Below are 57,671 nucleotides of genomic sequence, written 5' to 3'. Positions count from 1 at the left end.
ACCGAAGCCGCCGCCGTCTTGCCCAATACCTACGGATCGGCCGATCTAGGTCGTGCTACCAAAGGGGCTGCCTACGCCTTGTTGGCAAAAGCACAGATGCAACAGCGTAAATACGCCGAAGCGCTGGTACCGCTGCAATGGCTGGCCGAAGGAGAGGGTAAGGGCGTATATGCGCTGGTGCCTAATTACCGGGATAACTTCCTGATTACGTCGGAAAACAACCGGGAATCGGTTTTTGAAATTCAGTTCGCGCTGAACCCGGCCGAGTTTACCGACGATGACACGCAGGATCCCAATCACAACTACGGCACATCGGTTGCTCAGTTTTTTGGCCCTTCAGGCATTGGCTGGTCAGATGGTGAAGCCAACCGCTGGCCGATCTACGAATTTAACGAGCGAACCACAACCGGCGCCCGCGATCCGCGACTGGAAGCATCGTTTCTGTTCGACTCAACTGATGTGCGTGGACCCGCTTTCACCCAGATTTACGGGCAAACGTTTGCGCAGCGATACGGTAACGGCGGCGACAGCAAACGCGTGTGGTTCCGCAAGTTTCAGAACGACCACTGGAAAAACGAAGAAGGCTACCGGTCGCCCAATAACTGGCGGTATATCCGCTATGCCGATGTGTTGCTGATGTATGCAGAAGCGCTGAATGCAACGGGCCGAACAGCCCAAGCCTACGCATTTGTTGACCAGGTACGTCAGCGGGCCGGCTTGCCAACGCTAACAATAGCCAAACCGGGTTTGTCACAGGCTCAGTTTCTGGAGCAGCTGAAGCACGAACGCGTTACCGAACTGTCGGGCGAAGGTCATCGTTGGAATGATTTAGCTCGCTGGGGCGATCTGGGCCCCGGCTTGGCCGCCCGAGATGCCGGTTTCCGTAATTTCGTACGTGGTAAAGATGAAGTTCTCCCCATCCCGCAAATCGACCGCGACCTGAACCCGAACCTGTTGCAAAACCCGAATTATTGATTTCTACCGTAGAGACCGGTCCGCCAGTGCGGCAAAATCTTGCCGCACCGGCGGACCGGTCTCTACTCGCGCGTCAGCAATACCCCTCGCGTCAGCAATACCCCTCAACGATGAAAAACCTACTTCTCTCAACGCTTATACTGCTCGGCTTTCTGGGTGGTTACAGTTGCAAATCACCCACCACCGGCCCTGTAACGCCTACCGTGCCGGTGGTGCCGGTCGATACAGTTGGTAAATTCCGAAACCCGATTCTACCGGTGGGCCCCGACCCCTGGGTGGCGCAGAAAGACGGCTTTTATTACGTGATGCACACGACCGGCAATAACCTGCGGATTTACAAAACCAGCAGCATGGCCCGCCTCTCGTCGGCCCGCCCCGTCACCGTCTGGACGCCGCCCGCTACCGGGCCAAACTCCCGAAATATCTGGGCACCCGAGCTATTCAACGTGAACGGGAAATGGTACATTTACTACGCTGCCGATGATGGCGCCGACCGGAATCACCGGATGTTTGTACTGGAAAACGAAGCCGCCGACCCCACCACAGGTACGTGGGTAGACCGGGGGCAGCTGGCCCTGCCCGACAATAAATGGGCGATTGATGGCACGTTGCTAAACCTGAATAACCAACTGTATTTTTCGTGGTCGGGCTGGGATAACGACCTGGGTGGCACACAGTATATCTATCTGTGTCAGCTGACCAATCCGTACACGGTGGCCGCCGGGCCACGAGTTCGGGTATCGGCCCCCGATTATGCCTGGGAACGTCAGGGCTTTGGGGTCAACGAAGGGCCGGAGTTTTTGGTCAATGACAATAAGGTATTTCTGGTGTATTCGGCCAGTTTCTGCGGAACGGATCTGTATACGCTGGGTCAGTTAACGGCCCCCGCCACGGGTAACCTGCTTAACGCAGCCACCTGGACAAAGTCGGCTACACCTGTTTTTGGCCCTAACGCGGGTAACGGCACCTACGGGGCAGGGCATAACGGCTTCTTCAAATCGGCCAACGGTAGCGAGAACTGGATCATTTACCACGCCAATTCAGCACCCGGACAAGGTTGCGCTGACCTACGTTCCATCCGTATGCAGCCCTTCACCTACCGCACCGACGGAACGCCTAATTTCGGGACACCTGCGCCCGTTGCGGAGTACATCAAACGTCCGATAGGCGAGTAAAGAGACTTAAAGAGTGCCTACCCGTAGCGAACCACCAGACTGGATAGATAACGTTCCCTGAAGCCGTATTTTGTTTGCGGCTACTGACTGGGTTACTGTAACGGTCTGGTTGGTTGCTATCTGTACCTGACTTGTGGCAGAGGGTAGGTTTTCGCATTGCCAGATGTAAGGTTGTTGCCAGTTGCCGGGTCTGATACAAAGCGATAGCTGGCCTGTCTGGCAATTAAATTGAAGCGTTCCATCGGCTGTTGCTTCGGCGGTGGCCGTTACAGCGCGTAGCCGATACCGGTATTCGCCCGATTGTTGCGCCGACGAATCGGTGTAGGTTGTTGTGTTGGCCGGTAGCGTCACCAATCGTGAAAACGTTGGCTCGTTGGCCCGACGTCGTTCCAGAATATACGCCTGTTCACCGGGATGATCGGTCCAGGTTAGGCTCACCGTGTTGTTGGCACCATTCACCGTGAAGCCAATCAGGCTTGAGAGAGCAGCACTGATGGGAACATTCCAGAAGGTGAGCGCGCGCAGCCCACGCTTGTTCGTTAAAAAAGGGCCTGGGAAAGCGGCCGCGTACCCAGCCGGAAACGGTTGCCAGCCTTCCACATTGGGGTAGTTGGGTGGTAAATAACCCAGTTGCTGAGCGTTTACAGACTGACTCAGAGAGAGTATAACTCGATAGCCATCAACACGCCCTGCCGTTACCAAACCGTTGAGCTTGTCCAGATATAACCACTGACGCATTTGGTGCGTGAGCTGATTCCCGTATGTGTCGTTGAGGGTGGTATCACTAGGCCACACCATATGCTGATCTTCGTCAAACTGCATAACCAGTTCGTTACGCGACGCTGAGGTGTAGTACACTTTCTTAATGTCGGGCGAGGTGATTTGCGCAGTATCGGTCGATCTGTAGAAGTCGCGGGCTACCATGCGAAATACTTCCCGCCCCGTTTGTAAATGCCCTTCTACGCCGAAATGAATGCCATCATAGGTAACTGTGCCTACTGTAGCGTACGGCTGAATGAGTGGTTGCAACGTACCTAGTTTGCGTTGGTAATCGCGAAAAACACCGGTCTGTTCATTTGTGCCAGCCAATACGTGAATCTGAAACAGATAAAAGCGCCCTAACGTCGGGTAATCGGTTCGGATATTTTGGAAGAGCACATCGAATCGGGTTGGCCAGGCAGAGGAAGCGCCGCTTGTTTCATTCTCGCCCTGTCGAAAGAAATAAGCTTTGACAGAACCCGCTAATCCTGCTCTGTTGACCCGGTAGAGAAGGCGGCCGTGATTAGTCGTCAGATCCATCGGATTGACGGCATTCCGCTCATTAAACAATTGAATGGGCGCACCACCAACGCCACCATTCAGTACACAAATCGGTATCCCATACTGATCGATCAGGTGACGACACAACTCCATGCCCCATGTTCCAACAACGGTACTACCCGTAGTGTTTCCTGTTGCCCAAAGCGTATCGGCCGGATTGTAGGAGGCTGCAGATGAGGCAATGCCAAACGTTCGGATATAGTCGCTTTGGTATGTGTAAGTGGGAGCCGAATAGTAAGCTACCGCGTTTGATTGTCCATTGATAATGTACACATCACCCGCCACAATGCGTTGCCGGTCAGCCACTAACACAGAATCTGAGGTTCGGTGCATGAATACGCGTACCCGGAACTGCGCCAGTTCGGCTGGAATGGCCAACGACGTTGAGAAAGGATAGGTAGTAGTGGGCGTTGTGTAAAAAAGGGGAATATATGCGTGCGTAAATGGCGAACCGTTGCGTGTAACAACCACCGATAACCGGGATGCTCCTGCACCGGTTACACGCCCGGCTATGTGTATAATGCCCTCCGATTGCTGTGTGCGTGGGTAAAGTTGCCCATCGACAGGGAGCTGTGAAAATGTTACTAACTGTGCAAAAGAGGTGTGGACGATGAATATCCAGAAAAATAAAAGAAAACTACCTGTTTTCATTATCGTTTTTTTTGACGACTAAATCCAAGCAGTGCTACAACTTCTACACCAAAATTGAATTTAGAGTAAACGATTTTCTGGAAATTGGTAGAATATACTTATGCCGGTACTCATTCAATCAACTACTGCACCCGATTTTATGGCCACGGCCGACCCATCGGCCAGGAAAATGGAACGGGGCGGCTGTTCAAAGAAGGGCGCAAAGGCGTTGCCGTAAAGTACAGGTACGTTACAGTTTACATCATAATCTGTAACCGTATGGATCTGCCACTTTGGATGAACAACTTCATATTCAGAGGTTTTGCCGGGGCCTCGTCCGGTATAGCCCCAATAGTGTTCGGTGATAAAGGCCTCTTCGCTACCGGCCACCAGCGGCTGCCCGATGCGGTCGGCGGTGACGCGGATATGATTCCAGTCCCGGCCTACTTTCCATTCGTAGTCAACCTGTTGTTTATCGCCGGTTAGCTGTAGGCTGTGTCGCATGGGGTGAGTTGCGTAGGGCTCACCATAAAGGGTTTTAGCTACTAACGTAATGGCTATTTTTGGCACAATCTCTTTCACAAAAACCACGCCCCGTTTCCAGCCGGTAGCTGTTTTTCGGCGCACATAGAAACGAAGATTGAACTCCTCGAATTCGCGGTGGAACGGCACGGCAACACGGCCGAACATTTTCACCTGTTGAAAGTAAAAACCAACCAGACTACCGTAGTGAACACCGTTGAAGTCATCCAGCTCTGTTCCATAGGGTACCAGCGGCTCGAGCACTTGCCGGTCAATAGGATAGTTGGCAAAGATTAAATTGCGCCATTCGGCGGTGAGGAATGTGGTGGCCATTGGGTGGGGTCATGCGTTTAAGAAGTAACGATACCCGGCATGGAACGTTCACCTGACCGATGTTGCTTTTTGTGTCAGGTAGGTATACTCCTGAATAACGCGTACTATCTCTTCTTATGGCTGAACCTGTGCCACCTGGCAATTCCGATTTGTTGATTGAATTACTGCGTTATCCAATGCCTTTCGGCAAGTATCAGGGGCGGTTACTGCGTCAATTGCCTGTGTCATACCTCGAGTGGTTTGCACAAAAAGGCTTCCCGCCCGGTAAGCTAGGTATGCTGCTTCAAACCCTATATGAGATCAGGATCAATGGGTTAGACTATCTGCTCGATGAACTGGAGAAACAACAGACAGGAAGGAGATAAATGGGCCAACCGTTCACTCACGCGTTAGCCCCGGAAGATAGATCACTCGTTTGTAGTTCTGTCAACGAATCAACAGTCATTGATCCCTGAGAAACGACTGGCTCGTCCATGATCCAGAGAATAGCGATAATGTATACGAAAAGAATTACCAGAGCGGTCCACATAATTGAGAGCAGTTTCTACATCGTTGATCCTACACTTAAATCTATAGGATTTGTATAAATACTGAGCAAAAAATCGGCCAAATTTGTTCTGATTAGTGCATTTTTGTGAGGAAAAGTTGAGCATATACTTAAAAACAGCTTCAGTCCATACGGCGTTACCTATTTGCTTTATTTTCGTCGGGCAACCAGGATTTTTGTGCGCCTCATCTGCCGGGTCGCTTTGTATTGAAGCCGTTCGTTATACAGCATCCAGCCGCCAAACGCACCGATTACGCTGCCGATTAGAATGTCGATGAATCGGGCAAAGATCAGCGTGGTAGGGTCGGTGGTGAGGGAGTTTCCTGATTCGGCCAGGAAAATGGTGAGAATGGTGATGAAAATGACGGCCAGTCCGTAGTTGCGCACCACCAGAAATTCAACGATCAGTTGGAGCCCGATCACACCCAGGCAAAGCATCAGCAGACTAGGCTGAAGGAGCAAAATCAGCCAGGTGAGTCCTAGCCCGATGAATGTACCTACAATGCGCTGAATGCTGCGTTGCCAAATGTGTTGTGTGCTGATGCCCTGCATCACGGCCGCGCAGGAGGTAGGCACCCAGTACGGGTTTTCGAGCTCCAGCAGATTGGCAATCAATAACGCAAGGCCCACCATAGAGCCAAACGTAGCCGACTCGATCAGGTTTACGTATTTGCTTTTCTCTATGACAAGTGTCTGGTTGTCATTGCTGTTGCTATTCAGTGTCAACAGGCCGTGAACCAAAGCCAGCACAAACGAGATCATGGTACCAATGCCGACAAAGCCAATATTTTGCGGAATAACGTCCAACTTAAAAGGCAGGCAAATGGCCACCGAGGCAATCATGATAAAGAAAAAATTCCCCGGCGGACGAGTCATCTTCAGGTAATAGAGGCCAACGTGGACAATGAACGCGTATAGGCCAAGTACCAGTGGAGCCACCAGTGGATTGAAGCTGAACAGGCTACCCACGGCAAATGATACCATGATACCAAACGAACAGGCCATGAGTATGGTCAATCGGTTGGCGATGCGTACGGAGTGACTGTACAGGATGACAAGCCCGGCCAGTGATGCCAGTTTGCCACCCTGAAGCATACCGGTGAAATAGCCAGCGAGCATAGGAATACCAACGCTGAGACCCGCCAGCACAGGAACAGGCCACTTTCTGTCGGTTTCCTTGAATTCAAAAAACTGCTTCAGCATGGTAGGGTCAATTTATACCCGAATATAAATCTTGCGCCGGTCGAGGGCCCAGCCTACGCTCCAGCATAAGAGCATGAAAGCAAGTGCAAAAAGCAACGAACCCAGCGGCCCCGGTGCCAGTGACTGAAAAATATGGACGCCAATCCAGCTTAAAACGCTTTCGCCATTGCCCGCTGGCACCATGTAGAACACAATCACCAGCACTTCGGAGAGCAGGTAGATAAACAGCGGATTTTTGCCGGGTATCACAAAAAACTCCGCCCAGTTCGCTTTGTTCCAGTTCCTTATTTCCAGTGCGTATATCAGCGTCGACAGCAGAACGAGATCCAGACCGGTGGTGATTAGCACGAACGAACTGGTCCACAACTTCTTGTTAATCGGGAAAACCATATCCCAGCAAAGTGCCGCAAAAATCAGTAGGGCACCAGCCAGTAGCAGTTTGGCCACGCTTTCATAATTCTTGCCAATTCGCTGCACGAACGTACCTGCATAATAGCCGATGATGACGTTTACAATGGCTGGCAGTGTGCTCAGCAGTCCTTCGGGGTCGAATGCTACACCGCCGTTTCCGTGATAAAGATGCGCGTCACCAACTAAAAAACGGTCGAGTTTCCGCACGGCGTTGCCCATCAGGCCAAGCGGGTCGGTGGAGTCGCCCCAGCCCAGGAGCATAAGCCAATAGCCCACCAGAAAGGCTACGCTGACCCAGAATACAGTTCGGGTCGAAAAGAAATAGACCATCAGTGAGGCTATTCCATAACACACGCCAATGCGTTGCAGGACCCCCCAGATGCGAGTTTCGCCAATTGGAAAACTGCTGATGTCTCCGGTGTCGTTAAGCTTAAAAAAGGGAAACCAGTACATCAGGTAGCCCAGTAAAAAGATGATCGCCGTTCGTTTCGCCACTTTCCCCAACACGGCCGATGTAGGCAACGCATTGATTTTGGTCATAGCAAAGCTCATGGCGTTACCCACGGCAAACAGAAACGAGGGGAACACCAGATCGGTCGGCGTAAAACCATGCCATTCAGCGTGATTAAGCGGACTAAACGACGATGAACCTGCCCCGGGCGTGTTCACCACAATCATGAAACAGACGGTTAAACCCCGAAAAACGTCGAGCGAAAGAAATCGCTTATCTGTTTCGAGTACGGCTTGTCGGGGAGGAGCAATCGTATAGTCTTCCATGGCAGTAATGTGAATGGGGGAGGTGAACGGATAGGTACGTTACTTCTTGATGGTTACCGTTTGCCCGGCCCGGCCTGCCGAGTTGAACACCCGAAGTTTAATGGTACTGGTAAACGGTAGTGGTGTCGTATATGCCTGACTGCTCGGGGTGGGCTCTGAACCGTCGGTGGTATAGCGGATTGTAAAGCCGGGAAACTGCACGTTTGCCGCCAGCTTATTGTCGATGATACTGGCACCAGCCGTAGGAATCCGGTACTGAAAACCACCCGCAAATGCGTCGAGCCGGGGGAGTTCCCGCTTGCCAACGGTGTGCAGGAATGCCGACCAGGCCTGGTTATACAGTTGATCGCTTTTCTGCTCGTCTTTTTCAAGTGCCCATTCAGGGTCTTTGGCCCAGGCGCGCTCGGCAACGGCCAACAGTTTAGGCAACAGCTTGTATTCGAATTGGGCCGTGCTTCGGTTGGTCTCGGCCCAGAGGGGAGCTTCAATACCCACCAGGTTGGCCTTGCCTTTTTCCGTGATCATTTCCCGGCTTCTAATGCGACTCTTGTCGACACGCTGACCCGTATAACCGTCTGTCAGGTTACGGAGGTAGTCGTAGGGAATGAACGAAAACGGCTTGTCAATATCGACGTACCCACCCCAATACTGACCGGCTTCTTCCGACATGGGGTTGTAGGCCAGATCGATGTACAGATGGGTAACACCCGTCAGAATAACTTTGTAACCAGCGTTTGCCATGCGGTAGGCCAGGTCTTCAGCACCCGATCCCGGCTCATTTTTCCAGACGTTTACCCGAAATTTTTCGGGCGCAAAGGTGGGGTTGGGCACCCAAACCGGTTTCTTATTCTGCACTACTTTTTTCAGGCCAACCTCTTCCCAGCCCGACAGGAACAGACCCCGTTTTTTGAGGATCTGATTCAGCTTTCCGAAATAATAATACCAAAGACCGTCGGTCGATTTAACGGTACTGTTGCTAGCCATCAGGCGCTTGACAGCCGGTGATTTTTGCCAAACTCCCGAAGGTACTTCATCACCGCCAACGTGGATTGTCTTTAGCGGAGCGCCCGCCTCGCGGTACATACCGGTCAAATCATCGATCACCCGCTCCAGAAAAGCATAGGTAGACGGCAACGCTACATCGATCACGTTATCAGACCAACCCTGCACCGATTCGTAGGTCGATTTGTCGGCCAGATCACGGAGCAGATACCGTTCTGCCTCGGCTCTTTTGCCTGCTTTGAGCAGGGTCTGGTAGCGAACATCCATGGCCCTCAAGGCGGCGCGGGCGTGTCCCGGCGACTCAATTTCGGGAATCACGTCAATATGCCGATCGCGGGCGTATTTGAGAATATCGATAAAATCGGCTTTGGTATAGAATCCGGTACCTGCTGTATTGCTGGCGTCCGGGCCGGAACCGTAGGAGGGAAGCAAACTTTTGGTCTGGTCGGCATTATAGGCGCGTATTCCGCCAACGGTGGTCAGCTCGGGTAACGACGGCATTTCTACCCGCCAACCTTCATCGTCGCTAAAATGTAGATGAAGCACGTTGAGTTTATACAGCCCCATCAGATCCAGCACTTTAATGACTTCCGATTTAGGTTGAAAATTTCGGGCCACATCCATCATCAGCGCGCGATAGCCGAAACGGGGGGCGTCTTTGACAATCAGACCGGGTAACTGAACAGACTCCTTTTTTCCGGTTAAGGCGTTGGCCGACATGAGCGTGTGGAGTGACTGAATGCCATAAAAAATTCCCGCCCGCGACGACGCCGATATTCGAACACCCTCTGGAGTCAGGTGAAGTTCGTAGCCCTCGGCGGGTATCGTCGGTTCTTTACGGAGTGTAATTGTCTTGCCCGCCGCTTGCGTCTTGATCGCCAGCTTTCCGGCAAGTACCGGAACAAGGCTGTTGACCAGAAATTCCGCTTCAGCATTGAATTCAGTCGGCGAGACTATAACGGTTTTTCCGTCCAGAACGAAAGGCTGACCTGTTTCCTGATACGATACTGGAGTTGGAAATACCTTGATCAGTTTTTCGTCTGGAATAGCCTGAATAGCCGCGTTTTGGGTGAAAATGCGTTCGGTCAGTTTACGGTCAAATGCCTCGAACAAATTACCCATATCGACGGTGACGTCGACAGGAAATGCCTGCGCCGGGTCTTTGTCGAAAACAAGGTAAAAACCAGCGGGAAAATCAGTGCGGTTGCGAATCCGCCGCGAAGATATGGTAATGGTTGCCGACTGTCCGGAAGCAACCTGGCTAAAGCCTGACCCTGGGCTCAGGACATGCAGATCGCCATTGACGGGCCTAACACTGGCCTGACCGGCGTCGGTGCTGGCGTAGGAACCGCCGTTGAAAAATAACTGCCAACCGGTTGCTGGCAGCGGTGAATCACCCGTGTTTTTTAGCGTCAGGGCCATACGTGAGCCGGCTTTTGCATCATTACTGACGAGTGTCAGCGTAATGGCAACTGGCTTAGAAATAGTGGCTTGCTGTATCGGCAGCGGAGAACTGGTTGCCGCGTGTGGAAAACAGGCTAAAAGGGGGAGGCAGAAAAGGAAAAAGCCAGGTAGGGAAAGGCGCATTGGATCAGGGAAAGGGCAGGGCTACACATAAAATTGCCCTGGCTTTCTGGATTGAGCAGGTTGCCAGGGCAAGGAAACAAAGGGCTTACAACATATTCCGTTTCATCTCCGCTACGGCGTGGTTAGCGGCTCGGGCGGTGATGGCCATAAACGTCAGCGAGGGATTCTGCGTGGAAGTAGAAGTCATGCAGGCACCGTCGGTTACGAACACGTTTTTGCAGTTGTGAAACTGATTCCACTTGTTCAGTAACGATGTCTTGGGGTCTTTCCCCATCCGGACGCCACCCATTTCGTGAATGTCGAGGCCCGGCGCTTTGTCGGGTTTGTCGTTGGTACGAATGTTTTTAAAGCCCGAGACGGTAAGCATTTCGGTCATCTGCGCGTGGAAATCACGAATCATTTTCTCGTCGTTGTCATCGTAGGCCACCGAAATTTTAAGCTGTGGAATTCCCCAGGCATCTTTTAAGGCTGAGTCGAGCGCCACGTAGTTTGATTCTTTCGGAATCGTTTCGCCCATCATGTGCGAGCCAACCCGCCAGGGACCATATTTAGGCTGCATCAGACTGGCTTTCAGGTCTTCACCCAAACCTGACGTGTCGGTTTCGGTTGATCGGTAGGCGCTGAAACCGGCCGCGTAACCCCGCAGAAAATCGGTCTCCTGCTTCGCTACATTTCGGAAACGCGGAATGTAGCTGCCATTGGGTCGTATGCCGTCGGTCGTAGACTCCTTAAAACCATCGTGTTCGGCCGAGATCGTGGTGCGGAAATTATGGAACGCTACGTATTTACCCAACAGGTCGTTGTCGTTGCCCAGCCCGTTTGGAAAGCGGTTCGAGGTAGAGTTCAGCAAAATGAGGTTGCTGTTCAGTGTGGCCGCATTGACGAAGATGATGCGGGCATAATACTCCGTCATCTGGTTGGTATGGGCATCAATGACCCGTACGCCGGCCGCCTTATTTTTTTTCTCGTCGAAAATGATCGAATGAACGACAGAATCGGGCTGAAGAGTCAGCTTTCCGGTGTTGGCGGCCCACGGAAGGGTCGACGAGTTACTGCTGAAGTAGCCTCCGTAGGGGCAACCCCGCTGACAGATCGACCGGTTCTGACACTGTCCACGGCCCTGTTTCAGGTGAATCGGTTGCGGGGCAGTCAGGTGAGCGCAGCGGCCAATGATAACGGGGCGTGTTCCCTTGTAGTGCAACGCCATCTGATCGGTAAAATGCTTTTCTACGCACGACTGCTCGTGTGGGGGAAGAAACTCACCATCGGGCAGTTGCGCCAGTCCGTCTTTGTTGCCCGAAATACCTGCAAATTTTTCTACGTGGCTATACCAGGGGGCAAGGTCGGTGTAGCTGATAGGCCATTCCACAGCAAAACCGTCGCGGGCAGGGCCGTCAAAATCAAACTGTGACCAGCGTTGCGTTCCCCGCGCCCACATCAGTGATTTGCCGCCCACCTGATAGCCCCGTATCCAATCGAAGGGTTTCTCCTGCACGTAGGGGTGATCAGCGTCTTTCACGAAAAAATGGCTGGCATCTTCCCGGTTGGCATAGCAACGACTAGCCACCGGATTAGCGTCCCGGTATTCTTTCGATAGCTGCCCCAGGTGCTTAAATTCCCAGGGTTGCATCATGGTGGTTGGGTAATCGGTAACGTGTTTAACGTCGCGGCCCCTTTCCAGTACGAGGGTACGTAATCCTTTGCCGGTGAGTTCTTTGGCTGCCCAGCCTCCGCTGATACCCGAGCCAATAACAATGGCATCGAAGGTGCGCGCTTTAACAGAATCTATGTTTAGAAAAGACATATCAGTTTGCGTAAAGAGAATAAAAAAAGCGGCCAGTGTATTTACCGACCGCCAGCAGCACTCAACTTTTCAATGGGTACACAACCGTGATAATAGCCCGGGGCCATGTTGAACTTTTGCACATTCACCATGTAGTACTCCGAGTTGGTATACCCCTGAATGGTCAGCCGTTTCATCATATCGACAAACGCTTTACCGGTCGGATCGGTCGACGTTGATAGTTTGGTCAGGATCTCTTTCCGCTGATTGGCATCGCAGGTAGAAAAGGATTTACTGTACGCCTGCTGCGCCGTTGCTTCAGTCAGCACGAGTCCCTCACGAAGCGTTGTTTGCGCCGATTCACCCAGGCAGTCGTTGATCATCCGCCCCGCAAACTGATGCACGTTCAGCGATTTGGCTCCCGGAGTGGATGCTCCCGGAGTGGTGGTTTCGGGAATTATTGTTTCCACGATGTCGGCCAGCAACGATTCGTCATCGACTGAACCGAGTGAAACAGGGCCAATCGAATCGGATGTCCAGCCCGAGGCCCAGGCTGGCAGCGAAACCAGGCCACCCAGCGCCATTGTCAGGCCCCGAAGGGCAGTACGTCTTTGCATAAATGGAATAGGAAATTAACTGTGTTTCAAGTTATTGTAGTTATATCATAAGTGCTAGTCAGGCAGGTAAGCGTAAGCAGAAAAGCAAATTAGTAGATATGGATTTGTTGCCTTTGTGCCTTTTCACGTCGGTATGCTATCACTTCATTCATAACATAGCGTATCTAAGAAAAACGATGCTCACATCACGTACGTTGTGCGCAAAAACCTATTCGCCAAAGTCCTTATCTTCCGTAAGAATTAGACGAGGTGGTGTTCTGGCTCTTTCAATGATCTGCTCATCACGAATTCCTCTGTTTGTTTCGTAAATGGATTCTATATCAATGCCTTTACTCCGTATAGCCTCAATGATTGAATGATCGATATTCTCATCGGCAATGATCATGCTGCTGATTCGATCACTTCTTCATTCGCTAAAACGAGTGATGCGTATTCCAGCGCGGCGAATATATCTGCCTGTTCGAGGTGCGGATACATACGTACCAAATCAGCGGGAGTGGCTCCCTCTGAAAGCTTTCTAAGAATCAGTTCAACGCTGATACGGGTGCCCTTAATAGTTGGTTTTCCCAACATTACCTGATAATCAGCTGTAATTCGACTTGAATAGGCCATCACCGAAACGATTTTTGAGATGTTCAATTTACAAAAAATACTACAGCCTCACAACCTCTCCAGTGCGAACGCTTTCGTCGCAGGCGAAGGCAATGCGGAGGCTGTTCACGGCATCGGCCAGGTGATCGGTGAGATCCAGATCGTCGGTGATGGCTTGCAGAAAATAGTGTTGTTCGCGGTTGCACAACTCCTGATGATCAGGCTCGTCCTGCATATCGATCCAGGTGTCGGGTTGGGCAAATTGATCGTCGGCGGTGAGCTGAGCGTGGTGAATACGGAGTGACTCGGTTTTGGTGTGCGAATCGACATCGTCTGACTTACCCACTGCTCCGGCGTTTTTGGCAACGATCGATACGCAGCCTTTGGGACCAATTACGTCTTTTACGAAGAAAGCGGTTTCGCTCACCATAGGCCCCCAGGCTGCTTCGTACCAGCCTACCGAGCCATCTTCAAAGCGTAGCTGTAACTGACCGTAATTGTAATTATCAGCCGGAATATCGTCGGTGAGCCTTGCGCCAATAGCCGACACCCAAACGGGTTTCGAGCGGGTCATCTGACACATCACATCGATGTAATGCACCCCACAGTCGACAATCGGGCTGAGTGATTTCATCAGGTTACGGTGAACGGTCCACATGTAGCCGTGGCTTTGCTGGTTCAGGTTCATGCGCATTACCAGTGGCTTGCCAAGCTGCTGCGCTTCTTCGACGAATCGGGCCCAGGACGGGTGAACGCGGAGAATATAGCCGACAACCACTTTTTTGTCTGCTTTTTTAGCCGCGGCAACCACTCGCTCCGATCCTGCTACGGTGTCGGCAAGGGGTTTTTCGATGAACACGTGGCAGCCCGCTTCCAGGGCCATAATGGCAAATTGCTCGTGAGTATCCGGGTACGTTGAGATACAGACGGCGTCGGGTTTGGTCGCTGCCAATGCGGTAGCGTAGTCATCGAAAAGGAAATAGCCGCCGCCCAGTTTTTCATTTAATACTACTTTGCTTTGGCCGGTCGAAACCAGGCCGCAAATCTCAAAACCGTCGAGGGTATGGTAGGCGGTAGCGTGTGAAGCACCCATGTTGCCGCAACCAACAACGAGTACGCGAAGAGAAGAAGATGTCATAAGCTAGTAAGCAAGAAAAGAACGCAATATAATGCCGCCACCTGAATCCTTTTTGCTGGCTGAACCCTACTGAGAAAACACACGTATATTGTGGCGGAGGTTTGCTTGGGCCGAGTGAATTCGTCATTCGACCATCGTCAATCGTAAGTAGTCACACATGCGCCACATCGTCATTATTGGTAACGGTATTGCCGGCATCACCGCTGCCCGCGAGCTTCGCAAAGGCGGCAACGACCGCATCACCGTTATTTCATCAGAAACGGATCACCATTTCTCCAGAACCGCACTCATGTACATCTACATGGGGCACATGACCTATGCACATACCAAGCCGTATGAGGACTGGTTCTGGACAAAAAATCGCATCGACCTGCTACGGGCGCACGTAACGTCGATCGATTTTGACAATAAGCTCCTAACAACCAAACCCCTCGATGGGGCCGAAACGACACTCGCTTACGAGGTGCTGGTACTCGCCGTCGGTTCGTCGCCCAACCGGCCGGGTGTGTTGCAAACGAATCTGCGCGGCGTGCAGGGCCTCTACGGTATGCCCGATCTAGACCAGATGGAAGCACTCACTGACGCCAAACAGTCAGGTACGTTGGTCAATCGAGCGGTGGTGATCGGTGGGGGGCTGATTGGCATTGAACTCTGCGAAATGCTGCTGTCTCGGGAGATTTCGGTGTCGTTTCTGGTACGGGAAGCCAGTTTCTGGCGCAGTGTACTGCCTGTCGAAGAATCGGCGATGATCACCCGCCACATTCGCGAACATCACGTTGATCTGCAATTGGAAACAGAGGTGACTGAGCTTCATGACGATGGTACAGGCCGCGTTGGCGGCGTAACGACCAGCACCGGGGAACGCATCGATTGTCAGTTTGCGGGCGTGTCGGTCGGCGTTTCGGCGAATATCGGCTGGCTGCGCGGAACAGCGCTGGAAACAGATCGGGGTATTCTGGTGGATACCTATCTGGCGACCAACGTACCTGATGTATACGCCATCGGCGACTGTGTGCAACACCGAACGCCACCACCCGGCCGCAAGCCAACAGAGCAGATCTGGTATACCGGACGCATCATGGGCGAAACGCTGGCTCAGACATTGCTAGGAAAGAAAACGGCTTACCAGCCCGGTGTTTTTTTCAACTCCGCCAAGTTCTTCGATATCGAATACCAGACCTACGGCGACGTACCTGCCAATTTACCGGATGATGGCACGATTCAGTCGCTTTACTGGGAACACCCCGACGGGCAGAAGGCTATCCGCATCAACTACAAAGCGTCTGACGGAGCCGTGACGGGCGTAAACGCGTTCGGCATCCGGCAACGACAGGACGTCTGGACGCGCTGGATTACCGAGACACGCCCGCTCCACTACGTGCTGGAACATCTGGCACAGGCTAATTTCGATCCCGAATTCTTCCGTCAGCACGAAGCCGATGTACTGGCCGTTTATAATGCGCAGCATCCCGATAAACCTCTGCGGTTACGAGCGAAGAAGGGCTTGTTTGCTTTGTTTGGGAAGTGATGTCGTTGATTGCTTTTGTAAGGTTTAGCTTCGCGCTCTAGGCCCTTCGACTTGGTCGCGAAGCATTAAAAGCGCTCAGCAACACAGCTGAAAAAGTGATCCTCCCCTTGCTTGTTTCACTCTCCGTCGGGAAATACATTCACCCAGACAGCCTGTATCACAGCAATCAGGATTTCGAATAAAGCACCAGCGAGGTCCATATGAGTATCTGGAGTTTGGTTTCTAATAGCGGCTTCAGTAAACAAAAAACATCGCTTACTTTCCAAGTGGAAATGTAAGCGATGTTTTTTGTTTACTGCAATTTATCAACTACTTGAAAGGTATTGGCTAGTGCGTTTCAAACGCCATCTCCGGCTCCGTCACTTCCACTAACCCCTCTGGATTTATAGCCGACAGTTGTACGGGAATCAGTTCGTTGATGCGTAACGGGTCGTAATTAGCCACCACGCGTACGTAGTTTTCGGTGAAGCCCTGCATACGTCCGGTCGCTTCGTCAACATCGTCTTCAAAGAGCACCGTTGCCGCCCGCCCGATCTGCGATTCGTAGAAGGCCCGCCGTTTTTTGTCCGACAGAATGTGCAGCATCTTACTCCGTTCGGCACGTACCTGACCGGGCACCACTGGTTTGATTGTGATCGCTGTAGTGTTGGGTCGTTCTGAGTACGTGAAGACGTGCAGGTACGAAATCGGCAGCTCGTTCAGAAACTCGTAGGTTTCCAAAAAAAGGTCGTTTGTTTCGCCGGGGTGGCCCACAATCACGTCAACGCCAATGCAGGCGTGTGGCATCAGCGACTTGATCTGCGCGACCCGTTCAGCGTACAGTTCGCGCTTGTACCGGCGGCGCATTAGCCCAAGCACCGTATTGGAACCGGACTGAAGCGGCACGTGAAAATGCGGCACGAATCGTTTCGACTGGGCAACAAACGCAATGATCTCGTCGGTCAATAGGTTCGGTTCGATGCTCGAAATACGGAATCGGTCAATGCCCTCCACCCCGTCGAGGGCCTGAATCAGTTCCAGAAATGTCTGGGTACGTTCTCCTGATACTAGTCCAAAATCGCCGATGTTCACGCCTGTCAACACAATCTCGCGCACGCCGCGCCCGGCGATCTCGTGAGCGGCCCGAACGACGTTTTCAATCGTATCAGAGCGGCTTTTTCCACGTGCCAGCGGAATAGTGCAGTAAGCGCAGGGATAATCACAGCCGTCCTGCACTTTCAGAAAGGTGCGGGTCCGGTCATTGAGTGAATAGGCGGCATGATAATCGATGGCTTCCTCGATGTTCGAGTTCAGCACCCGTCCTGGTTGCCCAACGGCGGCTTTGGTGAACGTTGGCATCAGCTCGGCCAGCCGGAATTTTTCGGCAGCTCCCAGCACAGCATCGACGCCCGGAATTTCCGAAATTTCAGTGGGCTTTAACTGAGCGTAACAACCAAGAATAGCCACAAATCCATCTGGGTTTACCTTTTGCGCTTCCCGAACAATCTTGCGGCATTTTTTGTCGGCGTTATCCGTCACCGAGCAGGTGTTGATGATGAAAATGTCCGGCTGTTGGTTGAATTCAACGCGCTCGTAGCCCTCTTTCTCCATCATGCGGGCGAGGGTCGACGTTTCCGAGAAATTCAGCTTGCAGCCAAGCGTATAAAAAGCCACTTTTTTCATATTCATTCCTAACACCCGGCATGCCATCGGGGTTTCATCCGGCAAAAATACAACATTGGGCCTTAGACCTATAAGGTTTTGAAAACCTTATAGGTCTGCTCATAATCACTACTCCCAGGAATCAAGCCCCAGCAGTTTCCGGCCCAGATCAGATAGCTCGGCGGTTTGGTAGCGGGTCTTCTCCCAGTTGCGCGGGTCGCCGGGAAATGCGTAGCCTTCGGGGGCTTGCCGGTTGCGCCATGAATTGATGCGCCACTGACGTAGGGCTTCGTTATCTTCCTGAGCGGGCATCATTGAAATATATTGGGCAACACGCACTTTATCGGTCGAGTGGTTGGGGCGGATGCCGTGGGCGAGCGTGCTGTTGAAGATGAGCAGGTCTCCCGCTTCGAGCTTCACTTTCACAAAATTAAAGCCGGTGGTATCGGGTTTGAAGCGGTCGCGGTCGGCGGGTTGGGTCAATTTCCAGGTGTCGTAAGTCCGGTACAATTCGGGAATGCACTGAAAACCACCCATGTTCTCATCAGTCTGGTCGGCGAGGGCCAACACGCCCTGCACGTTCTGGGGACGGGTTTCAGGATCATAATCCCAGTGAATGAAGCCTTTGAAGGCCTGATCGGGTTGCAGTGGGAAATTGAGATTGGCCCGGTCGATCGTGACCCATAGCTTTTCGGTGCCCCACACATCAACAAAGGCATCGTACACACGTTGCGTTTGTCGGTTGTCCCACTGGTGCTGGTGGTTGTACAGTTCCACCATACCCGATCCGATCAGCTCTTTCATCCGCATCTCAGCGCGGGGTGGTGTGTACCAGGTAGCTTTATCGTTGGGGTCTTTCTCCTCAAATTCCCAGATCGTTTGCGCCATCCGTTCAGCCTGCTCGCGCGGCACGGCCTGCTTGATGATAACATACCCATTGTCACGCCAGAACGTCCAGTCTTCTTCAGATAATACACGAAGAGGGGCACCGTTTGAGCGGTCGTTCAATGGTTGCGCGCTGCTGGTAGCAGTAGATGGGTTACCCGGAATGTCGGTATGCGCATTGTCGGGCACCATCGTGGGCGTCATGGTTGGCTGCATGGTAGGTGTCATGAGCAGGTTTTGTTTTATCGTGATAGAATAAGACAAAACTAGGATGATTCTCTAAGGAGCTGTTAGCACGTACCTGACCCGTTTTTGCACTATATTGCTGTTGAGAAATAAAATCGGAGAGTGAAAGAGTAAAAGAGGTAGCGCCGAAACGGTCCGCCGCTACATGCCTCATGAAAATAGCCCTTGAAGAAATTCAGCCCGATGCCGATAGTTCGTTCCACATTCTGTTGACGCCCCATCTGCAGGACGTCTTTCTGTGGCATTACCATCCTGAATACGAGATCGTGTACATCGACGGTGCCAGCGGAACCCGGCATGTGGGCGACCATATTTCGCGCTATGAAGGCAGCGATCTGGTGTTCATTGGCCCCAATATTCCGCACCTGAACTTTGACTATGGCGTAAAAACCGACTACCGAAAAGTGGTAGTCCAGCTACATGAGTCGTTTCTTGGTGAAGGTTTCTGGAAAGCGCCTGAGTTTGCCGCGATTACCACGCTCTTTGAACGGGCCAGAGCTGGTTTATCGTTTAATGGCGACACAAAACAACAGGTTGGGGCTAAGCTTGAGGCGCTGGCTCAGTTGCCGCCTTTTGAACGAATGATGTCGCTATTGTCAATTTTCCAGCAGCTTGCCACTAGCATCGACGTAACCTCGCTGCATGGAAAGCCTGTCACAAACGCGTATAATCTACGGGAACAACAACGGATTCGAAAACTATATCAGTTTGTGGAAGAGCAGTTTACGCGAAAAATTAGTATTCCAGAAGCTGCTGACGTGGTCAACTTAACCGAAGCCGCTTTTTGCCGGTACATTAAGCGAATGACGGGCCTGACGTTCACACAGTTGCTGAACAAATACCGTATCAATCAGGCTCAGAAACTACTGCTGGCCGATCATACAGTAACCGAAACGGCTGAGGCCTGCGGCTTCGAGAGTCTTTCGTACTTCAATAAAATATTCCGGACGATAACGGGCGAAAATCCACTGCAATTCAAAAAACGGCACACGGCGTAGTAGCTGATCTGGGTCTTTGCTTGAAAGTTTTGCTGTATGTTAAAATGCTTCGCGCTGTAGGCCCTTCGACTCCGCTCAGGGTGACAACCCCACTCAAGTTTATCATTCACGTTCTTGAGTTTCCTGTCACCCTGAGCGGAGTCGAAGGGCCTACAGCGCGAAGCATTTTAACATACAAATTACCCGGCCCAATTATAAACAAGTGCTGAAACCGCAACACTACACATCATCTACTATTTCACCCGACTTCCCAGTGCCACACTAATTAGCTCGACCATGTTTTTTACGCCTGCTTTTCGGATGATGCTGGCGCGTTGGTTGGCAATGGTATTGGGGCTGACATCGAAGCGGTGGGCGATGTCTCGGCTGCTCATTCCCTGCGTGAGGCAGTGCAGAATCTGCGTTTCGCGGGGAGTCAACTTCTTCCAGATAGGGGCAATCGTGTCTTTAGGGGGTGCAGGTGTTTCCCGTTGCTGAGCCGATTTTGGCACCACGTAATGCCTGATGATCACTGCCGCCGCCGAAGGTGGATAGTACAGGTCGCCCGCCGCTACGGTTCGTAGTGCTTTCAGGATCTCGTCATGATCGCTGTCTTTGGGCAAGTAGCCTAATGCGCCATGTTGCACCGACGTTAGAATGTAATCGGGGTTGTTGTGCATACTGAACATCAGCACGCGGACGGTGGGAAAGCGAGCAACGACCTCTTTGACTACGTCGAGCCCCGACAGTTTAGGCATGGTAATGTCGAGCAACAGCACATCGGGCAGCAGGTCAGGAATCATAGCCAGGGCCTGTTCACCATCCGCTGCTTCGCCGATAACCTCCAAATCGTCAGCATCTTCGAGTAAGGTTAAAATTCCTCTGCGCACCACGGCGTGATCATCGGCGATAAGGATTCGGATAGCCATATTTTATGTTAACAGGTTGTTTGTGCGATGAATAGTGGTAATGATTGATGTCCCCTTACCGGGAGCCGATTGAATGGTGAGCGTGCCGTTGAGCAGTCGCGCTCTGGTACGCATGGTGTCAATGCCGTTTCTGCCGGTTAGGGTTGGGTTTACTGCCAGAGTCAAGCCATTGTCAATAAACGGGGGCGTAAAGCCATGGCCATCATCGTCAATGCTGATGGCTACCACTTCGTCGTCTTCCTGAAGGGTTAGCCAGATATGCTTCGCACTGGCGTGCTTGACGGCGTTGTTGATGGCTTCCTGAGCAATGCGATACAACCCGATTTCAACCGCCGGATTCAACCTCTTCGGGGGCTGAGTTAACGTTGGATCTGGTATACTACATTGAATGATAAGGCCAGTCGAGTAGGCTGTCTGGTCGGCAAGTAGCTGGAGAGCAGCACCCAGCCCGAAATCGCTGAGTACAGAGGGCATCAGGTTGTGCGAAATCTGCCGGGTGGTCTGAATAATGTCGCCCACAAGCTCGCAGAGGTTTTCGGCCCGTCGACGGTGTTTTTCATCGGTGAAACTGGCTTTTTTCAACGTACCTGCCTGTAATTTCAATCCGGTCAGCATCTGCCCAATACCGTCGTGTAACTCCCGCGCAAACCGCCGGCGTTCTTCTTCCTGACCCTCCAGCAACGCCGCCGATCGGACCGTGTCTTCAGCCCGTTGTAACCGGTGCTTGTCCTGTATGGCCTGAACAAGTTGCTGACGGGTGTCGGTCAGGGTCTGGTTCGCTACCGTAAGGGTGTTATTGGTTGCCTGTAAGTTTTCTTCCGATCGAGATAGTTGCCTGATAATCAGTTTTGTGTAATTTACGACGGGCCGAAAAATAAACAGTCCTTCGAGCAATAGTGTCAACAGGGTGGCAAGCCCCAGAAACCATTCCGTTCGTTCCAGCGAACGTACCCGGGCCACACTTTCGGCGTCGAACTGAAACACGATGGCGTTCATCTGCTTAAGATATGCCGGTTCATTAGCCAACACAACCTGTAGCGCCGCCTGTTGCTTATCCGACGGTTTACCCGGCTGCATCACGTGTGTAAGGCCATTGTGCATTCGCTGAAAAACAGGATCGATTAGGGCAAACATACTGTCGAGAATAGGGCTTTTGGGTACAGTATAGGCCTTTTCCATCAGTAATGTGCCATTCCGTAACTGCCGATGGCTTTCTGTCCAGGTACGTAACAGCGAGTCGGCCGGGGTTTGGTCGCTGGCCCGTACGTTCAGCGAATGCAGCAGGGCAAGCTTAGTCAGCCGTTGACTTAACATGCGTTGCCGGCCCGCCACGTTTAGCACACGCCCATCATCATAATGCTCATTCAGCGTTCGCCGAACCAGTACGATGCCACTTACGGCCAACAGCGCCAGAACCGAGAGGGCCAACACATAAAAACGCGTAAGTCGACGAGCAACCTGCTCGTCGACTTGATGACCTGAATGGGGGCGGGGCGGAGCGGTCATGCCGGTAGGCCGATGTAGACAATTCCGCTTTCGGTGCGTATGGCAAATGTGTCGATCTGGTAATCGTCGCCACTTAGACAGGCCCCGGTTTTTAGCGAAAATGCCTTCTTATGAAACGGACAGGCTACTTTGGGTTCGTCGCCCACGCTGCCCGTCATTCCCCGCGACAGAATCATCTGCTGGCGATGCGGACATTGGTTGTCAGTGGCATACCATTCGTTACGTCGAGCTATATGGAAAATGGCGATTTGCCGACCGTTGATCAGGGCGCAGGCCCCGCCATCGGCAGGTACGTCGGCTACCTGGCAGGCCACGTGCCACGTTATGGTTTCAGTAGTTGTCATGGTTGTATTTTGTTCTTGATTCTGAAAAACAAGTAGTTAGATGACTTTTTGCGTTTAATGTATTGCTTCGCGAGCTAGGCCCTTCGACTCCGCTCAGGGTGACAGGGAACCCAGGTACGTTGATGACAAACTTGAGTGAGAATGTCACCCTGAGCGGAGTCGAAGGGCCTAGCTCGCGAAGCAATACACTAAACGCTAGCGCGGTTGTCGTTAAAATCTAACGTGCCCAATCCTGGGCTTGAATTTGATCGCGCATGGGGGCAAAATGAACGGTTGGGTCTTTGAGTGTTGGGGCGTTGACAAAGTGAGTGAACCGTTGGCGGAGTTCGGGCGTCTCAACCACGGCTTTCCATTCGCAGCTGTAGTTGGCAATCAGCGCCTCCATTTCCTGTTCCAGTTCGGCAGCAATACCGAGGCTATCCTCGACAATCACGGCTTTCAGGTACGTGATACCGCCTTCCATTTTGTTAATCCAGGTAGCGGTGCGCATGAGGGGGTCGGCAGTTTTGATATAAAACATCAGGAACCGGTCGATCAGCTTTACACAGGTTGCCTTGTCAACATCCGATACCAGCAGGTGCGCGTGCTGCGGTTTGGCCCCGCCGTTACCACCTACGTAGAGGTTCCAGCCTTTCTCAGTGGCGATAATGCCAAAATCTTTACTTTGTGCCTCGGCACATTCACGCACGCAACCCGACACCCCCGATTTAAATTTATGCGGTGCCCGAATGCCTTTGTACCTATTCTCTATTTCAATGGCAAACGAGACGGAATCCTGCACCCCAAACCGACACCAGGTAGTGCCTACGCAGCTTTTCACCGTCCGAAGGGCTTTACCGTAGGCATGTCCACTCTCGAAACCGGCCGCAATTAGCTGCTCCCAGATCGAGGGAAGATCTCCCACGTGGGCACCGAACAAATCGATGCGCTGACCGCCGGTGATTTTGGTGTAAAGGCCGTATTGCTTGGCTACCTGACCGATCGCAATCAACTTGTCGGGCGTAATTTCGCCGCCCGGAATACGCGGAACAACCGAGTACGTACCGCCGCGCTGAAGGTTGGCCAGATAGCGGTCGTTGGAATCCTGAATGGGAGCGCGGTCTTTGTCGAGAATGTTCTCATTCCATAAGCTGGCCAGAATAGAAGCTACGGCGGGTTTGCACACTTCGCAGCCGTCGCCTTTGCCCAGCGTGTCGAGAATGGACCCGTAGGTAGTCAACTGGTTAATCTTGGCCAGATCGAGCAGTTCCTGCCGGGTGTAGTCGAAATGCTCGCATAAGACGTTTCTGACATACACGCCCTGCTGTTTCTGAACGGCCTGAATCAGGTCTTTCACCATAGGCGTGCAGCCTCCGCAACCCGTACAGGCTTTAGTTACTTTCTTTAAGGCATCGATGGTTGTGTGCCCATTCTCGCCAATTTCGTGGCAGAGTTGCGCTTTGGTCACGGCCTCGCACGAACAGATTAACGCTTCATCGGGCAGACTCATCACACCCGCACCGGGTACTTCTTCGCCACCGCGGTTGCCCAGGATCAGGTCTTCAGGGTCGGGCGGGAGGATCGTCTTGTTCTTGCAAACCTGTAATAACTGGTTGTATTCGGCGGCATCACCTACCAGAATGCCGCCCAGCAGTGTGGTTCCGTCGGCGCTGATATTGATGCGCTTGTAAACGCCTTTTGCCTTGTTTTCGTAACAAACCGTGCGGCAGTCATCGCCTTCGGCAAAGGCCTCACCAAAACTGGCCACGTCGACACCGATCAGCTTCAGTTTGGTCGACATATCGAAGGGCTGAAATTCACGTTCGGTGCCGGTAAGTCGCGCCGCTACTACATCGGCCATATCATAGGCCGGGGCCACCAGTCCGTAGATCATCGAGTGAACCAGCGCACACTCGCCAATGGCAAAAATGGCCGGGTCAGATGTTTGCAGGAAATTATCGACTACAATACCCCCGCGTGGATGCACGTCGAGACCACTGCGTTTAGCCAGCTCATCGCGCGGACGGATGCCAGCCGAGATCACCAGCATGTCGACGGGAATCGAAGAGCCATCGGCAAACTGCATCCCGTCGATTACACCGTCGCCCGTGAGTTGCTGCGTGCTTTTGTTCAGATGAATCTGAAGGCCCAGGTCTTCGAGCCGGCGTTGCAGAATAGCTGAACCCGCCGCATCGATCTGCCGGGGCATCAGGCGTGGCGCAAATTCAACCACATGGGCCGATTCCAGGCCTAGATCAAGCAGGGCGTTCGCTGCTTCAAGGCCCAGCAGTCCACCGCCCAGAACGGCACCGTGCCGGGCTTTGGTGGCGTAGGTACGTATCAGGTCAAGATCTTCGAGCGTGCGATACACGAACACGCCGTCTTTTTCAACACCCGGCAACGGCGGCACGAACGCCGAGGAGCCCGTAGCGAAGACCAGATAGTCATAAGGAACTACGTGACCGTGGTGCGAGCGAACCTCTTTCCGGTCGCGGTCAATTTCAACGACCGGGTCGGAGAGATAGAGCTGAATGTTGTTTTCCGAATACCAGCTTTCCGGGGCCAGGGCCAGCTCATCGGCGGTTTTCCCGGCGAAATAGGCACTTAAATGAACCCGGTCGTAAGCGATGCGGGGCTCTTCCCCGAAAACGGTCAGTGTAAAGGGTGTTGAACTGCCGGATTGTTTGGCAATAAGTTTTTCGCAGAATTTGTAGCCGGCCATGCCGTTGCCCAATACCACGATATGACGGTTTGTTTGTGTGTTCATAGTCAATAGTAACTACGTGTTTAGAATCACCCTGTTTTTTTATAGTACTAAACCAAGAAAATACCCCCGTAGTCTTGATTTTTACTTGCTTCAAAAGTAGACGTCGTTTTCAAGTATTCCTATTAAAAACATCGCAAAGAGGTTAAAATTCAAGATATATTTTGGTAAAAAGCTTTTTTCTCAAAATATAACCTCTACTTTTGGTGTAGTTATTCACGTAGTTATAAATGACTATGAATAGTATTTTTCTACTAATCAACTGCCACGGTTATGCGCACTACAGCTCCTAAACTTACCTTGGTTGGCGCCGGACCCGGAGACGCTGAATTGCTGACGTTGAAAGGCGTGAGGGTACTTGAAGAGGCCGATGCCGTGCTCTACGACGATCTGGCCAACCGAAGTCTGCTGGCTTATGCACCAGCTCATGCGCATCGGTACTATGTAGGCAAGCGGGCGGGGCAACCATCAACGCCACAGTCTGTCATCAATAAGCTGATTGTTGAGCTGGCCCATGAAGTAGGGCACGTGGTGCGGCTGAAAGGCGGCGATTCATTTGTGTTTGGACGGGGCTATGAAGAAATCGAGTATGCCCGGCTGCACGGACTTACCTGCGAGGTTGTGCCGGGTATATCGAGTTGCATTGCCGTACCGGCGTCGCAGGGAATACCCGTAACGAGCCGCGGTATCAGTGAGAGTTTCTGGGTGATCACAGGCACCACCCGAAGCGGCGAACTGTCGGCAGACCTTCGGTTGGCAGCACAGTCGAACGCAACGGTGGTGGTGCTGATGGGCTTATCGAAAGTAACGGAGTTATGCGAGCTGTATCGCCAGTTTGGTCGGGATCACCTGCCAATGGCTGTCATACAAAACGGGACACGCACCAACGAACGGTGCGTGGTTGGGCAAGTCTGGAATATACCACAATTGATTGCGGAACAGGGCGTGGGGGCGCCCGCCGTACTGATTGTTGGTGAGGTTGTTGCGCTGCATCCGGCCTATGTGGCTGAGTATGCGCAAGGCCTGTTACAGGCTTGTTAAGAAAAAAGCCGGTCTGGTGTGGGGGCACCTTGTAGACCGGCTTAACAGGGATTGTCTATGTGTCACACAAACAAAGCAAAGGAAATGAAAAATAGACCGTAAAGCAATTTAGCCGCGTGTACAAGCCCGGCTCTACGCGCCACCCACTACACCGGTGAGCGTGGCTTAGCACCATTCTGAGCCCTTTTTGCATCATTTTCACTGCTGAATTTCCACCACTTTCATGAAAATCTACCGTATCCGGTACTGGCTCCCGCTTGTGGCGCTGGTATGCGCACCGGGCCTTTTACTGGCCCAAATGACCCTGGTTGGCCAGGTACGTACCCGAACAGAAATCAGAAACGGCCTGGGTAATCTGGCCCCCAAAGATGCCAAAGCCGCGGCCTTTACCTCGCAACGTACCCGCCTCAGTTTCGGCTATAAATGGGATCGCGTGCTGTTCTCAACCGCCATTCAGGATGTTCGGGTTTGGGGGCAGGACGCCTCTACGATCAACAACGCTGATGGGAACCGATTGATGGTGCACGAGGCCTGGGCCGAAATTACCCTCGCTAACAGCGCCGACACGACTATTCCGTTCAAAGCCATTCAAAACCTGTCGCTGAAACTGGGTCGGCAGGAACTGGTCTATGACGATGTGCGCCTACTTGGTAACCTCGATTGGCTGCAACAGGCCCGCCGGTTCGATGCCGCCCTGCTGAAAGCGCAGCACCTGGGTTGGTCGCTCGATATTGGCGGCGGGTTCAACCAGAATTCAGACGCATTTGGCGTGGTAGGCACTGACTATGCGCCCGGTAACGTACCTGCGTCGGCACTATCAACAAAGAACGTGTCGCTGGCCATTCCGGCGGGGTTCATTCCGACGGCTGGTAAAGGCGGTGCGCCGGTGCTTATGAACGCGGTGAGTACCAATGGCCAGAATCAGCAGTTCAAATCGTTTCAGATGGCTTATCTGACGCGCAAATTTGGGCAGACAAAATTCTCGGCGCTCTTCTTCAAAGACGATTTTTCAAAGTATCGTATAGACAGTACCGGTAGCGCCTCAGCTGGGTACGTATATGGCCGTCGTTATAATCAGGCGGGGGTCAATTCACGCACTACCTACGGTGGTATGCTCCTTGGTCAGTTAGGTAATGCGTCGTCGAAATTTGGCAAAGTACAATGGCAGGCATTTGCTTACGGTCAGAGCGGCACCGACCGCGACGGGCTGACGATCAAGAACGCGTATCACTACGGCGGTAACCTGATGGTGCAGCGCGGATTATTGAGCACCGGTCCGGGCTATGAAGTGCTGTCGGGTAACAATGCCACTACGATTCAGGCGGGTCAAACGAGCCGGTTCGATCCACTCTACGGTACACCGCACAAGCATTGGGGCTACATGGATTACTTCTTCGTGGGAACGGGTTCGCCCGCGGGTGGTTTGCAGGATGCGTTCTGGAAATTCAAATACGCCGGTTCACGCCTGACCGCCACCTTCGATGTGCATTATTTCTCGCTGGCTGCGCCAACCTACAATAAGACGACCGATGCGCCAACCGGTTCGCTGATTAAGTCGAAACTGGGTGTCGAATATGATTTTATCGCCACCTACGCACTAAACAAATTTACCGCACTTGAATTTGGCTATGCCGTGATGAATGGCACCAACAGCTTGGAATACACCAAGCAAGGCACTATGAATCAGCGCGACAAAGTAGGTACGTGGTCGTACCTGATGATCAACATTCGCCCCGATTTTCTCTATACCAAACCAGTGGCAATCAAACAATAATAGCATGAAAACGAACTATATACGCCTTGTTATTCTAGCCCTGATTCCGGTGTTTGCTGTTACTACGGCGCTCAAACCGGCTTCAACTCCAATCAAACTAGGCTTCATTCCGCTCACCGACTGCGCGCCGCTTGTCGTGGCTAAAGAACTCGGCCTGTTTCAGAAATACGGTGTCGATGTGCAGTTAAGCAAAGAAGCGTCGTGGGCCAACATCCGTGACAAAGTGCTGAACGGCGAACTCGATGGCGCACACTGCCTTTTCTCGATGCCAGCCTCTGTTTACACTGGCATTGGTGGCAAAGCTGGCTCGGAGATGAAAATTGCCATGGTGCTCAACAACAACGGGCAGGCCATTACACTATCTAAAGATTTTTGCGGGCTAGTGGGCTTCAAAGATCTTAAGAAGGTAGGCGCGGCTATTGCGCAAATCAAACAGCGTAAGGAAGTTACGTTTGCCATGACGTTTCCCGGCGGCACGCACGATATCTGGCTGCGCAATTGGCTGGCGGCAGCGGGGGTAAATCAGAAGTCGGTGGGTATCATCACCATTCCACCACCGCAGATGGTGGCCAACATGAAGGTAGACAATATGGAAGGCTTTAGCGTGGGCGAACCCTGGAATGGCGTAGCTGTGGCCCAAAACGTAGGTTTCACGCACATTGCCTCGCAGGATATCTGGAAAGATCACCCGGAAAAAGCGCTGGTTGTGAACAGTCAGTTTTCGTCGGCCCGCCGCGCTGATTTGAAAAACGTGATGAAAGCGATCATTGAAGCGAGTCGCTGGCTCGACAACATGAGTAATCGTAAAAAAGCCGCTGCCTGGCTTAGTAAACCGTATTATGTGAACGCGCCGGTGGCCGTTCTCGAAGCTCGCCTGATGGGTTCTACCGATCTGGGTTGCGAGCTAGGTGTTCAGAAGTACGGTGCCGACAAGATGAATTTCTACAACAACGGTATCGTGTGTACGCCTCTGAAGTCGCACTTGATGTGGTTCCTGTCACAATACGTTCGGTTCGGCTACCTCAAGTCGGCACCTGACTACAAAGGCATTTCTGAAAAGCTGATTCTCGACGACCTGTTTGCGGAAGTGGCCAAAGAAATGAACGTACCTGTACAGCCTGACATGCGGCCCATTAAAACGGCGTTCGATGTGGTATTTGATCCGCTGGCTCCGGCAGGCTATCTGGCGCTAACAAAACGGTAATAACTGACTGACTATGAAAAAGCTATTCACGTGGTCAACGTTGCTGACCGTTGGTTCATTTAGTGTCAGCATGCTGATTCTGCTGGGCATCTGGTCGCTGGTAACGCTGATTACGAAAAACGAAATTCCAGGACCGGTGGCTACCTGGACGGTGTTCTACGACCTGTTGCAGGACCCATTCTACGATTACGGCCCCAACGATAAAGGCATCGGCATTCAATTGTGGGCCTCTGTTAAACGGGTGTTCAGCGGATTTCTGATCGGCAGCCTGATTGCCATTCCGGCGGGTCTGCTGATGGGTGCTTCGAAAACGGGTATGCGGTTGCTGAACCCGATTGTCCAGATCCTTCGTCCGGTTTCGCCGCTTGCCTGGTTTCCGCTTGGGTTGCTGGCGTTCAAAGCGTCGGATGGGGCTACGGTGTTCATCATCGCCATTACGTCGCTCTGGCCAACGCTGGTGAACACAGCCTTTGGGGTGGCGAGTATTCCGCAGGATTTCAAGAATGTGGGTCGGGCTTACGGATTTCCCCTTGGCAAATACCTGACCAAAATCCTGATACCCTATGCGTTACCGCATATCATTACTGGTCTGCGCCTATCGATTGGTATTGCCTGGATGGTCATTGTGGCGGGCGAAATGCTGTCTGGCGGCGTTGGTATCGGCTTCTTCGTCTGGGATAGCTGGAATGGTCTGAGCCTGGAAAAAATTCTGTCGGCTATTCTTATCATCGGTATCGTTGGCCTACTCCTCGACAAACTGTTCAGCGGTTTTCAGAAGTGGGTCGCCTACGAATAAACTTAAGCTCACTGTCATTAAGTGGTCATTACGCAGCGCTGTCATTAAATGGTCATTTTTTGTCTGTCGATGAATGACAACCTAATGACAGCGCAGCGTAATGACTACTAATGACAATCAATAAAACCAACAACATGACTACTAATCTGATAGATAGCCCCGACGTACCTGTGCTGGGCACCGTTGATCGGTCCGTTAGTATTGACGTTAAAAACGTGACGGTTTCCTTTAAATCGTCGGGTAAACAGCCATTCACGGCGGTAAAAGACATTGACCTGACCATTGGGAAAGGGGAGATTGTCAGCATCATTGGCCACTCAGGCTGCGGCAAATCAACGCTGATGAACACCATTAGCGGCATGGTCAGCCCATCGGCAGGGGAGGTGCTGGTCAACGGAAAGCGCGTAACCGGACCCGGACCCGACCGGGGAATTGTCTTCCAGAATTACTCGCTGCTGCCCTGGCTGACGGTGTATCAGAATGTGTATCAGGCTGTCGATGCCGTGATGCCCAAAAAATCATCGGCCGAGAAAGCGGAGATCGTCATCAAGAACCTGGCGATGGTGAACCTGTCGGCACATCAGGATAAGCGTCCCGGTCAGTTGTCGGGGGGGATGAAACAGCGTGTGGCCATTGCCCGTGCCTTCTCGATCGACCCGTCGGTATTGCTGCTCGATGAGCCGTTTGGCGCCCTCGATGCCCTCACGAAAGGCAGCATGCACGTGGAATTGCTGAGGCTCTGGAACCTCGACAATCGGAACAAAACGATCGTGATGGTCACCCACGATATTGAAGAAGCCATTTTCCTGTCTGATCGGGTCGTGGTGATGAACGACGGTCCATCGGCAACCATCAATCAGATCGTTGATATCAATCTGCCGCGTCCACGCCACAAAAAAGACATCATTCACCTACCCGAATACATGGCTGTTCACGACAAACTGCTAAGCCTGCTGGTGAAGACATATTCTATTGATGATGAGGTGGTTGGTTAGTGTGGCTTTCTCGGCGTATTGCTGACGCATGGCCCTTCGACTAGGCGTCCCCGACAGGCTCAGGGTGACAATCTCACCCAAGTTCATCATGCACCTGCTTGAGTGAGTTGTCACCCTGAGCCCGTCGAAGGGCCATGCGTCAGCAACCTCACTGAAGCCCTCCACATCTCAAATCTGAACACTGCAAAACTTCCTTCCTCAGTCTACAAACTATCTCGTTATGAATCCTCAACACGCACCCCTTACCAGCCTGAATGTGCTGACATTCGGTGGCATTCAGATGCGCACGTTTCACATCACGTGGGTTACGTTTTTTGTCTGTTTCTTTGGCTGGTTTGGCCTGGCACCCCTCATGCCCGCCATCCGCGCCGACCTGGGCCTGACCAAACCGCAAGTGGGTAACACCATTATTGCGGCGGTGTCGGCCACGATTTTTGCCCGCCTCCTCATCGGCCGACTCTGCGATACCTGGGGGCCACGCAAAACCTACACAGCTCTGCTGGTCGTTGGCTCTTTGCCGGTTATGCTGGTGGGGCTGGCTCATGATTACACCTCGTTTTTGCTGTTCCGGCTGGCCATTGGCATCATCGGTGCGTCGTTCGTCATCACCCAGTTTCACACGTCGATGATGTTTGCTCCGAATATCAAAGGCACAGCCAATGCGGTGGCAGGCGGCTGGGGGAATCTGGGCGGTGGCGTCACTCAATTAATTATGCCACTGATTATGACCACGATCATGGGTTTTGGGTACGTTAAAGCCGATGCCTGGCGATTGGCCATGATTGTTCCCGGTGTTTTGATGCTCGTGATGGCGTACGTGTATTATGCCTACACAAAAGATACGCCCGCTGGTAACTATAACGATGAGATTGAGCGCACAGCGACGACCAAAAGCAGCGTCCCGTTCTGGAAAGCCTGTGCCGACGTCCGGGTGTGGGCGTTAGCCCTTGCCTATGCCGGTTGTTTCGGGATGGAAATCACCTTTGATGGGGTAGCCGCCCTCTACTTCTTCGACAACTTTCACGTATCGATGACTGAAGCCGGTTTCTGGGCCATGCTGTTTGGCTTCATGAACCTCTTTGCCCGTGCGCTCGGCGGTATCCTGGCCGACCGCGTAGGACGTACCTATGGCATGCGCGGGAAAGGCTGGCTGCTGGCTGGTCTTCTCTTACTCGAAGGCGTAGGCGTATTCCTGTTTGCCCAATCGGGCAACCTGTCCATCGCTATTGTATCGATGCTGTCCTTTGCCCTGTTCCTGAAAATGGCCAACGGCAGCACCTACGCCATTGTACCCTTCGTGAATCCCAAAGCCGTGGGCGTAATCTCGGGCGTTGTTGGCGCAGGCGGTAACCTCGGTGGTATGCTGATGGGATTCCTGTTCAAGTCAGAAACCATCACCTACGGACAGGCTTTCGGCTACATTGGCATCGCCGTAGCCAGTGTTGGCGCGCTCCTGTTCCTGATCAATTTCAACGAGAAAACGCAGGTCGTTGATGAAAGTGAATTATTGCCAATCGTAGAGCGAGTGTCGGTGTGAGAATTAGCTGATTGATAGTTAGATAGTTGCTGCGAGAGGTAGGCTTCGCGCTGTAGGCCCTTCGACAGGCTCAGGGTGACAGGAAACCCAAGCAAGTGAATGATAAACTTGAGTGGGATTGTCACCCTGAGCCTGTCGAAGGGCCATGCGAAAGCAACCTACTGTGCAAAGCGAAATTGCTGCTAACCAATACCGTACTCATCCCTCTTTCTCCCTAAAAAAACCATGACGCATCAAACCACTTGCTGTTACTGTGGCGTTGGCTGCGGAGTTGTTGTGAAACAGACCACCGGCGGACAACTTTCTGTTGAAGGCGATACGCAACACCCATCGAATCGGGGGATGCTGTGTTCCAAGGGCATGACCCTGAATTATACGGTCATGGATCAGTCTGACCGGTTGCTGTATCCACAGATGCGATATAGTCGTGAGCGGCCGATGCAACGGGTAAGCTGGGATGCGGCATTGGAACGTACTGCGGCCGTTTTCAAGACGTTTATTCAGAAATACGGTCCCGATTCGGTCGCTTTCTATGTGTCAGGGCAATGCCTGACGGAGGAGTATTATCTGGTCAGTAAGCTGATTAAAGGGTTTATCGGCTCGAATAACATCGATACCAATTCGCGGCTGTGCATGAGTTCGGCGGTGGTGGGGTACAAATTGTCGCTGGGTGAAGATGCCGTGCCTGTTTGCTACGATGATATCGAAGAAGCCGACCTGTTTTATGTGCAGGGAGCCAATCCGGCCTGGTGTCATCCCATCATCTGGCGGCGGATCGAAGCGCACAAAGCGGCTAATCCGCAGGTACGTATCATCTGTGTCGACCCACGCCGTACCGATACCGCCCGCTCGGCCGACCTGCATCTGCCCATCCGCCCCGGTACCGATATTGTCCTCAACCACGCCATCGCCCGCCAACTGATTGAAACCGGGAAGATCGACGCCTCGTTTGTGGCTGACCACACCGACGGCTTTGCGGCCCTGCGTGAGCTTGTCATGCAACGGACCATTGACGAAGCGGCTGAACTATGTGGCATCGAAGCGGATGGGATTCGGCAGACGGCCGAGTGGATTGGGCAATCGAAAGGGTTTCTGTCGCTCTGGACAATGGGCCTGAATCAGTCGGTGGTGGGCGTGAATAAGAACCTGTCGCTTATCAACCTGCACCTGCTCACGGGGCGGATTGGAACGCCGGGTAACGGGCCGTTCTCGCTGACGGGACAACCCAATGCGATGGGAGGTCGTGAAGTAGGGGGGTTAGCCAATGCCTTGCCGGCTCACCGTGACGTGACCAATGCCGCCCACCGCGCAGAGATGGAGGCATTCTGGAATAGCCCAGTGTCTATTGCCCCCAAGCCCGGCCTTACGGCAACTGAGCTTGTCGATGCGCTGAACAATGATAAACTAAAGGCTATCTGGATCATTAACACGAATCCGGCGGTGAGTATGCCCGACGTGAATTCGACCGAAAAAGCCCTGAAAAACGCCCGGTTCGTTGTTGTGCAGGATATTTCGGCGCGGGCCGACACCGTTGCCTTTGCCGATGTGGTATTACCGGCCGCTGGCTGGCTGGAAAAAGAAGGCACGATGACCAACGCCGAACGCCGGATAACGTACCTGCCGAAAGTGCTAGACGCGCCCGGTGAAGCCCTGCCCGACGTGGAGATTATCTGGCGGTTTGCCCAGAAAATGGGTTTTGGCGATGCGTTCGCCTACCCCAATGCCGAAGCCGTTTACGCCGAATATGCCCGAAGCACCGCCCACACGAATGCCGACGTGACCGGCGTGACCTATGCCAGACTAAAGGAAAAACGGTCGATTCAGTGGCCTTACACGCTGGCCGATACGGAACCATCAGGTACGTCGCGCCTCTTCACCGACCATCTATTTTACACGCCGAACCAACGGGCTCAACTCCACGCGGTAGCTGATGAAAATTCGTCGGAACCTACCGATACTGATTTTCCGCTCGTACTCACTACAGGTCGGGTGCGTGACCAATGGCATACCATGACCAAGACGGGGCGGGTGGCCAAACTGAATCAACACGCGCCGTTGCCCCGGCTGCAAATTCACCCGGATGATGCCCGCGCTCGGGCTATCCGCGATGGGCAGTTGGTGAGCATTACTGGTCGCCGGGGTCAGGTACGTGTCACCGCCGAATTGTCGGAGGACGTTCGGCCCGGTCTGTGTTTTTTGCCCATGCACTGGGGCCGCGCACTGGCCGGAGATCCAGACAGCAGCACGCTGGGTCGCGCCAACAACCTCACCAACGCGCTGATTGATCCCCGATCGAAAGAGCCCGATTTCAAGTTCACGGCCGTTGAGGTGCTTCCGTATCAGAAACCGGCCGAAAAAATCATCTTAATTGGAGCGGGTTCGGCAGGGCTTGGCTTCATCAATGCCTACCGAAACCTGAATTCAATCGACGAAATTCACGTTTTTTCAGGCGAGATCTACCCGTTCTATAACCGCGTTCTGCTGCCCGATTACATCAGTGGCGCGCAATCGTGGGAGCAGCTCGTGAAACTGCGTGAAGACCAGTTTACCGAGGCGAACATCGTCGTGCACAAGGGGATCACCATCGCTCACATCGACCGGCGAAACAAGGTCGTGACCGATAGCGAAGGCGTTGAGCACAGCTACGACCGGCTGTTGCTGGGCATGGGCAGCCGCGCATTCATGCCGAAAGGTGTACCGAAGCTGCCCGGTATTTTCAACATGCGGTCGAGGCTGGACGCCGATGCATTGCTTCCGTTTCTGACGCCCGAACCCGTTGGCAACGTACCTGTAGAACCGCACACCGGAACGCCGACCGCCGTCATTGTGGGTGGGGGCCTGTTAGGGCTGGAACTGGCGGCATCGCTTCGGCAGATCGGCGTTCGCGTGTCGGTCATTCAGCGCATCAGCCGGTTCATGGAGCGGCAACTCGATCCGATAGCGGGCGATCTGCTGTATCAGGACCTGGTTGAGCGGGGTATCGAGGTGTATTTCAACGAAGAAGTTCAAACGTTTGTCGGCACCGATCGGGTGACGGGCGTACGGCTGAAATCGGGACGCACACTGGCCTGTCAGGTAGTGGTGATGGCCATCGGTACTGTACCCAACACCGAACTGGCTCGCGACGCTGGCCTTGTCTGCAACCGGGGCGTGGTGATCAACGATTATGGCCAAACGTCTGACCCCGACATTTTCGCGGCGGGTGAACTGGCGCAGTGGCGCGGGCAGATGTGGGGAATCACGCTGGCCGCCGAACAACAGGCTGAAGCCGCCGCGCGGTTCATTGCCGGCGATGTGTCGCAACCCTACAAAGGGAGCGTGTCGATGAATATTCTGAAGATGGAAGGGCTGCACCTCTGTAGTATCGGCCTGCCCGAAGTGCCTGCCAACCTCGACCCGGCGGAGCGCGCCGCTTATGAGGAGATCATCTTCATCGACAAGGCAAAACGCTATTACAAGAAGTGTATCGTTTACCGGGATAAGCTGGTGGGGGCGGTGCTGGTGGGCGACAAAAATGAGTTTCAGGAATTCCGGGATCTCATTGCCAACGGCACCGAACTAACCGAGAAACGCCTGCAACTGCTACGGGCCAGCAAAACGGCCGACCCGATTGCGGGTAAGCTGGTTTGCTCGTGCAATAACGTGGGGCAGGGAAATCTTGAACGGGCCATTGCTGGTGGTTGCACCGATTTCCAGAAGCTATGCCAGCAAACCGGCGCCGGTACCGGTTGCGGTTCCTGTCGACCTGAAGTACGGGGGATACTGGAAAAATGGTCATTAGGTAGTCATTTATTGTCATTAGGTGGTCATTAGTAGTATGTTGGCAAATGACGTGACGGAGTACCAACAATGAATGACCACCTAGTGACAATAAATGACTACCTAATGACCATAAATTCAACTTATGCGCGATTATTTCACAGTAAAAATCAACCTGCCAGCGGGTATTGCCTCGCCGGCATCGTTACAGAAAGTGCTTAAACTGGCTTACGACGCCCGGGTACGTCAGGTACGTTTCGGGAGTCGACAGCAGTTACTGATCTCCGTTCATGGGGAAGAAATGCGGCTCTTCGAGAAAGCACTGAAACAGGAAGCTATCTGGTATGAGGTCGACACCGACAACCACCCGAATATCATCTCTTCGTACTGTGGTGAGGCGGTGTTTCGCTCGGGCGACTGGCTGGGCGAAAGCGAATACCACACCATCCTTGACCAGTTCGATTATCGTCCGAGGTTGAAAATCAACCTGTCGGATGCCAATCAGAGTTTTACGCCGTTTTTTACCGGTAACCTGAACTTCATTGCCTCGCCTGAGCCTCATTTCTGGTACCTATACATTCGCCCAAAGCAAAGCAACACGCTGTTCCGCTGGCGCGATCTGGTCTATACCAATGATGTAGGCCGATTGGCCAAATCAGTCGAGGCGGCCCTACTGGAGTCGGCTGGTGAGGCGGTTAACGCTAATGACCTGTACGATAGGGTGATGGCTGGCAACTCGTTTATCACGCAACCGGCTACGCAGGAGGTGGAATTGCCCGATTTTACGCTGCCTTACTACGAAGGATTCAATCGGTATGGCGAACGTACCTGGCTGGGCATCTACCGTCGCGATGAGTTATTTCCGATCAGCTTTCTGCTTGATGTCTGTGTGCTTGCCCTTAAAACGCGCATCGGTGAAATCTGCGTAACGCCGTGGAAATCGCTGGTTATAAAAGCAATACTTGATAAAGATCGGGCTGCCTGGTCGCATGTGCTGGGTACACACAACATCAATGTCCGTCATGCTGCCAATGAACTTGCCTGGCAAACCGAGGATCATACCGATGAAGGCACGCGTCTGAAAAATTACGTCATCCGATTTTTCGAGAAGCACGATACACGCACCTTTGGCCTGTGCTTTGGCATTCAAACCCGGGCGAAATCAGAGGTCTTTGGCTCCATTCTGATTCGCCGGCGGTCGGTGCTGAGGCTGGGTCAACTCTCTTTGCTTAGCTTGTATGACCTGTATTTCGCCGAGAATTTCAACCCTAACAGCCGACGCTACACGCTCTTCGAGCGGAGAATTCTCAAACTACATTTACCCGCCCGTATCGATCGGTTGTGCCATCAGTTCAACACCCGTCGCCTGGAACTGAATGTGGCCATTGCGGAACCTACTGAACCACTTACGCCCGCCGCTGAAGCTGTTCAACTAATGCACCAATGCCCTGGCTGCTTCACGGTCTACGATTCAGAATACGGTGACCTCAGGCAGAACGTAACTGCCGGAATACCCTTTGAGCAATTACCCGCCGAGTACCAGTGTGCAACCTGCGACGAACCGAAGGGGAGTTTTATGGTGGTTGATATGGTCGAGGTTGTTGGTTAGGTAAGATGTTGGTGTGGTCAGGTTTTGTTTCGCGTTGTGTTGCTTCGCGCTTGTGGCCCTGAGCCTGTCGGGGACGCCTAGTCGAAGGGCCACAAGCGCGAAGCTATTCTAATTCAATCCTTACTTCCCGTTCTTGCGCTCGTTCCGATTACCGTTCAGTTCCAGCAGTTTCAACCCAAGCAACCCGTTCAGGCTGCTGTCGGAACCACCTTCGGAACCGCCGTTGATGACCAGATCGGGAATGATCTTGATCTGCCCTTTGCCAATCTCTTCGGTGATTTTGTAGCGGGTGAAATTATCGTCGCCCATCGCTTTCACCTGCAATTCGTAGGCTTCGGCGGTCGACTTACCAATGGCCAGAATCTTCTCGGCTTCGGCAGCACCCGTTTTCGCAATGCGTTCCGCTTCGGCTTCGGCGGTCAGCTTCGTGGCGTCGGCTTCAGCCGATGCCTGACGGCGGCGGGCTTCGGCGTTGGCTTCGGCACGTACCTTGGTGGCTTCCGATTCGGCACCAACCTGCAGCTGCAAACTCCGTGCTTCCCCTTCGCTTTTCTTCACGGCGGCATTGGCCGTGCGCTCAGCAATCTCAACGCTCTGCTGCGCTTTCACGATCTCGCGCTGCATTTCGGCAATGGCGGTTTCGCGTTCGTATCCCTGCCGTTTTTCCTGCGCCATCCGCTGCGTATCGTACGTTTTTTCTTCTTCCTGAGCCACCTTACGGTCGGTCAGCGTTTTCATCAAGGCTTCGGGAGGTACGATGTCGCCGATCAGCGTGTCGACGGCGTTGACGTTGTAAATCTCCAGCACCTGACGGATATGCTCGCGCGCCGATTCCTGCCGTTCTTTCCGCGTGCTCAGAAACGCGATCACGTCGGAGTCCTGCGCGGAGTTGCGGAAATAGTTACCGATCGTTGGCTCCAGCACCTGCGATACCAGATTGACCATCGAGCCGAACCGGGCAATCACCTTCGGCGCTTCGTTGGCCGGAATGTGAATAATCTGCGCCACGTCAAGGTTGAAGGGGAAACCATCGCGCGACCGAACTGTAATGGTCGACAGGTTACTGTCCAGGGCGTGTGATTCCGAGCGGGCATTGGCCCAGTTCAGCACAAGGTTTGTGGTAGGTACGTTTTCCACTTTCATTGTGTACACGTTCACCGGATACTTGCCCGGTCCTAGTGGTTCCATCCACACGCCCCGAAACCCTTTATGCACAATGTTGCCGTGCTTGAAGGAATCGCCGGTCATATCGACGCCATCCTCGCCGATGTATGATATCACGACACCAACGTACCCAATCGGTACCTCGGTCATGGGCGTCTGCTCGATCTGTATGGCCCAGGGGTTCATGTAATAAGAACCCGCAAGCACCACCTGTGGCTGTAAACCCCGATTACCGCCATTCTGCAAAAAGCTGTCGATGTTCTGGAAGTTATTGTGACCTTCCACTTGTTTACCCGCAATCTGACCGGGCTGAAGCGGAGCTCCGTCAAGGGCCGTAATAATGCCGACCATGTTCTCTCTGACATCGGTCATCGGAGCCATTGTAACCGTAAAGGCATACGGGTTGATCCGATACGTACCTGGTGTCAGAATCGATGTTTGCCGCCCTTTCTGCCCGCCACTTTCCAGAAACCGGATGGTGTCCTGAAAATTATCGGACTCTACCCGGCGAGCCAGAATGTTACCTGTTGGTAACTCCTGTCCGTCATTGGCCAGAACCAGCCCAACCATGCCTTCCGGGACAACCGTGAATGGTTGCATCTCGACCCCGTACTGCCAGGGCCACATCCACCAGTATAGGCCGGGGGCGAGCATCCTGGCCTGATAACCCGCTTCGCCTTTGGTTGCTAAAATACGCCCGTCTGGTAATTCACGATCCGTACCGACCAGTACGAACTTCTTGGTCACCAGACCAATTCGGTCTTCGGGAACGATCACCATCCCGAACAAAAAGCGGAGCACAAACTTGTATAACACAATGGCTACCAACAGGATGGGCACCCAGGCCCACCCTGTTAAATCAGATAAAAATGTCATCGATACGTGTAGATTAAGTTGGTTTCTGACCGTTTTCAACTGCGAGACGATCGTGGATCAAATGTATCAGGCCGTTGGATGGCTAGTGTACCGATCTGGATGTACGGTTGCTTTATGGCCGGATTGGTCGCCGGAATGGACAGGTGGTGGCGCTTAGACACTACAGTACATTTATAGGATTTCTCGTATAGAACGAGTCCGTATGATGCAAGGCTGGTGAGGATTTTAGTCAGTTTTCGAAACAAACTATGGTTTTATGGAAATTGACGTATCAGCTAAAATGAATGTAGAAACCGATGATAAATCGGTAAAAATTGTATTTAACAAACATTAATTGTAATCTACTGTATATACCTATAGAAAATCCTGTCATTAGGGGTAATTGCCTTTTTTTATTCTGGAAAGAGGGGTCTATATTTGATGCCGACAGTATCTACCACGTACCGCAAAACAATAAATCGACCTCTCCAAACACATGGCAAAGTTTAAATTAGAGTACATCTGGCTCGACGGTTACAAGCCCACCCAAAGCCTCCGGTCAAAAACGAAGATTGAAGAAGACTTCTCAGGTAACCTGGAAGACTGCTCAATGTGGTCATTCGATGGCTCCTCGACTGAGCAGGCAGCTGGTGGTTCGTCTGACTGTTTGTTGAAGCCCGTTTACATTTGCCCGGACCCACAGCGTAAGAACGCGTTCCTGGTGATGTGCGAAGTGTTGAACGCCGACGGTACGCCACACGTCACCAACGGTCGCGCTACGATTGAAGATGATGACAATGATTTCTGGTTTGGTTTCGAGCAGGAGTACTTCCTGTACGACACGGCGACCAACAAGCCTTTAGGATTCCCTGAAGAAGGTGATCCGGCCCCACAGGGTCCTTATTATTGCTCAGTAGGTGCCAAGAATGCATTCGGCCGTAACATCATTGAAGAACACCTCGACGTGTGCCTCGATGCAGGTCTGAACGTAGAAGGTATCAATGCCGAAGTAGCACCGGGTCAGTGGGAATTCCAGATTTTCGCTAAAGGTGCCCGTGAGGCTGGCGACCAGATCTGGCTTGCCCGTTATCTACTCGAGCGTATCGGCGAAAGCTACGATGTGGCTATCGAGTATCACTGTAAACCACTCGGCGTAGATGCCGACTGGAACGGTTCAGGTATGCACGCTAACTTCTCGAACACGGCCCTTCGCACGGCTGGCAACAAAGAGACGTACGATGCCATCTGCCAGGCGTTTAGCCCAGCCGACGTTATCAAAGCACACATCGATGTATACGGTGCCGATAACCACCTGCGTTTGACCGGTAAGCACGAAACACAGTCGATCGACCAGTTCTCATATGGTATTTCTGACCGGGGTGCTTCGATCCGTATTCCTATCGCTACTGTTCAGCGCGGCTGGAAAGGCTGGCTGGAAGATCGTCGTCCAAACTCGGCGGCTGATCCATACAAAGTAGCTGCTGTAATCATCAAAACGGTTAAGTCGGCGGCTCTGCCAGAAGTAGCTTAATTCGCGGACTATTCTTAACCCATTGCCAAAACGGCCCGTCGTTATCGACGGGCCGTTTTTTTACTGCTCAATTTTATTATGAACTCAATTTGATCAAGTTTCTATATAACATTAGGATTGTTTCGCCTTAAGTTTTCGATGTCATCGATATCCTTCTACCTAATGCCTGCTTATCCTGAATCAGGTCATCAAGGCTTATAAATGGAATGTCGATGCCATAACGCTGAACAATTCTCCGTTTCAAAAATGACTGTCTTTGTTACATCTCTACCCAATTGTTCCAGGGCATCGAGTAATCTAAAATAATTCTGATAGCTTGGATTATACCAGAGGTCTATGTCCGGCTTGTCTACGTCTTGTCCGTTACTCGTTTTCGACCGTCTAGGCTCGCCATTGTACGATACCGCAGTACCACCAACTACTAAATACTCTACTGCATTTTTATTAAGTATATCGAATACGGCGAGGAGATCGTTAGCACCAATCCTACGCGTTATGCCTATCTACAGACGTTCTACGACTTTAGTTGTGTCGCTGATCGTATCGTCTTTTAGTAAATTTATGAATCGCTCAAACTTTTCGTGACGCTCCTTGGATTTAGCAGAAGTTGTATCAATCGGTTTTGTGCTGGCTTTCAATTCCTGAATGCTCTTATACTTGGTTAGCTTGTTCATGATAGAAATGAAGACGGATACTTAATATACATATCTGTCTTTCTCAAGAACAAGCAGCGGATCAAAAAAGGTTTTAATAGATTGATAAGCAAAATAGTAAGACGGTAACACATCGGTACAGCTATTGTGTTTAAAAAGCGACCGACGAAGAAATTACCGTTATTCCCTGTGAAGATCATTACTAAACTTAGCAAGCGACGCGTCGTTATCGACGGGCCGTTTTTTTGTATGTTTGGCAGGGAGAATAGTAATTTTCTACATTCCTTCACCACCAAACGCACCCAATGGCTTACCTACGTTTTAATGCCCTTGAAACGGCACAAAGCCGCCAACCTCTGGCGGTAACGCCTCCTGCCGAACGACTTACCGAATATTATGGCGTGCATACTTTCAGTAAAGATGTCATGCGTGCCCTATTATCACCCGAGGCTTATTTACGCATTGCCGAAGCTATAGACACCGGTGGTCGAATTGATCGCGATATTGCTGACGAAGTTGCTAATGCGTTGAAATCGTGGGCGGTAAGCAAAGGAGCAACGCACTTTACCCACTGGTTTCAGCCATTGACAGGCTCCACCGCCGAAAAGCACGACTCGTTTTTCGATTTGGCCAACGACGGTAAAGCCATTGAAAAATTTAAAGGATCGGCCCTGGTTCAGCAAGAACCCGATGCCTCGTCGTTTCCGAGTGGTGGCCTTCGCAACACCTTCGAAGCGCGGGGGTACACAGGCTGGGATCCGTCGTCGCCTGCTTTTCTGATGGACAACGGGGCAGGGGGAAAGACGCTCTGCATTCCATCGGTGTTTATTTCCTACACGGGTGAGGCGCTCGATTATAAAACGCCGCTACTCAAATCACTAGCCGCCATTGACAAAGCCGCTACGGCTGTCTGCCATTATTTCGACCGGAATATCGATAAGGTGACGCCCACGCTGGGTATCGAGCAGGAATACTTCCTGGTAGACAAAGCCCTGTTTGTGGCGCGTCCCGATCTGGTGATGGCTGGTCGAACCGTATTTGGTCATGCACCGGCAAGGGGGCAGCAACTCGAAGATCATTATTTTGGTACCATTCCGCCGCGCGTGAATGCATTCATGGTCGATTTTGAGTTTGAAGCGCTCAAGCTGGGTATCCCGGTACGTACCCGGCACAACGAAGTAGCGCCTGGTCAGTTCGAGGTAGCCCCCACGTTCGAAGAGGTAAATCTGGCCATCGACCACAACGCGTTGCTGATGGATCTGATGCAGAAAATCGCTGAGAAACATGGCTTTAAGGTGCTTTTTCATGAAAAACCGTTTGCCGGTATCAATGGGTCGGGCAAGCACAACAACTGGTCGTTGGGCACCAATACGGGCGTGAATCTGCTGGGGCCAAGTAGTAAGCCAAAAGAGACGCTACGGTTTATCGCGTTCATTGTCAACGTAGTAAAGGCTGTTCACGACCACGCCGATCTGTTGCGGGCAAGCATTGCCTCAGCTGGTAATGAACACCGGCTTGGAGCCAACGAAGCCCCACCCGCCATCATGTCGATCTTTCTGGGCGACACCCTCACGAAAGCACTCGACGACCTGGAAAACAAATCGGAAATATCGCTCAGCAAAGGGGATAACGTCTATTATAAGCTGGGACTGAACCGGATTCCGTCGCTGATTCGGGACAATACCGACCGGAATCGCACCTCGCCTTTCGCGTTCACAGGTAACAAGTTCGAGTTTCGGGCCGTTGGCGGCGGAGCCAATTCAGCGTCGACCATGATCGTGCTGAACACGATCGTAGCTGATCAACTCATCCAGTTTCGGCGCGATCTGGAAGCCCGGCTCGATACTGGCGAGAAGAAGGAATTGGCCGTGGTGGAAGTGTTGAAACAATACTACAGGGCGTCGAAAAACATTCTCTTCGAAGGCAACGGTTACTCCGACGAATGGGTGGCCGAAGCCGAAAAGCGGGGCCTCTCGAACATCGCTTCGACGCCTGACGCGCTGAAGGTATACCTCAAACCCGAATCGATTGATTTGTTTGCCCGGTTGGGCGTTATGAATCACGCCGAGGTAGAAGCCCGCTACGAAATTGAGCTGGAGAAGTACATCAAAAACGTACAGATCGAGGCGCGTGTCATGGGCGACCTGGCCATCAACCACGTGGTCTCAACAGCCTTGAAGTACATGAATCAACTGGCTACCACCGCCAAATCGCTGGTCGACCTTGATATGATCAACGAAGCGCAGCCGGTGAAAGCCATCATTCGCGAACTGTCGGCGCGGGTAGTGGTGATCAAGAAAAATGTAGAAGCCATGATTGAGTCGCGCAAACGGGCCAACAACGTACCTGACTCGGTAGAAATGGCCCGCCTGTACGCCACGGAGGTAAAAGGTTATTTCGAGGTAATCCGCTACGAGGTCGATAAACTCGAACTACTGATTGACGATGATGACTGGCCACTGGTGAAGTACCGTGAGTTGCTGTTTGTGAAGTAAAAGTCGGGAGTCGATAGTCTGGAAAGTCGTTAGAAATAGGAGTAAGATATTGGTAACAACAGTTTCACTAACTTGCACCAAACGAAAGTTGCTCAATCATGAATTATAAGAATGAAGGATATGCCCCCGAAGAGATTGAGGGGCTCCGCGAAGAATGTCGCGAAACAGGACGCTCGTTTATCTATGTAGAAGATGAAGATTTAGACGTGCTGGAGTCGGGAGAGTGTGCTCATATTCAGTTCGTTGGAAAAGACTTTGGCGACGAAGTTATTTTTGATGGTCTGATTTATACCCTCCGTTTGCATCACAGCAGCACTGTTTATGAAACGGCCGTTGACCAAATTCGGAAAACACATCCCGAGTATGTTCCACCCGAAGAACGTCAGCCCGGTTACTCGATAGATAGTGCCAAAGACGAAGAAATCGAGGAATTGTTGACCGAGATCATCGAAGAACTGGAGGAAACCGAAGCCGTAAAGGTGCAGGAGCATGTTGAACTGGAGCACGATTTCGAATACGGTATCGGCATCGATGTTTGCCTCAACGTGGAGGAAATCAACGACGAGGTTATCGAAAAATTCATTGGCCAGTTTAACGACGGGACACTGAAGCTCGATAAAACGCTCTATTCGTTCACCAGCGACGAAGTGGACGAAGACTAACTGACAACATACTGTTTATCAAGACAAAGGGTCAGCGCAACAGCGCTGACCCTTTGTCTTGATAAACAGTATGTCTATTTCTTCAACGCAATTACTTTCTCGAAAGCGGGTTTAGGCTGGTTATTGCGGTCGAATAACAACGGGTAGCTGGTACGACCTCGGATTGGCCAGTTGTTAAGCCAGCTGTCGGCGTCATTAACGCCCCAGAAGGTGACACGGGTGACTTTGTCTTTGTGCTTCAGGAAGAGCTTGAACAGGTTTTCGTAATCAGCCGCGAGTTGCTGTTGCACCGAGTCGGGCAGGGTAGTGGGGTAAGGGTTCGACTTCTCATTGGCGGTCATGCGTTGCCCCACGTCAGCCCCCTGGAAGTTGCGGGGTAGCACTTCAATGTCCAGCTCGGTAAACATGACCTGCAAGCCCAATGCCGAATACTCAAGAATGCTGTCTTCAATGTCTTTGAACGGCACCCGCCCCACATGCCAGTGCCCCTGAATACCCACTCCGTCGATACGTACCCCGGCGTCTTTCACCTTTTTGACCAGCGCAAGGCAACCTGCGCGCTTTTTAGGCTGCTCATTGTTGTAATCGTTATAGTACAGCTCTGTTTTGGGTGCGGCCTGTTGCGCCAGCCGGAAGGCTTCCGTCACAAAATCTTCACCGAGGTATTGCAGGAAAACTGACTTACGCATCGTACCGTCTTCATTCAGTGCTTCGTTGACCACATCCCACGAATACACCTTACCACTGTAGTGACCAGCTACCGTTTTGATGTGATCGTTGAAAAACGTCCGAATTGAATCGGCGCTCTTTATTCCCCGAATGAACGACGGCAACTGACTGTGCCAGATTAGGGTATGTCCGTTAATTTTGATGTTGTGCTTCTTACCAAAGTCAATTAGCTTATCGCCCATCGTAAAATCGTATGTGTCCCATTTCGGATGTAGCAGCGCCGACTTCATGATGTTTTCGGGCGTAGCCATGTTGAATTGACGGGCAATGAAGGCCGTTGTTACCGGGTCACGCTCCTCGATCTGAGCGTTGTTTAGCGCCGTACCAATGCCAAAATCTCGCTTAAAAGCGTCTTTTAATGATGGAATGGATTGAGCAAATCCAGTCGCAGTTCCCATCATAAACATGGCTGTACTTACTGCCACGAAAGTTCTTTTTGAAATCATTAGAATTGTGTTTTTTTAGTAGACTTTTCCTGCTAAAAACTATCGAAAAAACTAAAAGTGTCTTTTAACCGGAAACTAAAAATCCGGTTAAAAGACGAAAATTTCTATTGCTTGGCAAGCTTCATTTCACCACGCTCGTTTTTAATAACGACCTCTTTATCAGAGACTAGTTCGCCTGTATAACTCATTTTACGGTCGTTGAATGAGATGCTGAACGAAATCTTTTTGCCATCAACAGTTCCTTCCTGTATTGGAGACTCTCCAAATTGAGTTTTCCATGTTCCTGTCAATTTGTTGCCTTCTACCTTGAAGGTATAATTTACTTCAAACGTGCCGTTAGGCGTTTCTCGGCTGCCTTTCCAGTTGCCATCAATTGGGCTTTGCGCAAATGCCACCACAGTGACAAGCGATAAGAATAAAGAGAAAAATAACTTTTTCATGGTAAAAATTGGGGTTTTAGATAACTAGTTATTTGAAAAGCACTTGTGAAAATTGAAAGAGATCGTGCCGCCATACAGGCCAGGTGTGGCCACCAGCATACTCGCTGTAGCTGTATTTGATGCCCATCTCGTCGAATTTTTTCATCATGAGCTGGCAGTTTTGGTAGGCAATGTCTTCTTTGCCGCCCATTGAAATCCAAAGGTTTTTGAGGTTACCATTGATGGTGCTGGCATTGTCTTTCATGAAGGCGTACTGCGGGTCGGTCAGCTTGGGATTGTTGGCGAACCAGCCTGAACTAAACACACCCAGGTTTGAGAACATGTTGGTGTTTTTGATGCCTGCATGCAACGTCTGCAATCCGCCCATCGACAGACCAGCCAATGCCCGATTTTTTGCGTCGGTTTCGACTCGGAAATTGCTTTCCACAAAGGGAATGGCTCCCATTTTTAACTCATTCTCGAACGCTTTCAACACGTTTTCGTTGAAACCGGCCATGCCGCCCGCGCTTACGTTACCGTCGAGCATGGCAATGATCATCGGCTTGGCCTTGCCTTCAGCGATCAGGTTGTCCAGAATCATATCCGTTTTGCCCTGTGAAGACCAGCCGCGCTGATCTTCGCCACCGCCATGCAGCAGGTATAACACCGGATATTTTTCCGTCGATTTGTCGTAGCCCGGTGGGGTGTATACGTACATTTCGCGCCAGCTGTTGGTGGCTTTCGAAAGGTAACGTTTGATGCGGATGTCACCATGAGGTACGTCCTTCATCGCGTAAAACGCCCCGTCTTTGTCGGGAATCTCGATGCCGCTGGCCATCCGGCTCATGCCGTAAAACGATTCGCTGGCCGGATCGGCAATGGCTACGCCGTCGATCAACAGGGAGTAGTAATGAAAACCCCGGCTGACAGAATCGGTAGTAGCAGTCCAGAAACCGGCGGTATCTTTTACCATGTCGTACTTCTTACCCAGATCAACCTGCACTTTTTTGGCGTCGGGCGCTTTCACGCGGAATACCACCCGGTTATCGGGTAGAATTTGCGGGTACTTGGCGTTGCGGATGTTGGTCGAAGCGGGAGTGCCCAGCACGGAATATTTTGTCAGCGAAGCCACGTCGACCGGCTTGAACAGGAACTGCGAAAACATGTACAGGCCATTTTTCCAGACCTTAAAGTCATGCCCGCCCGCTTCGACATAGTAAACGTGTGGTACACTATTCTGGTAGAGGTAATCGTGGGTACGTTTACTGAAGGTGATGAGCCCATCAGCATCCCCGCACGAAATCCAGAGCAGTTTCAGCTTCTGTTTGGCATCAGCCGGATTCGGCACCAGTTCCTGAGGAGTTTTGGTATTCGGAGCCGACGAGAAGCCGCCTACCCAGGCAAACTTGTCCAGATTGCCCAGTCCGAAATTCAGCGACTGCCCGCCGCCCATCGACAGACCCGCAATGGCGCGGTGCTCGCGGTCGGTCAGCGTCGGGTATTTCTTTTCGATGAACGGAATCAGATCGTTCAGCAGGTCTTTCTCGAAGGTAGCAAAGGCTTCCACTTTGTCTTTATCGAAGATGTTGCCAATAGCCCGGTCATCTTTCATGGCACGGCCATTAGGCATCACCACGATCATCGGTTCCAGTTTGTTCTCAGCATACAGGTTGTCCAGAATTACCTGCGGACTGCCGCCTTTAAGCCATTCTTTCTCGTCGCCTCCGATGCCGTGGAGCAGGTACAGGACGGGGTATTTTTTCTTCTTGTTGAACCCCGGCGGTGTATACACCAGCGCTTTTCGGGACGTACCTACCGTTTTCGATGGATAAGCCACCGAGTCAAGCTTGCCAGTGGCGATGCCCGAACGTACCTGATCGAAGCCTTGCGGCATTTCCTTGTCGGACGGTTGGGCGTAGCCGTTACCGCAAAAGAGGCTGATAACGGTCGCTAGTAAGAGGAGTTGTTTCATAGTTATGAGGTCTTATCACTTCTTAAAAATCAAACCAGCATACTGCCGTAATGACCGACGCCAGGTTTGCCATTCGTGCAACGTACCCGGCGACTCGTAATACACGTGCTTAACGCCCGCTTTGTCCAGCGCTTCGTGGAAGCCTTTCACGCCGTTGTACATTCGCTCTGGCTCTTTGGTGCCAATGCTCACATACACCACTTTCATCTTCTTGTTGAACGCCTCGGTATCAGCCCAGGCACCATCGTATAGCTGTTTGATGTCGGCGCCCGGCTGCAACCGACCTGCCCCGCTGAACCCGCCGATGTAGGCAAACTTATCGAGGTTGGTCATCGTAGTCTGGAACGTCTGAAAACCACCCATCGACAGCCCCGCCATCGCCCGGTTGTCGCGATCGGTTAGCGTCCGGAATGATTTGTCGATCATGGGAATAACCTCTTTTACTAGTAATTCAGGAAACACATTGGCGGTCATGCCGCCGGTAGCGCTGACAGGTTTAGTGGGGTCGGTAGCGTAGCCGCGTTCCATCACCACGATCATCGGCGTCGCTTTCCCTTCGGCGATCAGGTTATCGAGAATCATATCCATTTTACCCTGCGTTGGCCAGCCGGTTTCGTCTTCGCCCGAGCCGTGTTGCAGGTACAGCACCGGGTAACGCTTCTTCGGATTTTCGTCGTACCCGGCGGGTGTGTACACGTTAGCCCGACGCCAGGCTTTGGTCATGTCGGAATAGTAATTGACTGAACGTACCTGACCGTGCGGCACATTTTTGGGCTGGTAATACTCCATGTCTTTGTCTGGAATATCAATGCCACTGGCCATGCGTCCCATGCCGTAAAACGTCTGACTGGCCGGGTCGCAGATAGCGATACCGTCCGCAATGAGTGAGTAATAGTGAAAGCCTTCACCGACTGGTTCGGTCGTGACCGTCCAGAAGCCGCTGGTATCTTTCACCATGTCGTACTTCTTCATCAAGTCAATTTGCAGCTTACGGGCGTCGGGCGCTTTCACGCGAAATACCACCCGATTGTCGGGCAAAATCTGCGGGTATTTCTGTCCCGGAATATTGGTCGATGCCGGAACACCCGTAGGCTGGGCCAGGGCCGGTACCGTCAGGGTCATAACCCCGATTAGTAATTTGAGTAACGTTTTCATTGTAAAGGGTTTAGAGGAATTTATTGTCATTGGCCGTTGGCGTCATTGGTAGTCATTAATCCTTTTGTCAGGATGACAATCAATGACGCCAACGGCCAATGACAGCATAGCATAATGACGCGTAGCATAATGATTATGTCGTCTTACTTAAACAGCAACGGCGCCATCTCGTGCAGGCTCCGGCGCCACGTCTGGAATTCGTGACCCGTTTTGTCCGATACGTACGACACGGCGTTGTAACCGGCTCCTTTCAGGTCGGTGGCCGATTTATTTACGCCATCGGGCCGTTCTTTGCTGCCACAGCTGATAAATACCAGCTTCGGTTTTGCCTTGCCGTTGAGGTCCTCCGGTGCGTAAACGCCACCGCTCAGTAGGCCGTAGTACCCAAACACCTCTGGCTTGTTGAGCGTGATCGTTTTGGTCTCCATGCCACCCATCGACAGGCCTGCCATGGCCCGGTTATCCCGGTTATCTATCGTACGAAAATTGGCATCGACGTACGGAATCAGTTCCTCGGTCAGAACCGTTTGAAAGCCGTCGATCTTGAAATCGCGCATCCGTCCCCACTTTACTTCGTTGGTCATGCCGTAGGTCATCACGATGATAAATGGTTTCGTTTTGTTCTCGGCGATGAGGTTGTCCATGATCAGGTTAGCGTGCCCCTGATTGCTCCAGGCCGTTTCGTCTTCGCCCCAGCCGTGTTGCAGGTACAGCACCGGGTATTTCTTCGACTTGTCTTTCTCGTAGCCTGGTGGCGTGTACACAAATGCCCGTCGCGACGTACCTGTGCTTTTCGACGGGAACAGTACTTGCTGCACATGGCCATGCGGTACGTCTTTCAGGGCGTAGAAATCCTGATCGTGGGCCGGAATTTCGATACCGCTCTCCCAACGCACAGAACCGTAGTAGTTCTTCGCACCGGGGTCGTTGAATTTTCCACCGTCGATGGTCACGTTGTAGTAGTGGAAGCCTTCATCCATGGGCCCTTCCGTCGTGGCGGTCCAGAAACCGTCGTCGCCTTTTTTGAGGATGGTGCCACCCCGTCCCCCGAGGCCCAGGCTCACTTTGACGCTGTCGGCTTTAGGTGCATGAATGCGGAACCGGGCGTACCCCTGCGAATTGACCTGCGGGAATTCCTGCCCCGGCTGATTCAAGACAGAGGGCTTGAAATCTTCTTGTACTATCTGCGCAAAGCAGCTGATACTGAGTAGCGTGGCTGCACAAAAAGCAGCGATTGGGTTGAGATTCATTTGGTTGTTGGTTTTAGGGAATTTGAATTTTAGGTAGAAATTTTTTGCCTTCTGTCGGCAGACCGGTTTCTACAAGGGCGTCAGCAACAATTGTCACCCACCTCACCGAAACAGCTGCGGCAATGTATTCGCCAAGTATAATTTGCAGTTCATCCACGTATGACCACCTGGCACGATCAGCGGTTTGACGTTGATTTTTTTCTCGGTAAACATCGCGATGTTCTGCTTCACGGGTTCGTACAGAAAATCCTCTGTACCCACGCTGATCGTGAACAGTTTCAGTTGCTTGTTCATCTGTTCGGCATTCGGCGACCAGTTCGTGAAGTTTGCCTTGAACTCGTCGGTAGCCGTGTAAGGCGCATATGAACACACGTAGGCAAAGGCGGAGGGATTGGTCAGGCCGATGTTCAGCGTTTGGCCACCACCGACCGAAAAGCCAGCCACAGCTCGGCCTGTACTCTCTTTAATGACCGGGTAATTGGCCTCCACAAACGGCACAATGTCATTCACCATGTCTTTGGTAAAATCAGGCATTGGGGCCGGGCGGACGTTGCCGTAGGGCATTACGATCAACATCGGTTTGGCTTTGCCCTGCGCAATCAGGTTATCGGCAATCAGGTTGGCGCGGCCCACTTTCGTCCAGGTTTCTTCCGTGTCGGAGCCACCGTGAATCAGGTACAGGACCGGGTATTTCGTCTTGCCATTCGGATTGAAACCGGGTGGGGTGTATACCAGCAATTGTCGCGTGGTACCCAACGTACCTGACTTGTAATACCGGTAGCTGATTTTGCCGTGGGGTACGTTCTGCAACGAATGCACCAGCGGCTGATCGCCAGGTACATCGACGACGCTGCGTTTGAACCGCTCGTTGGCGAAGATGTAGGTGTTGTTCGGGTCGGCCATCGACACGCTGTCGACCGTGAAGCTGTACGGATAAATGTCGGGCTTGACGGGGGGCACTGTTACGCTCCAGATACCCAACGTGTCTTTAGTCATGGCAACCGGTGCCGACAGAAACTCACCGGAAACCATCACTTTTTTCGCGCTGCGGGAAAAATACCGGAACGTGATGCTGTGGTCTTTATGCACATCGGGCGAGCTGATAGCAGGCGGGCGTTGCTGCGCCAATACCGTCATTCCCGAAACAAGAACAGCCAGAAGAATAGATAAAATGCGTTTCATGGTCGGTTGGGTTTAAGGTTGGAACAGCAGTGGCGTGGTGGCGGAAACGTACGTTTTTACGTTCATCCAGGTGTGGCCTCCGTCGGTGATCAGGCTTTTGTAATTGACCTTTTTTGCCTTCAGGTAATCCATAAATTCCACCGTTCCCTTGTATAGAAAATCGTCACTGCCCACGCTCACCCACAGCAGTTTGAGTTGCTTGTTGGTCTGATCGGGCTTGTTCACAATCTGACTGAAGTTGCCGTCCATCTCCTGCGGCGACAGGTACGAGCTATACGCACACACATACGCAAACTTATCCATGTTGTTGAAGGCCGCCCGCAGCGTTTGCCCGCCTCCGCGCGAGAAACCACCAATGGCCCGGTTCTCCCGATTGGCAATAGCCCGGTAGTTCTTCTCTACGTACGGAATGACGTTGCTGACCAAATCCGTTGTGAAATCGTTGGCCCGCTTCACGGCATCGGCTCCATCGCGAACGGTTGGGTCGGCTGGTTTTGAGCCACCTTTTTGCTCAGCCAGGCGGGCCGCGATGTTGCCGTAGGGCATGACAATAATCATCGGCTTCACCTTGCCTTCGGCCAGCAGATTATCCAGAATCAGGTTGGTTTTGCCGACCTTGAAGAACGTTTCTTCGGTATCAGTCGTGCCGCTGATGAGGTAGTAGACCGGGTACTTCTCCGACGAATTTTGATCGTAACCCGGTGGCGTGTACACGACCAAAGAGCCTGTGGTGCCCTCCATCGACGGATAATATTCGTAGTTGATCGAGCCGTGGGGTACGTCCTTCATGGCATGAACTAAGGGTGTGTCGCCGGGTACGTCGACCAGGCTGGCTTTGAAGCGTTCGTTCGGGAAAAAAGCGACGTTGGCAGGGTCCATGACCGATACGCCATCTACCCGAAAATTGTAGGGGTAAATATCCGGTTTGACGGGGCCGACGGTTACGCTCCAGATACCCTGCGCATCTTTGGTCATGACAACCGGTGCTTTTTCAAACTGCGCACTCAGTTCCACCGCTTTGGCCTGCGGAGCCTGGTAGCGGAAGGTAACGGTCTTGTCGGCGTTCACTTGTGGCGATACCACGAGCGGGCCGCGGGGCGGCTGAGCCAGGGCCGCACTGTAGAGACAGAGTATGGTCCAAAAGAGCCACAATCGTTTGGTTAGTTGTTGGTTCATAGATAGTTAAGGTTTAGGGGGTTGTTAAACTTATAAGGTCTAAGACGGGGGCGCCAAGACCTTATCGGTTTGAGTTACTGGGTAATCACATCCACCTCCGCGTAGCCCGAGGTCGACCCGTCCTGCGTGTTTTTCAGAGCGCGTAGTTTGATGTACCGGGCTTTAGTGGGGGCAAATGAGCTGGTTTGCCAGACGGGGCTATTTTTAATATTCGAAAACTCGCCTTCACTGACCCGTTTCCAGGTAGTATTATCGGCGGATACCTCAAATTCATAGTGGGTAATGATACTGGCCTCTTCCCACCAGTTCTGCGCCGGTAAATACCGGAAACCAGTCAGATTTTCTTCTTTGCCCAGATCAATCACTAGTTCGGCGGGCATCGATTGACGCTTGGGTTGCTGCCAGGACGTACCCGGATTTCCATCGAGCGTCTGATAAGCCGCTTTAGCATCCGTACTGATGATTTTCCAGGCCGCGCGGGCAATATCAAACTTTTCTTCGCTGACAACGCTGCTTTGTTTCGTAAACGGATTATACGCTATTGCCTTGATCGTCAGCTTATCATTGCCTGTTTTTACGGGTACGGTGTACCTGATCGCTTTTGCTGTTGGCGTGCTGCCGTCGAGGGTGTAGTACAATTCCGATTCCGTATCGCCCGACGTCATGTGCAGGTTGCCAGCCTGATCGCGTAGAAGGGTGGGGGGCGTAAGAATCAACGGGGCTTTGTAGACTTCCAGATTCGAGATCAGCGGGGCGCCTTTTGCGTCCAGAATCGTCAGGCGCAATTGCGTGGCCTCGACGGTCGGAAAGCGGAGAATGCGCTTATAACCAATCGTCGTCTCTTTAGCAATTTGCTTCCAGCTGCCGTTGACAAATGCCTCTACGGTAAATGCTTTGACGCGTTGGCCCAGGCGGATAGGTTCCTGCACCAGAAAGCGGTTGAACGACGTGGGCCTGGCAAACTGAAGCGTTAAGGATGCGTTGCGGACATTATCATCCGTGGCCCAGTAGCTTTCCTTATCAGCATCAATCGCTTTTCCGGCGTCGTAGATTGCGTTTTTCCCCCGTACCTGTGAGGCCGTGGTTTTTGCGTTTTTAGCCAGATTCACGGCAAACGCTTCTTTGGTCGATTTGGCAAAGGCCTGTACCGCTTTCTCGTCTAACTCGTGAATCAGGCCATTAGGCATGATCGGGAAGTTGAGCAACAACGTTCCGTTTCGACCGATGGAATTATAATATGTGTCCATCAGTTGGGGCAGCGTTTTCACTTTCTTGTCTTCCCGTTCGTGGTAAAACCATTCGGGCCGAATAGACGTGTTTACTTCGCCCGGTACCCAGGCGTTTCCGTTTTCGACGCCGTGGCGCAGCATATCCTCAGGTACGTCGCCGGTGGCGTTTAGTAAGCTCCAGTTAGTTTCGCCAACGTACCCGGCTTCGGTGCCCACCCACCGCAGGTCGGCCCGGTCGCCACCATCGTTCCAGATCACGATGTTGGGCTGAAGTTTACGCACGAGCTTATACGTATTCGGCCAGTCATAATACGTCTTGGCGTCAATTTTGCGCGTTTCGTTGGCCCCGCCATAATAGCCCGAACCGCCGTTGGCTCCATCGTACCAGACTTCGAAAATGTCGCCGTAGTTGGTCAATAATTCCGTCAACTGGTTGCGGAAATAAGTGATGTATTCCGGCTTGCCGTAGTCGGCATGATTCCGATCCCAGGGAGACAGATACACCCCGAATTTGAGGCCGTATTCTTTACAGGCATCGGCCAGTTCGCGCACCACATCGCCTTTTCCGTTCTTCCAGGGTGCTTTTTCAACTGAGTAATCTGTGTATTTCGAGGGCCATAGGCAGAAACCACTGTGGTGTTTAGCGGTAAAAATGATGCCTTTCATGCCAGCCTCTTTACAGATACGTGCCCACTGCCGACAATCGAGTTTTGTGGGGTTAAACAGCTTTGGGTCTTCGTTGCCAAGGCCCCATGCCATGTCGGTATAGGTGTTGATCGAAAAATGGATGAAGGCGTAATACTCCATCTTCTGCCAGCGTAACTGATTCTCACTGGGCAGTGGACCAACAGGTTTCGGTGGAGTTGGCTGAGCCAATCCAGAAAGGCCAGTCAGCAGAAAAAGAGTCAGGTAAACGAATACGAGTTTGGACATGATTGCTACTTTTTAAGCCAGTTGTTCACTTGCATCCACGCAAAAAGCGGTTCCATCCAGCCGGGATGCCGAAAAATGAAGCCGTGGTCACCTTTGGGGTACACGTGCATTTCGACGGGCACTTTCTGACGTCGCAGGGTTTCGAAATAAGCAATGCTATTGTCTACATCAACCAGCTTATCGTCGGCGGCGTGGGTCAGGTACGTGGGGGGCGTGTTGGCACGTACCTGAAGTTCGTTGGAGAAAAGCTCAACATCCTGACGTGACGGGTTTTTGCCTAACAGGGCGTCGTGTGAACCGCCGTGCGTCAAGCTGTCGCGCATGCTGATAACGGGATAAACCAGAATTTGAAAATCGGGCCGAAGGCTCGTGTTGCTGGCATTATCGACATACGCTTTCTCGAAATGCGTGGCGGCCGTAGAGGCCAGATGACCGCCCGCTGAAAAGCCCATGATGCCTACTTTACTGGCGTCGATACCCCACTTGGCAGCCCCTTCGCGAACCAGTTTGATGGCTTGCTGGGCATCCTGCAATGGACCGATCTTCCTGTCGGGCATAATGGCGTCGTTGGGCAGGCGGTATTTGAGCACAAACGCCGCGATCCCTTTTTCGGCCAGGGCTTTGGCGGTGCTGATGCCCTCGCCGTTATACACCACTACGCCATAACCACCACCGGGAATGATGATCACGGCGGCCCCGGATGCCTTGTCAGCCGCGGGTTTGAAGTACTCCAGCGTGGGTTTAGTGATACCCCTGATCACGCCTTTGTCTGCCCCCGATTCCTGCACATCCGACGGTTTAGAATTAGGAACCGCCCCTGCATACAACGGAATGATTTCCTGGGCGTTGGCGGTGAAAGCGAATAAACAGCCGGCTAACGCGGTGACGGTTATTGTTATAATTGAACGAAAGGGTTTCATGTGGGTGGGGGTTTGGAATAGGTAGTGTTTTTTCTAAATGGTTGCTTCGCACTGTGAATTGCTTCGCGTTCTAGGCCCTTCGACAGGCTCAGGGTGACAATACTACTCAAGTTGGTCATTCACATTCTTGGGTATCATGTCACCCTGAGCCTGTCGAAGGGCCTAGAACGCGAAGCAATTCACAGAGCCCATATCCCTACTTCGTTGCTATCGGTTTATACCCCAGTAACGACAGCATTTGCGTGGCGTAGCGCTTGCCTAATTCCCGGTAACCGGCGGCATTGAAATGCAGGTCGTCGGCCGAATCGGTGCAACCCGCTGATGAAATTACGTGGGCGTTTTTGATCGTTTGTGGCAGCGTGGCAATAATCTTGTTCATGCTGGCACATTTGCCATTCTGATCCGCGTTGACCGTTTCACCCGCCAGCAGCGGCACCTTTTTAGGTTTCAGATCCAGGTCCTTCATCAGGTTATCATAAACGATCTTCACCTTTTTAGTCCACAATGTATCGCCCGTGTTCGATTCGCCCTGATGCAGCAGAATGCCTTTGATTACGCCGTCTTTCTGCGCCAGTTTCGCCATTTCAACCAGTCGACCGTAGGGATTTCCGTCGTATTCCTTGATCATGTTCTTCATCCAGCCGGGTATGTTGGTGGTGTACGATTGGTACTGATCTTTATCGAATAACTCGATTTTGCAACCGCCCACGGCCACATTGATCACACCCACACGTACCTTCTCAGGTAGATTGGCTACCAGTTCGCGCCCGAAGTA

45 protein-coding genes (2 of these 45 cut by a window edge) are annotated in these 57,671 nt (G+C 52.3%); 16 read left to right on the top strand and 29 right to left on the bottom strand.

Annotated features, from left to right (window positions below; translation table 11 throughout):
• Together ACAW87_RS13360 and ACAW87_RS13355 are read left to right on the top strand one after the other, a co-directional pair.
• Positions 1-975, top strand: the 3' portion of a protein-coding gene (locus ACAW87_RS13360; protein WP_370723894.1) for a RagB/SusD family nutrient uptake outer membrane protein. The gene continues 555 nt to the left of window position 1, outside the view; only the last 975 of its 1,530 coding nucleotides appear in the window; its start codon lies beyond the left edge, outside the window; its stop codon occupies positions 973-975.
• Between the two features lie 110 nt (positions 976-1,085).
• A complete protein-coding gene (locus ACAW87_RS13355) occupies positions 1,086-2,150 on the top strand; it encodes a glycoside hydrolase family 43 protein (protein WP_370723893.1) in 1,065 nt (354 codons plus the stop codon).
• Between the two features lie 6 nt (positions 2,151-2,156).
• On the opposite strand, the gene ACAW87_RS13350 is transcribed toward ACAW87_RS13355, so the two are convergent.
• Entirely contained in the window at positions 2,157-4,121 is a 1,965-nt protein-coding gene (locus tag ACAW87_RS13350; RefSeq protein ID WP_370723892.1) for a sialate O-acetylesterase, read from the bottom strand.
• A 114-nt stretch (positions 4,122-4,235) separates the two neighbouring features.
• The gene (locus tag ACAW87_RS13345) at positions 4,236-4,955 is read right to left on the bottom strand and encodes a YqjF family protein (RefSeq protein ID WP_370723891.1); all 720 of its coding nucleotides are present in this window, start codon (positions 4,953-4,955) and stop codon (positions 4,236-4,238) included.
• A gap of 116 nt (positions 4,956-5,071) precedes the next feature.
• Between ACAW87_RS13345 and ACAW87_RS13340 the strand changes: the two genes are divergently transcribed.
• The gene (locus ACAW87_RS13340; protein WP_370723890.1) at positions 5,072-5,320 is read left to right on the top strand and encodes a DUF3820 family protein; all 249 of its coding nucleotides are present in this window, start codon (positions 5,072-5,074) and stop codon (positions 5,318-5,320) included.
• Positions 5,321-5,337: 17 nt separating this feature from the next.
• Here the strand turns inward: ACAW87_RS13340 and ACAW87_RS13335 are convergent, their stop codons facing one another.
• The 9 genes from ACAW87_RS13335 to ACAW87_RS13295 form a co-directional block, all read right to left on the bottom strand.
• Complete coding sequence (locus ACAW87_RS13335; protein ID WP_370723889.1) at positions 5,338-5,484, bottom strand: hypothetical protein; 147 nt, start codon at positions 5,482-5,484, stop codon at positions 5,338-5,340.
• A 168-nt stretch (positions 5,485-5,652) separates the two neighbouring features.
• A complete protein-coding gene (locus ACAW87_RS13330; protein WP_370723888.1) occupies positions 5,653-6,705 on the bottom strand; it encodes an FUSC family protein in 1,053 nt (350 codons plus the stop codon).
• Positions 6,706-6,717: 12 nt separating this feature from the next.
• Positions 6,718-7,893, bottom strand: a complete 1,176-nt coding sequence (locus ACAW87_RS13325) for an acyltransferase family protein (RefSeq protein ID WP_370723887.1) — start codon at positions 7,891-7,893, stop codon at positions 6,718-6,720.
• A gap of 39 nt (positions 7,894-7,932) precedes the next feature.
• Positions 7,933-10,482: a family 20 glycosylhydrolase gene (locus ACAW87_RS13320; protein ID WP_370723886.1), complete on the bottom strand. Its 2,550-nt coding sequence runs from the start codon at positions 10,480-10,482 to the stop codon at positions 7,933-7,935.
• Positions 10,483-10,567: 85 nt separating this feature from the next.
• The gene (locus ACAW87_RS13315; protein WP_370723885.1) at positions 10,568-12,286 is read right to left on the bottom strand and encodes a GMC oxidoreductase; all 1,719 of its coding nucleotides are present in this window, start codon (positions 12,284-12,286) and stop codon (positions 10,568-10,570) included.
• Between the two features lie 41 nt (positions 12,287-12,327).
• A complete protein-coding gene (locus ACAW87_RS13310; protein WP_370723884.1) occupies positions 12,328-12,882 on the bottom strand; it encodes a gluconate 2-dehydrogenase subunit 3 family protein in 555 nt (184 codons plus the stop codon).
• 208 nt (positions 12,883-13,090) lie between these two features.
• Positions 13,091-13,267, bottom strand: coding sequence for a DUF5615 family PIN-like protein (locus tag ACAW87_RS13305; protein ID WP_370723883.1), 177 nt, complete (start codon positions 13,265-13,267; stop codon positions 13,091-13,093).
• A complete protein-coding gene (locus ACAW87_RS13300) occupies positions 13,264-13,521 on the bottom strand; it encodes a DUF433 domain-containing protein (RefSeq protein ID WP_370723882.1) in 258 nt (85 codons plus the stop codon). The genes ACAW87_RS13305 and ACAW87_RS13300 overlap by 4 nt, the downstream gene beginning before the upstream one ends.
• A gap of 13 nt (positions 13,522-13,534) precedes the next feature.
• The gene (locus ACAW87_RS13295) at positions 13,535-14,611 is read right to left on the bottom strand and encodes a Gfo/Idh/MocA family protein (protein WP_370723881.1); all 1,077 of its coding nucleotides are present in this window, start codon (positions 14,609-14,611) and stop codon (positions 13,535-13,537) included.
• 157 nt (positions 14,612-14,768) lie between these two features.
• Here ACAW87_RS13295 and ACAW87_RS13290 point away from each other — a divergent pair, with 157 nt between their 5' ends.
• Positions 14,769-16,139 (top strand): NAD(P)/FAD-dependent oxidoreductase, encoded by a 1,371-nt coding sequence (locus ACAW87_RS13290; RefSeq protein WP_370723880.1) that lies wholly within the window; start codon positions 14,769-14,771, stop codon positions 16,137-16,139.
• 327 nt (positions 16,140-16,466) lie between these two features.
• Here ACAW87_RS13290 and mtaB read toward each other — a convergent pair whose 3' ends face one another.
• Both mtaB and ACAW87_RS13280 read right to left on the bottom strand, forming a co-directional pair.
• Positions 16,467-17,801, bottom strand: coding sequence for a tRNA (N(6)-L-threonylcarbamoyladenosine(37)-C(2))-methylthiotransferase MtaB (gene mtaB / locus ACAW87_RS13285; protein ID WP_370723921.1), 1,335 nt, complete (start codon positions 17,799-17,801; stop codon positions 16,467-16,469).
• Between the two features lie 108 nt (positions 17,802-17,909).
• Entirely contained in the window at positions 17,910-18,893 is a 984-nt protein-coding gene (locus ACAW87_RS13280; RefSeq protein ID WP_370723879.1) for a phytanoyl-CoA dioxygenase family protein, read from the bottom strand.
• Between the two features lie 170 nt (positions 18,894-19,063).
• On the opposite strand from ACAW87_RS13280, the gene ACAW87_RS13275 reads away from it, so the two are divergent.
• Positions 19,064-19,909: an AraC family transcriptional regulator gene (locus tag ACAW87_RS13275; RefSeq protein ID WP_370723878.1), complete on the top strand. Its 846-nt coding sequence runs from the start codon at positions 19,064-19,066 to the stop codon at positions 19,907-19,909.
• 233 nt (positions 19,910-20,142) lie between these two features.
• On the opposite strand, the gene ACAW87_RS13270 is transcribed toward ACAW87_RS13275, so the two are convergent.
• From ACAW87_RS13270 to nirB, 4 genes are all read right to left on the bottom strand, one after another.
• Positions 20,143-20,817, bottom strand: coding sequence for a response regulator (locus ACAW87_RS13270; protein WP_370723877.1), 675 nt, complete (start codon positions 20,815-20,817; stop codon positions 20,143-20,145).
• Positions 20,818-20,820: 3 nt separating this feature from the next.
• Positions 20,821-22,323, bottom strand: coding sequence for an ATP-binding protein (locus ACAW87_RS13265; protein ID WP_370723876.1), 1,503 nt, complete (start codon positions 22,321-22,323; stop codon positions 20,821-20,823).
• Complete coding sequence (gene nirD, locus ACAW87_RS13260) at positions 22,320-22,667, bottom strand: nitrite reductase small subunit NirD (protein WP_370723875.1); 348 nt, start codon at positions 22,665-22,667, stop codon at positions 22,320-22,322. The genes ACAW87_RS13265 and nirD overlap by 4 nt, the downstream gene beginning before the upstream one ends.
• Before the next feature lie 217 nt (positions 22,668-22,884).
• Entirely contained in the window at positions 22,885-25,413 is a 2,529-nt protein-coding gene (nirB, locus tag ACAW87_RS13255; protein WP_370723874.1) for a nitrite reductase large subunit NirB, read from the bottom strand.
• 270 nt (positions 25,414-25,683) lie between these two features.
• Here nirB and cobA point away from each other — a divergent pair, with 270 nt between their 5' ends.
• From cobA to ACAW87_RS13215, 8 genes are all read left to right on the top strand, one after another.
• Positions 25,684-26,451 (top strand): uroporphyrinogen-III C-methyltransferase, encoded by a 768-nt coding sequence (gene cobA, locus ACAW87_RS13250; protein WP_370723873.1) that lies wholly within the window; start codon positions 25,684-25,686, stop codon positions 26,449-26,451.
• Between the two features lie 298 nt (positions 26,452-26,749).
• Positions 26,750-28,225 carry an alginate export family protein gene (locus tag ACAW87_RS13245; RefSeq protein WP_370723920.1) on the top strand — a complete coding sequence of 492 codons (1,476 nt, stop codon included), beginning with the start codon at positions 26,750-26,752 and terminating at the stop codon, positions 28,223-28,225.
• Between the two features lie 4 nt (positions 28,226-28,229).
• Positions 28,230-29,429, top strand: coding sequence for a CmpA/NrtA family ABC transporter substrate-binding protein (locus ACAW87_RS13240; RefSeq protein WP_370723872.1), 1,200 nt, complete (start codon positions 28,230-28,232; stop codon positions 29,427-29,429).
• A 13-nt stretch (positions 29,430-29,442) separates the two neighbouring features.
• Complete coding sequence (gene ntrB, locus ACAW87_RS13235) at positions 29,443-30,225, top strand: nitrate ABC transporter permease (protein WP_370723871.1); 783 nt, start codon at positions 29,443-29,445, stop codon at positions 30,223-30,225.
• A 110-nt stretch (positions 30,226-30,335) separates the two neighbouring features.
• A complete protein-coding gene (locus ACAW87_RS13230; RefSeq protein WP_370723870.1) occupies positions 30,336-31,220 on the top strand; it encodes an ABC transporter ATP-binding protein in 885 nt (294 codons plus the stop codon).
• Positions 31,221-31,440: 220 nt separating this feature from the next.
• Positions 31,441-32,757: a NarK family nitrate/nitrite MFS transporter gene (locus ACAW87_RS13225; protein WP_370723869.1), complete on the top strand. Its 1,317-nt coding sequence runs from the start codon at positions 31,441-31,443 to the stop codon at positions 32,755-32,757.
• Between the two features lie 225 nt (positions 32,758-32,982).
• Complete coding sequence (locus tag ACAW87_RS13220; RefSeq protein ID WP_370723868.1) at positions 32,983-36,570, top strand: molybdopterin-dependent oxidoreductase; 3,588 nt, start codon at positions 32,983-32,985, stop codon at positions 36,568-36,570.
• Positions 36,571-36,661: 91 nt separating this feature from the next.
• A complete protein-coding gene (locus ACAW87_RS13215) occupies positions 36,662-38,125 on the top strand; it encodes a rubredoxin (RefSeq protein WP_370723867.1) in 1,464 nt (487 codons plus the stop codon).
• Between the two features lie 120 nt (positions 38,126-38,245).
• Here the strand turns inward: ACAW87_RS13215 and ACAW87_RS13210 are convergent, their stop codons facing one another.
• Entirely contained in the window at positions 38,246-40,165 is a 1,920-nt protein-coding gene (locus tag ACAW87_RS13210) for an SPFH domain-containing protein (protein WP_370723866.1), read from the bottom strand.
• A 475-nt stretch (positions 40,166-40,640) separates the two neighbouring features.
• On the opposite strand from ACAW87_RS13210, the gene ACAW87_RS13205 reads away from it, so the two are divergent.
• Positions 40,641-41,675, top strand: a complete 1,035-nt coding sequence (locus tag ACAW87_RS13205; RefSeq protein WP_370723865.1) for a glutamine synthetase beta-grasp domain-containing protein — start codon at positions 40,641-40,643, stop codon at positions 41,673-41,675.
• A 503-nt stretch (positions 41,676-42,178) separates the two neighbouring features.
• Here ACAW87_RS13205 and ACAW87_RS13200 read toward each other — a convergent pair.
• Positions 42,179-42,349, bottom strand: a complete 171-nt coding sequence (locus tag ACAW87_RS13200; RefSeq protein ID WP_370723864.1) for a hypothetical protein — start codon at positions 42,347-42,349, stop codon at positions 42,179-42,181.
• 284 nt (positions 42,350-42,633) lie between these two features.
• On the opposite strand from ACAW87_RS13200, the gene ACAW87_RS13195 reads away from it, so the two are divergent.
• Both ACAW87_RS13195 and ACAW87_RS13190 read left to right on the top strand, forming a co-directional pair.
• A complete protein-coding gene (locus ACAW87_RS13195; protein WP_370723863.1) occupies positions 42,634-44,823 on the top strand; it encodes a glutamine synthetase III family protein in 2,190 nt (729 codons plus the stop codon).
• Between the two features lie 95 nt (positions 44,824-44,918).
• A complete protein-coding gene (locus tag ACAW87_RS13190) occupies positions 44,919-45,485 on the top strand; it encodes a hypothetical protein (protein ID WP_370723919.1) in 567 nt (188 codons plus the stop codon).
• 74 nt (positions 45,486-45,559) lie between these two features.
• Here the strand turns inward: ACAW87_RS13190 and ACAW87_RS13185 are convergent, their stop codons facing one another.
• The 10 genes from ACAW87_RS13185 to ACAW87_RS13140 all read right to left on the bottom strand — a co-directional run.
• A complete protein-coding gene (locus tag ACAW87_RS13185; RefSeq protein WP_370723862.1) occupies positions 45,560-46,660 on the bottom strand; it encodes an endo-1,4-beta-xylanase in 1,101 nt (366 codons plus the stop codon).
• Positions 46,661-46,764: 104 nt separating this feature from the next.
• Positions 46,765-47,100, bottom strand: coding sequence for a hypothetical protein (locus ACAW87_RS13180; RefSeq protein WP_370723861.1), 336 nt, complete (start codon positions 47,098-47,100; stop codon positions 46,765-46,767).
• Between the two features lie 28 nt (positions 47,101-47,128).
• Entirely contained in the window at positions 47,129-49,051 is a 1,923-nt protein-coding gene (locus tag ACAW87_RS13175; RefSeq protein WP_370723860.1) for an alpha/beta hydrolase-fold protein, read from the bottom strand.
• Positions 49,052-49,066: 15 nt separating this feature from the next.
• Entirely contained in the window at positions 49,067-50,206 is a 1,140-nt protein-coding gene (locus tag ACAW87_RS13170; protein ID WP_370723859.1) for an alpha/beta hydrolase-fold protein, read from the bottom strand.
• 143 nt (positions 50,207-50,349) lie between these two features.
• Positions 50,350-51,456: an alpha/beta hydrolase-fold protein gene (locus ACAW87_RS13165; RefSeq protein WP_370723858.1), complete on the bottom strand. Its 1,107-nt coding sequence runs from the start codon at positions 51,454-51,456 to the stop codon at positions 50,350-50,352.
• A gap of 102 nt (positions 51,457-51,558) precedes the next feature.
• The gene (locus ACAW87_RS13160; protein WP_370723857.1) at positions 51,559-52,638 is read right to left on the bottom strand and encodes an alpha/beta hydrolase; all 1,080 of its coding nucleotides are present in this window, start codon (positions 52,636-52,638) and stop codon (positions 51,559-51,561) included.
• A 12-nt stretch (positions 52,639-52,650) separates the two neighbouring features.
• Positions 52,651-53,814: an alpha/beta hydrolase-fold protein gene (locus ACAW87_RS13155; RefSeq protein WP_370723856.1), complete on the bottom strand. Its 1,164-nt coding sequence runs from the start codon at positions 53,812-53,814 to the stop codon at positions 52,651-52,653.
• A 74-nt stretch (positions 53,815-53,888) separates the two neighbouring features.
• On the bottom strand, positions 53,889-55,976 hold the full coding sequence (locus ACAW87_RS13150; protein ID WP_370723855.1) for an alpha-L-fucosidase: 2,088 nt from the start codon (positions 55,974-55,976) through the stop codon (positions 53,889-53,891).
• Positions 55,977-55,981: 5 nt separating this feature from the next.
• On the bottom strand, positions 55,982-56,896 hold the full coding sequence (locus ACAW87_RS13145) for an alpha/beta hydrolase (protein WP_370723854.1): 915 nt from the start codon (positions 56,894-56,896) through the stop codon (positions 55,982-55,984).
• A gap of 196 nt (positions 56,897-57,092) precedes the next feature.
• Positions 57,093-57,671, bottom strand: partial view of a sialate O-acetylesterase gene (locus ACAW87_RS13140; protein WP_370723853.1) — the 3' portion only. It continues 273 nt past the right edge of the window; 579 of the gene's 852 nt are visible here — the last part of the coding sequence; its start codon lies beyond the right edge, outside the window; its stop codon occupies positions 57,093-57,095.

Source organism: Fibrella aquatica (assembly GCF_041321135.1).
GTDB lineage: Bacteria > Bacteroidota > Bacteroidia > Cytophagales > Spirosomataceae > Fibrella > Fibrella aquatica.
This window is presented reverse-complemented; position numbering and strand designations above follow the sequence as displayed.

What these genes read in the sequence shown, in the direction of transcription:
- ACAW87_RS13270 (WP_370723877.1), bottom strand. Translation starts at nt 20,817, where the DNA reads ATGGCTATCCGAATCCTTATCGCCGATGATCACGCCGTGGTGCGCAGA.
- ACAW87_RS13195 (WP_370723863.1), top strand. Translation starts at nt 42,634, where the DNA reads ATGGCTTACCTACGTTTTAATGCCCTTGAAACGGCACAAAGCCGCCAA.
- ACAW87_RS13175 (WP_370723860.1), bottom strand. Translation starts at nt 49,051, where the DNA reads ATGAAACAACTCCTCTTACTAGCGACCGTTATCAGCCTCTTTTGCGGT.
- ACAW87_RS13295 (WP_370723881.1), bottom strand. Translation starts at nt 14,611, where the DNA reads ATGACATCTTCTTCTCTTCGCGTACTCGTTGTTGGTTGCGGCAACATG.
- nirD (WP_370723875.1), bottom strand. Translation starts at nt 22,667, where the DNA reads ATGACAACTACTGAAACCATAACGTGGCACGTGGCCTGCCAGGTAGCC.
- ACAW87_RS13240 (WP_370723872.1), top strand. Translation starts at nt 28,230, where the DNA reads ATGAAAACGAACTATATACGCCTTGTTATTCTAGCCCTGATTCCGGTG.
- ACAW87_RS13165 (WP_370723858.1), bottom strand. Translation starts at nt 51,456, where the DNA reads ATGAATCTCAACCCAATCGCTGCTTTTTGTGCAGCCACGCTACTCAGT.
- ACAW87_RS13320 (WP_370723886.1), bottom strand. Translation starts at nt 10,482, where the DNA reads ATGCGCCTTTCCCTACCTGGCTTTTTCCTTTTCTGCCTCCCCCTTTTA.
- ACAW87_RS13315 (WP_370723885.1), bottom strand. Translation starts at nt 12,286, where the DNA reads ATGTCTTTTCTAAACATAGATTCTGTTAAAGCGCGCACCTTCGATGCC.
- ntrB (WP_370723871.1), top strand. Translation starts at nt 29,443, where the DNA reads ATGAAAAAGCTATTCACGTGGTCAACGTTGCTGACCGTTGGTTCATTT.
- ACAW87_RS13325 (WP_370723887.1), bottom strand. Translation starts at nt 7,893, where the DNA reads ATGGAAGACTATACGATTGCTCCTCCCCGACAAGCCGTACTCGAAACA.
- ACAW87_RS13335 (WP_370723889.1), bottom strand. Translation starts at nt 5,484, where the DNA reads ATGTGGACCGCTCTGGTAATTCTTTTCGTATACATTATCGCTATTCTC.
- ACAW87_RS13160 (WP_370723857.1), bottom strand. Translation starts at nt 52,638, where the DNA reads ATGAAACGCATTTTATCTATTCTTCTGGCTGTTCTTGTTTCGGGAATG.
- ACAW87_RS13290 (WP_370723880.1), top strand. Translation starts at nt 14,769, where the DNA reads ATGCGCCACATCGTCATTATTGGTAACGGTATTGCCGGCATCACCGCT.
- ACAW87_RS13215 (WP_370723867.1), top strand. Translation starts at nt 36,662, where the DNA reads ATGCGCGATTATTTCACAGTAAAAATCAACCTGCCAGCGGGTATTGCC.
- ACAW87_RS13310 (WP_370723884.1), bottom strand. Translation starts at nt 12,882, where the DNA reads ATGCAAAGACGTACTGCCCTTCGGGGCCTGACAATGGCGCTGGGTGGC.
- ACAW87_RS13340 (WP_370723890.1), top strand. Translation starts at nt 5,072, where the DNA reads ATGGCTGAACCTGTGCCACCTGGCAATTCCGATTTGTTGATTGAATTA.
- ACAW87_RS13230 (WP_370723870.1), top strand. Translation starts at nt 30,336, where the DNA reads ATGACAATCAATAAAACCAACAACATGACTACTAATCTGATAGATAGC.
- ACAW87_RS13145 (WP_370723854.1), bottom strand. Translation starts at nt 56,896, where the DNA reads ATGAAACCCTTTCGTTCAATTATAACAATAACCGTCACCGCGTTAGCC.
- ACAW87_RS13170 (WP_370723859.1), bottom strand. Translation starts at nt 50,206, where the DNA reads ATGAAAACGTTACTCAAATTACTAATCGGGGTTATGACCCTGACGGTA.
- ACAW87_RS13265 (WP_370723876.1), bottom strand. Translation starts at nt 22,323, where the DNA reads ATGACCGCTCCGCCCCGCCCCCATTCAGGTCATCAAGTCGACGAGCAG.
- ACAW87_RS13345 (WP_370723891.1), bottom strand. Translation starts at nt 4,955, where the DNA reads ATGGCCACCACATTCCTCACCGCCGAATGGCGCAATTTAATCTTTGCC.
- ACAW87_RS13305 (WP_370723883.1), bottom strand. Translation starts at nt 13,267, where the DNA reads ATGATCATTGCCGATGAGAATATCGATCATTCAATCATTGAGGCTATA.
- ACAW87_RS13220 (WP_370723868.1), top strand. Translation starts at nt 32,983, where the DNA reads ATGACGCATCAAACCACTTGCTGTTACTGTGGCGTTGGCTGCGGAGTT.
- ACAW87_RS13350 (WP_370723892.1), bottom strand. Translation starts at nt 4,121, where the DNA reads ATGAAAACAGGTAGTTTTCTTTTATTTTTCTGGATATTCATCGTCCAC.
- cobA (WP_370723873.1), top strand. Translation starts at nt 25,684, where the DNA reads ATGCGCACTACAGCTCCTAAACTTACCTTGGTTGGCGCCGGACCCGGA.
- ACAW87_RS13245 (WP_370723920.1), top strand. Translation starts at nt 26,750, where the DNA reads ATGACCCTGGTTGGCCAGGTACGTACCCGAACAGAAATCAGAAACGGC.
- ACAW87_RS13330 (WP_370723888.1), bottom strand. Translation starts at nt 6,705, where the DNA reads ATGCTGAAGCAGTTTTTTGAATTCAAGGAAACCGACAGAAAGTGGCCT.
- ACAW87_RS13225 (WP_370723869.1), top strand. Translation starts at nt 31,441, where the DNA reads ATGAATCCTCAACACGCACCCCTTACCAGCCTGAATGTGCTGACATTC.
- ACAW87_RS13150 (WP_370723855.1), bottom strand. Translation starts at nt 55,976, where the DNA reads ATGTCCAAACTCGTATTCGTTTACCTGACTCTTTTTCTGCTGACTGGC.
- nirB (WP_370723874.1), bottom strand. Translation starts at nt 25,413, where the DNA reads ATGAACACACAAACAAACCGTCATATCGTGGTATTGGGCAACGGCATG.
- ACAW87_RS13185 (WP_370723862.1), bottom strand. Translation starts at nt 46,660, where the DNA reads ATGATTTCAAAAAGAACTTTCGTGGCAGTAAGTACAGCCATGTTTATG.
- ACAW87_RS13210 (WP_370723866.1), bottom strand. Translation starts at nt 40,165, where the DNA reads ATGACATTTTTATCTGATTTAACAGGGTGGGCCTGGGTGCCCATCCTG.
- ACAW87_RS13205 (WP_370723865.1), top strand. Translation starts at nt 40,641, where the DNA reads ATGGCAAAGTTTAAATTAGAGTACATCTGGCTCGACGGTTACAAGCCC.
- ACAW87_RS13155 (WP_370723856.1), bottom strand. Translation starts at nt 53,814, where the DNA reads ATGAACCAACAACTAACCAAACGATTGTGGCTCTTTTGGACCATACTC.
- ACAW87_RS13180 (WP_370723861.1), bottom strand. Translation starts at nt 47,100, where the DNA reads ATGAAAAAGTTATTTTTCTCTTTATTCTTATCGCTTGTCACTGTGGTG.
- ACAW87_RS13275 (WP_370723878.1), top strand. Translation starts at nt 19,064, where the DNA reads ATGAAAATAGCCCTTGAAGAAATTCAGCCCGATGCCGATAGTTCGTTC.
- ACAW87_RS13280 (WP_370723879.1), bottom strand. Translation starts at nt 18,893, where the DNA reads ATGACACCTACCATGCAGCCAACCATGACGCCCACGATGGTGCCCGAC.
- ACAW87_RS13355 (WP_370723893.1), top strand. Translation starts at nt 1,086, where the DNA reads ATGAAAAACCTACTTCTCTCAACGCTTATACTGCTCGGCTTTCTGGGT.
- ACAW87_RS13200 (WP_370723864.1), bottom strand. Translation starts at nt 42,349, where the DNA reads ATGAACAAGCTAACCAAGTATAAGAGCATTCAGGAATTGAAAGCCAGC.
- mtaB (WP_370723921.1), bottom strand. Translation starts at nt 17,801, where the DNA reads ATGAAAAAAGTGGCTTTTTATACGCTTGGCTGCAAGCTGAATTTCTCG.